Below are 57671 nucleotides of genomic sequence, written 5' to 3'. Positions count from 1 at the left end.
GGCTAATCGGTCGCTCAGCGAAATGTGAATGCCAAGCTCAAGCAAGCCCTGTAAGACAAACTGGCTATGGACGATGGAGGCCAACACGAAAGTGAGCAAGGAAGCAAAAGCAAAGTGACCAGCAAGAATAAAAAATCGTTGCATAAAGAGTAGTCTAAGATAGATTAGTTTAGCGTTATCATGGCATTATCTGTGTCAATTCCCAACCAGTTAAGGTGATTATGCTAAAAAAACAGCACTTTTTTCCTCATTTATTCTGCTTTGTATTGCTTATGATGTCGCATTTCGTTGTGGCTCAAGCACCATTAAGTGCAACTCCAAAATCAGAACCAAGCCCCTATACGATTACCGAAGTGGTTGATGGATTATCTTATCCTTGGTCATTGGCCTTTTTACCTCATGACGAGTTGTTGGTAACTGAGCGTAGCGGTAGCCTCAGAAAAATAACGAATGGTCAAGTGAGTGAGCCAATAAGTGGCTTGCCTGAAGATATATATAGCAAAAGTCAGGGCGGCTTATTAGATATCGCCTTGCATCCCGACTACTCAAAAAATGGCTGGATATATTTGAGTTATGCTGCGGGCACTGATGAAAAGAATGCACTTAAGATAATGCGCGCTAAATTAGTGGGCCTGACCTTAACTGAGCAACTCGTTTTGTTTAGCGTTACACCCAATAAAGACACTCCGGTTCATTTTGCCGGACGTATGACCTTTTTACCGGATACAACCTTGCTTATCACCAGTGGAGATGGTTTTGATTATCGAGAGCAGGCACAAAGGCTAGATAGTTTGTTGGGTAAAATTATTCGTATTAACGATGATGGCAGTATTCCACGTGACAACCCTTATATTGGACAAAATCAACTGCCTTTGTCTGAAAGTACTGGCTCCGAGTTAACCAATTATATTTATTCTGTGGGCCATCGAAATCCGCAAGGCTTAATTTACGATCGTGATAGAGGGCTGGTGTTTTCCCATGAACATGGGCCTGCAGGCGGTGATGAAGTCAATATTATTGATGCAGGGAAAAATTACGGTTGGCCGGTCATTACCAACGGACTTGATTACTCTGGCGCTAGGATCAGCCCATTCACCCAATACGAAGGGATGGAGCAACCATGGCTAGACTGGACACCGTCCATTGCGCCTTCTGGCCTGATTGTATATCGAGGTCAGATGTTTCCTGAGTTTGAGGGCGACTTGTTAGTCACCTCCTTAAAGTTTAAACAAGTTTACTGGCTTCATGTGGTCAATAACCAAGTCGTTAAACAAAGCATATTATGGGATGAAATCGCGCAACGATTGCGCGACATTCGGCTGCATCCTGATGGCAGCGTATATATTTTAACCGACTCGGCTCAAGGAAAAATCCTGCGAATTAGCCGGGATGATTAAATTGTGAACAGGTATTGTTTAAAAACACTACTTTTCAAAGTCTTATCACTAAAAAGAATAGTGATTATCAGTAAACTAGGGACGAGATAAATTTTAATTTTGAGGGGAAAGCCTTATAATGTTTAGGTTTATTTCTAGCCTCCATGATAATGAGTACAAGCGGAGCCAACCAAGAGGATCGTATAGTGTTAGAAGAATACCGTAAACACGTTGCTGAACGTGAAGCGCAAGGCATTCCACCACAAGCATTAAATGCTGAACAAGTTGCGGGTTTAGTTGAGTTGTTAAAAGCTCCACCTGCTGGCGAAGAAGCGTTTTTACTTGAGTTAATTTCTGAGCGAGTTCCTCCCGGTGTTGACGAAGCCGCTTATGTTAAAGCAGGCTTTTTAAGCGCTATCGTAAGAGGCGAGGTTGCCTGTGATTTGATCTCCAAAGATGCAGCTATTCAATTATTGGGCAACATGCATGGTGGTTACAACATTGTCACTCTGGTTGATGCGCTAGATGATAATGAGTTAGCTGAATTAGCCGCAGAAGAGCTTAAACATACTTTGCTGATGTTCGACCGTTTTCACGATGTTGAAGACAAAGCAAAAGCCGGTAACGCCTATGCGCAAGACGTATTAGAGTCATGGGCAGAAGCAGAGTGGTTTACTTCGCGCCCAGAATTGGCCGAAAAAATTACTGTGAGTGTGTTTAAAGTAACGGGTGAAACCAACACCGATGACTTGTCGCCTGCACCCGATGCGTGGTCACGCCCTGACATTCCTTTGCATGCTCGTGCCGCATTTAAAATGACCCGCGATGGTTTAACACCTGAAAAACATGGCGAAGTGGGCCCTTTAAAACAAATCGAAGATATCAAGGCCAAAGGTTACCCCGTTGCATTTGTCGGTGACGTAGTGGGTACAGGTTCTTCACGTAAATCAGCGACTAACTCAGTATTGTGGTTCTTCGGTGAAGATATGCCTGGCGTGCCTAATAAACGCGGTGGCGGCATTTGTTTTGGTAGTAAAGTTGCCCCTATTTTCTTTAATACTATGGAAGATGCTGGCGCCTTAGTATTTGAGGCTGATGTTGAAAAAATGAACATGGGTGATGTGATCGATATTTTCCCGCTTGAGGGAAAAATTACCAATCATGAAACTGGTGAAGTACTAGCGACCTATGAATACAAATCGAAAGTGCTACTTGATGAAGTACGCGCTGGTGGCCGTATTAACCTGATTATCGGTCGCGGTTTGACTGATAAAGCCCGCGAATCTCTTGGTTTACCTGCAAACGATATGTTCCGTAAACCAGAACAACCAGCAGACACTGGTAAGGGTTATACCCTTGCGCAAAAAATGGTCGGTAAAGCGTGTGGCGTTGAAGGTATTCGCCCCGGTACCTATTGTGAACCGAAGATGACGACTGTTGGCTCACAAGATACAACAGGTCCTATGACCCGTGATGAATTAAAAGACTTAGCCTGTCTAGGTTTTACTGCTGACTTAACCATGCAGTCATTCTGTCATACCGCAGCTTACCCTAAACCAATTGATATCGAAACTCAGCACACGTTACCTGATTTTATTATGAATCGTGGTGGTGTTTCATTGCGCCCAGGTGACGGTATAATTCACTCATGGTTAAACCGCATGTTGTTGCCTGATACTGTCGGTACAGGTGGTGACTCACATACACGTTTTCCTATGGGTATTTCATTCCCAGCGGGTTCTGGATTAGTTGCTTTTGCTGCTGCAACGGGTGTTATGCCTTTGGACATGCCTGAATCTATCTTGGTCCGTTTTAAGGGTAAAATGCAGCCTGGTATCACCTTACGTGATTTGGTTCATGCCATTCCTTTATATGGTATCAAAGCGGGTCTATTGACCGTTGCCAAAAAAGGGAAAATCAATGCGTTCTCTGGCCGAATTCTTGAAATTGAAGGTTTGGACGATCTGACTATCGAGCAAGCGTTTGAGTTATCAGATGCTTCTGCTGAACGTTCTGCAGCGGGCTGTACTATCAAATTGTCGAAAGATTCTATTGCTGAGTACTTAACGTCCAACATCACCATGTTACGTTGGATGATTAACGAAGGTTATGGCGATCAGCGTACACTAGAACGTCGTGCTCGTAAGATGGAAGAATGGCTCGCTAATCCAGAGTTGATGGAAGCTGATGCTGACGCCGAATACGTAGAAGTATTAGAAATTGATTTAAATGAAATAAAAGAGCCAATCTTATGTTGTCCTAACGATCCTGATGATGCTAAAACATTATCAGAAGTCGCAGGTGACAAAGTTGACGAAGTGTTTATCGGCTCGTGTATGACCAATATTGGTCACTTTCGTGCGGCAGGTAAGTTACTTGAGCAATACGATGGTACCTTGCCTACCCGTTTGTGGATGTCGCCTCCTACTAAGATGGACGAAGCGCAATTAAAAGAAGAAGGCTATTACAACGTATACGCAAAAGCGGGTGTACGTACTGAAATGTCAGGCTGTTCTTTGTGTATGGGTAACCAAGCACGCGTTGAAGCTGGCGCCACGGTATTGTCTACCTCAACCCGTAATTTCCCGAACCGTTTAGGTGATGGCGCAAATGTGTATTTGTGTTCTGCTGAAATGGCCGCGGTTGGTGCGATTGTGGGTAAAATCCCAACAGCTGCTGAATACATGGAATATGCAAACAAAATAGAATCAATGTCTGGTGACGTATTCCGTTACTTGAATTTTGATCGCATGCCTTCATTCAAAGCGGCAGAAGAAGAAGCTAAGAAAAATATTATTCCAACCTTAAAAATTGCTTAAGTTTAGAATATTGTAATAAGTGAGAAGCCGGACGGTACTACCCTCCGGCTTTTTTATTGTTTGATGCTGTTGTGATTCCTAGTTTTTACTCGTCAAAAGGTATGCGCGATGGATAGGTCTATGAAATTAATTTATTTGGTTTTTTTACTGTTGGTACTAAATAGTTGTACCAGTAAAAATGCGAAGCAACTTATGGGGCATGCGCTAGCAAATGCCGCCCAAACTGAAGTGAAATACACGCCAGGGGAATGTCAAACCTTACGCCAGCAATGTGTACAAGGAGACTTTCAAGAATGGCAAACAAGCGACAAAGAAATGGGTTGTTCATGCAAAAAGTTGTAAACTCTAAGCTGATCATTAACCTGTAACCCACAAAGTGTAACCCTATGAAAATTCGTGTCTTACTGTTGTCGCTTTTGTTTTGTTTATCTGTTTCAGCCCAGTCACTAAAGGTCACGTTTCCACCAATAAGCGTAGAGGTAAAAGGCCAAACTTATACCTTAGAATATGCCAATAGTTTTGAACTGCGTAGCCAAGGTCTGATGTATCGTAAGTCCATGTGTGAAAATTGCGGCATGATTTTTAATTTTAATCAGGTAAAAACCGCCGGTATGTGGATGCGCAATACCTTTATTCCTCTGGATGTGGCCTTTATCAAAAGAGATGGCACGATAACGGATATTAAAGCGATGCAGCCGCACGACGAAAGCACCATCACTTCTTCTGAAAAAGTCTTATATGCGTGGGAAATGAACCAAGGCTGGTTTAAGCAAAATAATATTGCTGTGGGTGACAAGGTGGCCATTCAAGAAACCACAACAAATATCGACTAACTTCGTCATACAGGGATAAATTTTAGTAAACGCAGTGGCTACGTATCGTTTGCTGTAGTGTTAGGTAGGATTAGTCGCTTAAGTTAAACATTTTTAAACTAAGCTATATAAAAAAAGAACGCGCAGAATCAATTTTTATTTTCTCTTGGCATATAAAACTGCTATTTTTATCGGCCATTTTTAAGGCAAATTGTTTAATTTAAGTGAGGGTCAAATCGTGTTGAATGTAGCCAAGTTTGGCGGTACAAGTGTGGCAAATTTTGCCGCTATGCAAAATTGCGCAAAGATAGTTAAAAATAATCAAAACACTAAAGTTGTCGTAGTAAGTGCATCCGCTGGCGTGACAAATTTGTTAGTTGATATTGCGCATACCGCAATGACAACTGAACAGATTTTGTCAAAAGTCGCTCAAATCAGTGACATCCAATTTGCTATTTTGAATGCGCTAGACAAACCACAAGACGTGAATGATAAATTAGCTGAACTGTTAGACTCTTTGAAAGAGCTGGCGTTACATGAAGAGCTTATTCATCGCCCTGACTTAAAAGATGCATTATTATCACATGGTGAGCGTTTGTCTTCGCTTTTATTCAGTGCCGTATTAAAACAAGTTGGGCTAAATGCAGGTAATTTTGATGTTCGCAAAGTCCTTCGTACTGATAATGAGTACGGCCAAGCAGTTCCCCAATTAGACGAAATTCGTCAAGCAGCACAAACATTGTTATTACCTGAGTTGAGCGCAAAAGTTATGGTGACTCAAGGTTTCATTGGTTCTGATGCCGATGGTAATACGACGACTTTGGGCCGTGGAGGGTCTGATTTCACCGCTGCCCTCTTAGCTGAAGCACTTGATGCTGAAACCTGTGAAATTTGGACGGACGTTATTGGTGTTTATACCACTGATCCGAGGATCACAAGTGCAGCCAGACCATTACCAGAATTAAGCTTTGAAGAAGCGGCTGAAATGGCCACCTTTGGAGCAAAAGTATTACACCCGGCCACGATGGAACCTGCTCTTAGGCAAAATATCAAAGTATTTGTTGGTTCAAGTAAAGAACCTGAATTAGGTGGTACGTGGATTGTTCGTGATTGCACAACAGAGCCTTCTTACCGAGCGATTACTCGTCGTAAAGATCAAGTAATGGTGACAGTAAAAACACCTAAGATGATGTTTGCACAGGGATTTTTGCAAAAAGTATTCACTATCATTGCGCAACATAAACTCAGTGTTGATTTGGTGACAACCTCAGAAATATCGGTGTCGTTTACCTTAGACAATCCACCTAATTCGGTTTTACAACGCTTAAATCGTGAAACAATTGAAGAGTTAAGCCAATTTTGTAATGTCCTTGTTGAAGAAAATTATGATCTTGTCACTGTTGTGGGTAACAGTATGCATAGTGCTGCTGGCGTTTCGAGCAAGATATTTGCTGCTATCAGCGACTACAATCTGCGTTTGATTTGTTACGGCGCCAACCCACACAATATGTCATTTTTAGTGAGCAATAATGACAGTACTGACGTTGTTAAGGTTTTGCATAAGGCCTTATTCGAATAAGGCATTGAGGTGATAACAGGGTGAAGTCAAACAATGGCGTTTATCAGTCACCTCTCAATAAGCTATTTGTTCGCCAGCAACCCAAGGTTAGGGCAAAAAAGCGCATGGCAGCATTGCTCTTGGCCTATGCCGGGCATGACCATAAGCGAATTGCGGCTTTGATTAAAGATTGGCTACAAGCCGATGAACGCACAAAAAACACATAAAAAAAACCGCCTAGGCGGTTTTTTTGTGGTGGTCTTAAATTAACCAAAGAATCTGTTTTTATTACACTCTAAATTGTTGAATAGAGTTTTGTAACTCTTCCGCAAGACGAGCTACTTCTTGGCTTGATTCAGATGTTTGGTGTGCGCCAATGGTGGTTTGCTCTGCAATTCCGACAATATTTTCTAAGGTTTCGCTGATTTCAAGAGAGACCACGTTTTGCTCTTTTGCTGATTGTTCTATCTGGCTGCTCACGTCGTAAGCTTTGTGTACGGCATCAGTAATTAACTGTAATGCTTCTGTGGCTTTTTCAGTTTGCTGCACGCACAAGGTGGTTTGCTCTTTACCTTGATTCATTACCGCTACTGCTTTTTCAGCACCAGCTTGTAGCACTTCAATCATCGAATTGATTTCTTGAGTGGATTTTTGTGTACGACTGGCCAGGGTGCGAACTTCATCAGCGACCACAGCAAAACCGCGACCCTGTTCACCGGCTCGTGCAGCTTCGATGGCAGCGTTAAGAGCCAGTAAGTTAGTTTGGTCTGCTACGCCACGTATAACATCTAAAATACCACCAATGCTGGCGCTATCTTGATGCAATTTGTTGATTACGTTAGCGGCTTGTTCTACATCTTTAGCTAAGACTAAGATAATTTTCTTGTTCTCTTCTGAGATTAATTTCACTTTCTCAGCTTCGTTATCTGCATGACGGATTTGATTCAAAGTATGTTCGGCACTTTGAAGCACAACCTGAGAGGTGCTGTGCATTTCTGAAGTAGCAGTAGCGACTTGGGCAACTTGAGACTTTTGCTCTTGGATAGAAGCTGTGGTTTGGGCCGTAACCATAGACGTTTCTTCAGACGCGGCAGCTAGTTGTGCTGCACGTGAACTAATGCCCGAGATTAAGGCTTTCAAACTGTTGATAAGGTTATTGCAGTTTTTAGCTAATTCGCCAAACTCGTCATCTTTGGAATCATCAAGTTTGCGGGTTAAATCGCCTGATGACACAATCTTAAGCATCTCGTTAACTTTGTGTAAGGGTTTGATAATTGCGCCAACGGTAGCCCAAGCAATAACCGCAGCCACTGCTACAGAGAACAAACCAATAATAATGGTGTACCAAAAGCCACTACTGACTGAATCAGCCACCGCTTCTTTAGATTCAATGGTTTTAATATCCGTCAGTTTAAGAAGTTCATTCAATTTAGTGATGGCTTCGCTGATATTCTCTTCTGAGGCACGGTAAGATTTTGTTGCTTGATTTTTGGCGTTTAAGCGTTTCACTTGAGTTTGTAATAAACCGTTTGACGCCGTAACTTCGTCAATAACCGAATCCATCAAACCGTAGATTTCGTTCAGGGTGCCACTGGAATCTTGACTGCCTGCGGCAGCTTGGATTTCGGCAACTTTTTCTTTTATTTGACTTACGACTAAGTTGACTTCATTACCAATGGTGTCTGCTCTAACTAAAGTTGTGGTTTTAACGTATTCGGCACCCACCGTTAACAGTGACAAAAGACTGGTTTCGAGGGTATTACTGACTTCAGATGCTTTAGCGAGTTTTGCATTACTTGACACACTATCGAGATCAGCGAAGTCGAGAATATAGGTAGAGGCATCGTCAGAGTTATCTTCAATATTTCCTAACGTTTCTTGCACCTTATTGGCAAACTCTAGGCTGGCTTGTTTGCTATCAAAAATCGAATTAACGTTGAGGATGTAGTTGTTGTAGATTTCCTCGGCTTCTACCAGAGATTGGCGAAGCTCGGGCTCTCTGCTCACGATAGCGGTTAGGGAACGGATTTCGCTATCAAAATTACTTCTGCTGGTTTCGAAAGCAGCTTTTTTCGTTTTAAGTTCGTTAAGCTCTACTTCGTAAAACGCTTCAGTGGCTAAACGCCCCATATTCAAAAATGATACTTTGAGTTGACTACTGCCGCTCACAGTGGGAATAGTCAAGGTATTCACTTGGTCGGTCGCTTCATCAATACTATTCAAGCTTTTAACCGCTACGATACCGAGTAAAAATAGGAGAGCAGTAATAAATGCGAATCCGCCTACTACTCTAGTGGCTACTGTTATTTTCATTTTTGGGCCCTTATTTAACCGTTAAATAGCGTTTGTCCGCTTGTCTTTAGACTGACGCATGCCTGTGGCGATTGTATCAGTAAATTCTTTGTTTCAAAAAAGTTTAAAAAATAACACAACATACGGTGTAGTGAAAGTGACCGCAATAGTCAAACTATCGGCTCAATGCCATTAATCTTGATAAGCCACTGAATATTTTTCACCATTTTGCCGTTTCCATAGGGTGAGCTGTTGCTGCCAAATATAGCCAGTATCTAAGGCAATAAACTTGTCCGTGTTGGTGTTACCGGCAAGCGTGGCCCAGTGGCCAAATAGTACTTTATCGTTGGGCTTTAGGTTAGTGTTTTTCACTGAAAACCATGGTCTGAAGCGTGTTGGTGTTTTTTCTGGAGAATCTTTACAGTTAAATTCTAAGGTGTGGCTATCAAGCATGTAGCGCATGCGGGTAAAAGCATTAATGATAAAGCGCCAGCGCTTGCTGCCACTCAGGTTTTCGTCCCAACGATTAGGCTCATCGCCATACATCTTTTTCAAGACACTTTGCCAATTATCAGTTTGAAGGTTGGCGCTAACCTCGTCACTCAGGGCCTGTGCTTGTGCTATTGACCATTGTGGATACAATCCGGCATGACAAACTAAGGTGTTTTCATCTAAGGTCAGGGCAAGCGGTTGGTGACGTAGCCAATGCGCGTATTTGTCTACATCACTACTAGCAAGAAGTTTGTCATACTTGTCATTGGCTTTATTTTTGCGAATACCGCTATATACCGCTAAAAAGTGAAGATCGTGATTACCTAATACCGTGCTGAAACTGTCTTGTAATGAATAGAGGTATTGCAGTGTTTCAAGGGCGTGCGGGCCACGGCCAATTAAATCACCTACTGCAATTAATGTATCGTGGCTGGGGTCAAACTTAACATATTCTAATAGGCGGGTTAAACCCCGATAGCAGCCTTGAATGTCACCTACAACATAGTCTGCCATAGGGTTAATTAACTAGGTTAGGCACACGTAAACTAAATACGTCGATAGGCGCATTAAACACAAGCCCGTCTTGAGCTCGCATTTCATAATAGCCTTGCATGCTGCCCACTGGTGTATCCAAAATGGCGCCGCTGCTATACTCAAATTGTGCACCTGGTGCAATAGTGGGCTGCTGTCCAATGACGCCAGGGCCTTTTACTTCAGTATTTTTTCCATTGCCATCAGTAATTAACCAAAATCGATTTAACAGTTGGACTTCTTGGGGACCCTGATTTTCGATTTTAATGTGATAAGCGAATGCGAACTGACTTTGCTCCGGCGCTTGGCCGGGCAAATATTGTGTGTGTACTTCAATTTGGATGGAATGTTCAGTCGCTAACATGGGCGTTTCCTGCTTGATACGCAACGTCAGCTAACAAGGCAAATTGTTGCAAACTGAGGTTTTCTGCACGTAAATCTGGATTAATATCAAGGGCCATGATTTGTTGTTCGGTTAAACTGTCTTTTAAACTATTACGTATCGTTTTTCTGCGTTGATTAAACGCTTGGGCGCAAACAGTATGCAGACTGTCTTCACTTAATACCGTCACCGGTTTGACCTTATGAGGTATTAATCGCACTACGGCTGAATCCACTTTTGGCGGGGGATTAAACGCTTCGGGTGGCACATGCAGTACTGGCATGATCTGACAATGGTATTGGGCCATGACCGAAAGACGACCATAATTTTTATTTCCGGGTACCGCTGCTAAACGATTAACCACTTCTTTTTGCAACATAAAGTGCATGTCTTGCACTTTGGTGGCAAAAGAAAATAAGTGAAACATCAACGGTGTAGAAATGTTGTAGGGTAAATTTCCAAAAATTCTTAATGGCTTATCATCATTCAATAAGGTTGAAAAATCGAATTTTAAGGCGTCAGTTTCAACGATGGTCAGTTTACTGGCCATAAACGGATGTGTACGTAATCTCGCGGCCAAGTCGCGGTCTAACTCTACTACAGTCAAAGCGTCGATCTGTTCACATACCGGCTCTGTCAACGCCCCCAAACCGGGTCCTATCTCTACTAAATGCTCTCCGTTTTTAGGGTTGATAGCACTGACAATCTGATCAATAACATAAAGGTCATGCAAGAAGTTTTGACCAAAGCGTTTACGGGCCGTATGACCTAAATGTTGTTTACTCATAGTTATTTACCAATGAAATTGCACTGTTAATGGCGAAAGCAAAACTACCTGTTTCAGCTTTACCCGAGCCTGCAAAATCAATTGCAGTACCATGATCAACCGAGGTTCGAATGTAAGGCAAACCTAAGGTGATGTTTACTGATGCGCCAAACCCTTTGTATTTTAATACAGGTAAGCCTTGGTCGTGATACATGGCCAGCACAGCATCGGCTTGCGCCAAGTATTTAGGATTAAATATAGTGTCTGCTGGTAATGGTCCACTTAGCTGGATGCCTTCTTCGCGAAGCCGCGCCAAGGTAGGATTAATCACGTTAATTTCTTCTTTGCCAATATGGCCGTCTTCTCCCGCATGCGGGTTTAAACCACATACGAAGATGTGCGGGCGCTCGATGGCAAACTTCTGTTTTAACTCTGCATTAACGATACGAATAACCTCTGAAAGGCCTTCTTTGGTAATAGATTTAGCAACATCGGTTAAGGGGATGTGGGTGGTGGCAAGTACCACTCTGAGCCCTTCGGTGGCAAGCATCATCACCACTTTTGCAGTCTTAGATTGCTCAGCAAAAAATTCTGTATGACCGCTAAAAGGCACGCCGGCTTGATTAATAATACCTTTATGCACAGGCCCAGTGACTATGGCCGCAAACTCACCACTTAGCGTTCTGATGCCGGCTTGGCTTAACGTTTCGAGCACATAATGGCTGTTTTGAGCATTAAGTTGCCCTGCTGTAACTGGCACTGCACAAGGAATGTGCACACAATACAAACTGCCTGCTGTTTGAATAGCGGTAGATTGTTCAGTGTAGTGGTGAATCACTAAGGGTAAGCCGAGTAAAGCAGCGCGCTGTTGCAGCATATTGGCATCGGCAAATACAATCAATTGCACAGCCCATTGTTGCTGCGCAAGCTGAATGATTAAATCGGGACCAACCCCGGCGGGCTCGCCGGGCGTAATGGCAAGTTTAACGGTAGGCACTTAGCTTTCTTTTTTTGCTAAGACTTCAATGTAAGCACTGGCACGGATTTCACGTAACCAAGCATCCGTTTCTTCTGAAAACTTACGCTGAAATAATAGTTGGTATGCTTTGTCTTCTTTCAACTTTTCAGTGGCGTCACCCACACGTTTGTCGAGTAATTGCATTAGGTGCCATCCGTGAACCGAACGCACCGGCTGGCTGATTTCATTAATGTCTAATTTATTTAAGGTGTCTTTAAACTCAGGCACGTAAACATTAGGGTCAGCCCAACCTAATTCACCACCTTTTAAAGCAGAGCCCGGATCGGCTGAGTGTTCTTTCGCTAATGTGGCAAAATCTGCCTCACCTGATAAAATTTTAGCGCGAAAGTCTTTAAGCATTTGTACCGCTTTTTCGTCACTTAAGATGACAGAAGGTTTAATCAGAATATGTCTTGAGTTTAATTCTGTCACTTCAACCTTTTCGATACCACGCGTGTCTACTACTTTTAATATGTGAAAACCAGCGCCGCTGCGGATAGGACCAATAAGTTCATCCTTTGACCTGTTTTGTACCGCTTCAGCAAACAGAGTCGGCATTGAGTTAATGTTCATCCAGCCCATATCTCCACCTTCTAGGGCGTTGGCTCCTGATGACGACGCGGTTGCTATTTTCGCAAAATCAGAACCACTATTTAGCAATTCGATGACTTTTTCTGCGGTACCTTTGGCTTTTTCAATATCTTCATCTGTTGGATCACTGGGAAAGGCAATTAAAATATGACCTAAGCGGTACTCGGCTTCTTTACCACCTTGCTCATCAATTAACTTAACTAAGTTTTCAATTTCCTGCGGCGTGATATAAATACGACGACGAACGTTGGCACGGCGCACTTCACCGACAATTAACTCCTTACGAATTTCTTCACGATAAACCTCATAACTCACGCCTTCTTCTGCAATTTTATCTCGTAGTTGGGCAAGGGTGAGGTTGTCACCTTGAGCGATGTTAGTGATAGTTTGATCTAATTGCGGATCGCTAATTTGTATGCCCATACGGTCGGCCATTTGCATTTGCAAGCTGTCGATAATAAGGCGTTCTATGGCTTGAGTTCGTAGGGCTCTGTCAGAAGGTAAGGTCTGATTGTTGGCGATAGCATTACGCTTAACCGAGGCGACAAGTTCTTCAATTTGACTTTCTAACACTACCCCTTGGTCAACAATAACCGAAACGCTATCTAACATTTCTGGTGCGGCTTTAACGCTGGTTGACAAAAGCATTCCTACTAAAAAACTGACTACTATTACTTTCATGGTTTCTTTTACTTTTAAGTTAATGACACGCCAAAGGCGGCTTAGTTTAGAAAAATTGTGGTATGGCCAAGTACACTAGTTAAGTAGGTATGGGCGGCGATAGCCAAATAATCCATCGGTTAACATATCTCGTCCGGCAGTTTTACCGCCCATACCTTTCAAAATAAATTGCAAGGTGATGCCTGATTCAAATTCGTTTGTGCTCTGTAAACCGCTATCATCATAGCGATTACTTAAGTGTCTTTGCGCAACCAATCTGACAGCCCAACAACAAGATTCGTATTGTAGACCAGCATAAGTCTCAACAGTTCGATGGCTTTTTACATCTCTGTACCATCTACCTACCCAATGCCATTGTTGATTGATTGGCCAGCTCGTTGTAATGCCCACTTGGTTAATCTCTTCGCCCGAAAGTTCTCTAACATAGCGATGGTTAATTTGAGCCACACGATCTTTCGCTGACGTGTACTCCAACGAGAAGCTACTGCGCTCTACTTTATCAGTAACGCTAGAAATTTGCGCCTCGGTATGGGCGTACCATTTACTACCAATTTGCCAATCAAGCTCTGCGGCCAATGCTGAACGGTCATTTTGTTCAAGCGCTGCGGCAACTTGAGTCTCTTGGATATAAAATATCTGCCCAAAGCTAAGGGCAAATTTTTCGTTATTGTCTTTGTCGAGTAAACGGGTCGTTAAGCCTACCGTTAGCTGATTTTTATCACTGATTCGGTCAAGACCAGTAAATTTTTGGCCTCGAAACAAACCTTCAAAATCGCTGAACAGGCGAGTTGTATCATACAAGCCAATATCAGTTTGACGCTCGAAACTGGTATATAAATATTGCACTTTGGGCTCAAGGGTTTGAATCGCTCCATCTTGTAACCAACCCGCACTGCGCTCAAAGGCTAAGGCTCCAAATAAGCGTGCTTGTCCTAAAGTACGAGACACATCTTTACTTAACTCAGTATTGTCAATGTTATCTTGGCGATAGTAAGTTTGCAGTAGTGTTGTTTCAGCTAAAAACTCGCCCCATTGAGTTTGGTAGGGGTAACGTAGCGTGGGAGCAATGTGTAAACGAGTGGCTTGCGGGCTAAGCGCTGAGTTATTATCAAAGTAAGCCAGTTCAGAGGCTAAACCAAATTCAAAACCTAAGGCTAGTTCGCTTTCATAGTTCAGCTTCATCTCTGGAAGGGCTCGATAGCTATTTGCATGCTCTCCGAGGATTTCAAAATCTCTAAACTGCAAACTAAAATCCAGTTGCTCATCGTAATAGCTTACGCCTAAGGTTTGATAAAGATGGGTATCAGCACGGCTGTAATAATCAGAACCCAAGTCAACGATATAGTTACTATCACTCAAACCGTTATATTCAGCGTTAACTTGCCAATTTTCTGATAAGGCACCTTGATGCACAAAACGATAAAAATAGCGAGCATCTTGCGTATCGGTGGCCCTGTCATTGGCTAAATATTCAACATCCACCTGACCATTATGTTGAGAGCTTAAATAGCGAAATTCAGTTTTTAACTGTAAGCCTCGCTGCGACATTAACCGAGGTGCAATCGTAGCGTCCATATTCTCGGCTATATTCCAATAATAGGGTTGCTCGTATGACACGCCGGTAGACGTGGAACTGGAAATCATCGGGTACAATAAACCAGACTGCCTGGCATCAGTCACCGGAAACGCAAAATAGGGCAAATATAACACGGGTACATCTTGGATATAAAAACGAGCGTGACTCATTTCACCCCAATTTTGGTCTGGGCTAAGGGTGATAGTACTGGCCTGAATGCGCCAATCTTCATGCCCCTCAGGGCAGGTGGTGAAGCTGACTTCTTGTAAGGATACGCCAGAGTCTTGACTTAACGCGATGGTATCAGCGTCACCCCGACCATTCATCGCCGTAAGTTGGTAATGGGTATCGGTAATTAGTAGCTCGTTAGTTGTGGTGTTTAAATCCACACTTTCACTGCTAACTTTAATGAATCTGTCTTGATAGGTGACTTGACCAGAGGCATTTAATGATTGATTGCTGCGATTGACCCGTGCCGAATTGGCAGTGATCTTTGAATCTTGGCTGTCTATTTCAACATTGCCGTTAAATTCAGCCAAGGTATCTTGCTGGATCAGTGCATTTTGCGCTGTGACCCGGATTTGACCCGTTTCAAGTTCGGTGTCTAAGCTGATAGGTTTTATTGGCGCAAAACAAAGCTCCTGAGCTACGCCGCTGACACTAAACAGTGCTAGAAAATACCAAAAAGAAGAAAGCTTTGTTTGCATAGAAAAGGTTTAATACAGCCCAAGTTGCGTAGCACAATAATAACAGTGGGCGATTTTAAGGGTTTCAACAAGATTTACCAGCAGACTTGCAAAAAAAGCAACAATTCTATGCTTTGCTGGGCCGATAATGTGGTTTTAAAGGCTATTTGTCTGCACCTTACCCTTGTAAAATAGTCAAGACGATCCCATTGCTGATAATCGGCTAGACAATTTAACGGCTAGGTCGTCTGAATTACTCGCTTGGTCTTTGGAGATTGGGTGACTCAAGGTGGTTTTACTTCTTTTAATTTCGCTATAAGGCACTGACACATCACTATGATCGGTAGAATTTTAGGTACGCTTTTTGGTTTCATGTTTGCTCGTATCCCCGGTGCAATTTTGGGGTATATTGTCGGGCACTTTTTCGATAAAGGTTATAGCCAAGACTTTAATCAAATGGGCGGTTTTAGCCGATTTTTTACCAGTCAGGATGAGATTAAGCAACAAGCGATCTTTTTTCATACTCTGTTTTCTGTGATGGGACACATTGCTAAAGCCGATGGAAAGGTCAGCGATGCAGAAATAAAAATGGCCACCTTACTAATGAATCAAATGGGCTTGGAGGGTGAAACCCGGCGTGAAGCGCAAGAAGCTTTCAGAGAAGGTAAGGCCAATGATTTCCCCCTCAAGGAAACGGTACTAGAGTTTAAAGAGTCTTGTCATGGGCGCCGTGATGTGCTGCAGGTCTACTTAGAAATTTTAATTCAAGCGGCCTATGTTGATGGCACCTTAGACAAAGCAGAACAACAAATATTAGAAAAAGTCGCAGGCTACATGGGATTTAGCGAGAACGACTTACTGTATTTACTGTCTGTATTTGAAGCAGAACTTCGCTTTCGAAGTGCTCAAGGGCGAAATCAAGGCCAAGGCGGTCACTCTTCTAATCAAAGGCGAAACACCAGCTATTCCGCTCAGCAGTCTATCGATGATGCCTACAAAATTTTGGGCATGAGTCCCTCAGATGACGATAAATCAATTAAAAAAGCCTACCGCAAGTTAATGAGTGAAAATCATCCTGATAAATTAGTGTCTAAAGGGCTACCAAAACAGGCCTTAGAGCTGGCTAAAAATAAAACGCAGGATATTCAAGCTGCTTATGAGTTACTGAAAGAAAAGCGCGGTTTTAAATAGTGAATTTGTTTTTAATGATTGCGCAGGTAATTAAGAAGGCGTTTATTTTTTAAATCGCACTTTTTTATGTAATTAAGTAAGGCTTCAGTTTTGGTTCATACTGTAGCCGTCACACTCTTTCCAATGTTAAAAAGGAGAAAGTGATGAAAATACTACGTTTAATTACCTTGCTAAGTGTACTTATTGGATGCAAGGCCATGGCACAAGATGACACATGGTCAGCTCAATCTAGCGAAACGCAGCACAATATCAGCAGTCCAATATTCAGTAAACACTCTGGTAGCAACAGTAAATCATTAGTGCAAACTATGAGTAAAGCAGGGCATTCTGCACAAACCAAGTCCTCGGCCTTACACACGCAAGGTGCAATTAGTTTGCAGTCTCGCCCCGTCATAAATAATGATGAAAATGATTTTTGGATATACGACGCGCGGATTACGCTGCGTAACGATCTAGATTACGATGGTTACGTTTATCGGTTTTCATTAGAATTTGATGCCGACACGTTTTACAACGAAGCGGATGTCTATGCGCGCCTGTACTTAGCCAGAGGCGAGGTTTTTAAGGAATACCACACCACCTCGGTTTTTACTATTTTTGGTGAAAACAGCGAAGACAGTTTACTTGTTGATAGCGAATTGTTGCAGGGCTTTCCCACCGGTGACTACGAACTATTAATAGAACTCTATGATGCATACACAGATGAATTAGTTGCCATTCTGGACGGTAACGATGACCCTGACTTGTACTTAATTGGTCTAGAAAGCAAAGACTATGAGTATGTTGAATCGGTAGTGGTGGTGGAAGGGGGAAGTATGGCTTATTTAATCTTACTTTTATTGCCTATCTTTGTTTTCCGTCGTCGCCGCTTACAGCCCGAAATCACGGCCCGATAGTTAAGCTAATGCTCGGTTTATGGGGGCTGGTGAAAACTCACCAGACTCCATAAAACCCACGACTCGCCCTAATTAGAATTTATGTTTTGGTGTCGTTTTCAACCACTTCCGTGACTACTTTTTGTATCAACTTTACTCGCCCTTGTTTGACTAGGGCATCGCGCAGTACATATTCGATTTGCGCATTTAAACTACGCAAGTCGTCATCTGCCCATCGCTGTATGGCCGCTAATACATCAGCATTAATCCTAAGCGGGAAAGCTTTTTTGGACAAAATACAGTTCCTTTTTTTGTTTATCTGACGATTAATATATCGAGCCGGTATTCACGATAGGCTGCACATTTTTATCACCACACAATACAACTAACAGATTGCTGACCATCATGGCTTTGCGCTCTTCATCGAGCTCAACCATGTTTTTCTCTTTGAGCCTATCGAGTGCCATTTCAACCATACCTACGGCTCCTTCAACTATTTTGCTACGAGCGGCAATGATGGCGGTAGCTTGCTGTCTTTGTAACATCGCACTGGCGATTTCTTGCGCATAGGCTAGATGGCTGATCCTTGATTCATGTACGGTTAATCCTGCTTTACCTAAACGCTCTTGAATTTCTTGCTTTAATATTTCAGAAATACGCTGAGGATGACTGCGAAGGGCAATGTCTTGACTGTTGTCGTCTTGCGGATCATAGGCGTAGCTACTGGCCATGTTTCTTAAGGCTGATTCGGTTTGAATGATGACATAACTTTCGTAATTATCGACTTCAAACATCGCTTCTGCTGAGTCGGTGACTGACCACACCACAATAGTGGCAATTTCGATGGGGTTACCTAGGTTGTCGTTCACTTTAATTTTGGCTGATTCAAAGTTGCGAACACGCAGTGACACCGTTTTACGCATATAAAATGGAATAGTCCACCTTAGTCCGTTGCGCTTTTCAGTGCCTACATAACTGCCAAACAAGGTCATCACTTTAGCTTGATTAGGTTGCACCATAAAAAATCCGCCCCAACACACCGCAACAATTAAGCTGCCAACTATTGCGAGTGGCACAAGTATTTGCAGTAATGCCATGGCACCAAAACTAATTTGTAAAATGGGTAACACCACAAAAAAAGCTAAATACCCATTAATTGAAAACCCTTTTTTCTCAGTCAACATGTGTAACTCCATTTGATATTATTATGATATGTATTTGATATGCAGGTTACACCCGAAGTCGTAATGTGTAAATAGCGGATGTGCAGCTCGCTTATTTGAGGTAGAAAATAAGTGCTATTGATAGCTAAACGGTATAAGTAAATGTAAATTATGGCTTTTTATGTATTCTGTGCGCTAAAATGATGCTTTCTTGCCCTGCCTTGGGGCTCGCTTGTAAGGGTTTAGAGAGTTAAATTTGCCCAAAAAAAATAATGTAGACTATTTAGTCTATTTAACTAGAAAACACCCAAATCTTGTGCAATTATCAGCCAAAATCGGCTGGCATTATTCCGTGTCAATTCGCTTATTATCCACCGATTTATAATAAAGATAAAAAGCCGCACATTTATTTCTGACATTCATCTGGATGTAATAGAACTAAAACAAAATCGCTGGCCATAAATAAAAATAACCAGAAAACTGGCTAAAAACAGTTAGGAGAAACGATGAAACTAAAATACCCAGCGCTGCTGGCACTTTTTATGGTGCCCGTCACGCAAGCGACTGTATTTATAAATGAGATACATTATGACAACAATGGTACTGATGTAGGTGAAGCCATTGAAATAGTGGGTACCGCAGGAACAGATTTGTCGGGTATGAGTCTTGTGCTTTATAACGGTAATAATAATTCTGTGTATGGCACTATTACTCTGAGTGGAGTGATAGTTGATCAACAGGAAGGTTTTGGTGCTCTTTCTTTCGGTGGACCTTCAGGTGGTATTCAAAATGGGTCACCTGATGGTGTGGCTTTAGTTGATGCCGAAAATAATGTGATTCAGTTCTTAAGTTATGAAGGCTCGATGACGGCTAGTGGTGGCGCTGCTGACGGTTTGACAAGTACTGATATAGGGGTAGCTCAAAATGCTGCGGCACTCGGTACTTCGATACAATTAGTTGGTACAGGAAGTAACGCATCAGATTTCACTTGGACTGAAGGCTCAGTCAGTTCTTTTGGGACCATTAATGCTGGACAGAGTTTTGGTGGAGGTGGCAATACTGGGGGGGGAGATTCCGCTGATACTGGCGGCACAGTAATCAGTGGAAGCGTTTGTACTAACTGTCCAGATTTAGAAAAGTTTAAAGATTTAGCTGCCTTTAATTCGACCACTTATTATGAATCGGTTCAAACCGAAATAGATCTCAACTCTGGTCCTTCCGCTATTAAAACTGCACTTAATTCAATCATCAGTTCAGAGATTAAATCTTTAAGTTATGCTGAAGTTTGGACAGCTTTAACCTACACCGATGAAGATCCGGCAAACACTGACAATGTCATACTTTGGTATACCGCTCGCTCACAAGCCAAGTCGACCAATGGCAGCGGTGCAGCCAGTTCAAACCCTGATAACTGGAACCGTGAGCATTCATGGCCTAACAGTCATGGCTTTGCGTCTCAAAGTTTTGAGGCCTACAACGACATTCATCATTTACGTGCGACGGACATCAGTGTTAACAGTTCACGCAGCAATCTGGATTTTGACAATAGTGATTCTCCGTTGGCCGAAAGTCCAAGCAGCCGCATCGACAGTAATTCTTTTGAGCCCCGGGATGACATCAAAGGCGACGTGGCGCGTATGATGTTTTATTTGGATACCCGCTATGAAGGATCCGGCTCTGACAACACACCTGATTTGGTATTAGTTAATCGCGTTACCAGCAGTGGCGAACCTAATCTGGGTAAGTTGTGTACCCTAATTGCCTGGAACAGTGCTGATCCAGTTGATGCCTCAGAGCAACGCCGTAATGATCGTATTTATGAATTGCAAGGTAACCGTAACCCCTTTATTGATAATCCTGCTTGGGTAGCAACCTTATACCCAGCTGACTCATGTGATTCGACTGACGGTGGTGACACTGGTGGCGGTGATACCGGTGGTGGAGATACTGGCGGTGGTGACACAGGTGGTGGTGATACTGGCGGCGAAACGCCAGCGACCGGCACTTCTAGCTTAGTCTTCATCAATGAAATTCATTATGATGATGCAGGCGCGGATGCAAGTGAAGGTATCGAGATTGCAGGCCCTGCAGGTACTGACTTAAGCGGAATGTCACTTGTACCTTACAATGGCAACAATGGTCAAACGTATAGCATCACAGACCTGTCAGGCACTATCCCGAATCAACAAAACGGTTTTGGTACGGTATTTTTTGCTATTTCTGGTTTACAAAATGGTGCGCCAGACGGTGTGGCGTTGGTGGCTGCCGATGGTACCACCGTGCTACAGTTTCTGAGTTACGAGGGCTCTTTTGCGGCTACTAACGGCCCTGCAAATGGCCTGACCAGCGAAGATATCGGTGTGAATGAACCAGGTTCTACGCTAGACGGTTTCTCCCTGCAATTATCCGGTTCAGGTTTCAAGTATTCTGACTTTGCATGGCAAGATGCGGCGCCAAGCACTTATGATGAGGTTAACACAGGGCAAACCTTTATTGCACCTTTACCCTTCATCAATGAAATTCATTATGACGATGCTGGCGCAGATGCAGGTGAAGGCGTTGAAATAGCGGGTTTAGCAGGTTTGGATTTAACTGGCATGAGTTTAGTGCCATATAACGGCTCAAATGGTCAAACTTACAGCATTACCGCCTTATCAGGTATTATCCCGAACCAACAAAATAGCTTTGGTACTCTGTTCTTCCCTATTTCTGGGCTTCAAAACGGTGTGACTGACGGTGTGGCGTTAGTGGCGGCTGATGGTACGACAGTTCTGCAATTCTTGAGTTATGAAGGAAGTTTCGTTGCTACCAATGGTCCTGCCTCAGGTATGATGAGCGAAGACATTGGTGTAGCGGAATTCGGTAGTACATTAGACGGTGATTCTCTGCAATTGGCTGGTTCAGGCTTTGAATACGCTGATTTTACATGGCAAGACGCAATGGCTTCCACTTACGGTATGGTTAATACCAATCAAAGTTTTGGTGCAGCGGGTGACACAGGCAACAACGGTGGCGAGACAGGCGGTGACGTAGTTTTAGGCCAATGTGCTGACCCCGCTACGCTAATCAGTGCAGTACAAGGTAATGGCGCAATGTCACCTCTTGTTGGTGAAACTCATGTGCTTGAAGCGGTAGTGAGTGCTTCATTTGCCAATCTAAGTGGTTTCTTTATTCAAGAGCAAACCGCTGATATGGATGCCGACATCCAGACATCTGAGGGCATTTTTGTCTATTACTCTGGCGAATTACCAACAGCTGGTACGGTGGTTCGAGTGCTTGGTAAGGTAGAAGAGTATTTTGATAAAACGCAATTAAACGTTACTACCGCTCCCTTAGATTGTGGTGTTGATTCTGTCACTGCTACATCCTTGAGTTTGCCATTTGCTGATGCTGAGTTTCCTGAATCGTTAGAGGGCATGTTGGTAAGTACAAGTTCTGAACTAACGGTAACCGACAATTACAGCCTAGGTCGCTATGGTGAAGTGGCTTTGTCTAATGGTCGCTTGTTTGTACCGACCAACATTTATCCGGCAGGCAGTGAAGAAGCGATTGCGCTTGCAGCTCAAAATGCCCTGAATAAAATCACCTTAGATGATGGGATGAACGGTTCAAACCCTGACCCAGTTATTTATCCAACAGGTAATTTGTCAGCCAACAACACCTTACGTGGTGGCGACATAGTGAGCAGTTTGACTGGCGTAATGGACTTCAGCTTTAATCTCTATCGGATTATTCCTACTGAAGCGCCTACTTTCGTCGCAAATAATCCAAGAACAGCGGCTCCAGAACTTACCTTGGGAAATCTAAAAGTCGCCAGTTTAAACGTATTGAACTTGTTTAACGGTGATGGCCAAGGTGCTGGTTTCCCCACTTCTCGTGGTGCGCTCACTGCAGCGGAATTTGAGCGCCAGCTTACTAAAACAGTAGCAGCGTTAGCAGCAATGGATGCTGATATTGTTGGTTTGATGGAAATTGAAAACGATGGTTTTGATTCAACCAGTGCCATCGCAGAGTTAACCAGTCGCTTAAATGCCGTTGTCGGTACAGGTGTTTATACATTTGTTGATGGTGGTGGTGCTATTGGTACCGATGAAATTAAAGTGGCTATGTTGTATAAACCCAGTAAGGTTTCGCCAGTCGGTGGCTATAAAGTATTGACCAGCAGCAACTCTATCACTGATGAGCAAGGGCCGTTATTTGTTGATACTAAAAACAGACCGTCATTCAATCAAAAGTTTGCTTTGATTGAAAATGCTCAAGAAATTGTAGTAAGTGTTAACCACCTTAAATCCAAAGGTTCTACCTGTGGCGTAGGTGATGACGATACTTCAACCGGGCAAGGCAATTGTAACCTCACACGAACTCGTGCCGCCGAAGCGTTAACTGCCTTTTTGGCACAAGAATATCCCGATTCACCAACCTTAATCATTGGCGACTTAAATGCTTATGCTCAAGAAGATCCCATTCTTAAAATTAAAGAAGCGGGTTACACCGACTTAGCGAATTTTTTTAAAGGCGCAGACGCTTATTCATATGCCTTTGGTGGTGAATATGGCTATTTGGATCATGCCTTGGCTAACCAAGCCCTGCTAGACAAAGTAGTTGATACCACAGAATGGCACATCAATGCCGACGAACCCACGGTACTTGATTACAACTTCGGTAGTAAATCAGAACAACAAATCAGTGATTTTTATGCACCTGATGCTTACCGTATGTCGGACCATGATCCTGTTGTGATCGCGATTGAACTAAAAGCCGCGGCCGTAAAAGGCGATTGGGATGGTGACGGTGATGTTGATATTAATGACGTAAGAGGTTTGATTAGCGCTATTCAGGCTCGTCAAACTATTGATATGGCATTTGACTTAAATAATGACGGTGTAGTGAATATTCTCGATGCTCGAGTCATGATGACCCTTTGTACGCGCACTCGTTGCGCGGCATAGTTAAAATTTTTAACTAAAATACAACTATTAAGAAGTAGGTACTAAATATGAAAAAATTAATTGTAGCGTTAGCATTTTTTGTAGGTTTCACAGCAAATGCAAACATGATCACATTAGAAGTTAGTGATACAGCAGTAACTGTTGGTGATACTATTCAAGTCACAGTTTTGGGTAGTTTTTCGGAGGAATTCGATACACTTTCCTTCGAAGTTGACTTTGATACTTCTGCTTTGACATTTGTAGGTTCAAGCCTTTACAGCGAATTAACTGCTTATGTTGACCCGACTTGGGATTCTTTCTCAGTAGCTTCTAATTCGTTTGGTGTTTCACTTGCTTTAGTGCTTGATTTGTTGTCTTTCCCTATCACTGCAGGCGACTATGTGCTGGCTCAATTCGACTTAACTGCTAATTCAGACAGTTATACCTCATTGAGTTTAACCAACCAGTTGGTAGCTTCGGTTAATTATCCAAATGGCTTTGAAGCAGATGTTGTTGGTGGTACGCAATCTATTGCAGTTTCTGCACCATCAGCACTTAGCTTATTTGCTGTTTCTCTTTTGGCCTTTGCAGGATTTCGCCGTAAAGCTTAATCCCAAGTCATTAAAAAAGGCGGTTGATGTCAATCAACCGCCTTTTTGTTTTTAGCTACAAGTATAAGTAAATTGTGACTATTGGTAATCAAACTCGTTGTCAGCTGGGGCTAACAAGTCATCAGCACCGTTAAACAAGTTAGTTTTATAACTGTCTTTGCGGGGTAACAAACGCTTGATGTAAAAAGCGCAAGTATTGTTTTTACCCTGTTTAATACTTTCATTGCTCGACCGTTCGGCACTGTCTGCCATACTTAGCCATAACACGCCTAACAAGGCATATGCGCTGTAATTCATGTAATCATAAGCTGTTCCAGCTAAATCAACCGTATTTAACGCTAATAACTGCTCTGAAGTGGTCAGCCATTCCGTTAGTATGGCTTGCGCTTGTGATTGTGCGTGAGGTGCTTGAATAGCATCAACCAATTTGGCGAATACCCTGTAAGTGGCTTTTAGCATTACACCTTTGTCTCGAGCAAGTTTGCGTGAGATCAGGTCAGCGGCTTGAATACCGTTGGTGCCTTCATAAAGCTGGGCAATACGGCTGTCGCGCATCAATTGCTCCATACCCCATTCGCGAATATAACCGTGGCCACCGTAGACCTGAATACCAAGGCTACTGACGTCGGTACCCATGTCGGTCATGAAACCTTTACAAATAGGCGTTAAAAACGCGATGACTTTGGCGGCTTCATGCTTGTGTTCTTCATTGCCAAACTTCTCGATATCCATTTGTTGAGCATAGAGATAAGCTAAAGCGCGGGAGCCTTCGGTAAGGGCTTTTTGGGTTAATAACATTCTGCGCACATCAGGTTGAAACATGATGCTATCGGCTTTTTTGCTAGGCTCTGCAGCGCCATCAGGGGCGCGCGATTGCAAGCGTTCACGGGCATAGGCTAATGCACCTTGAAAAGATGCTTCAGCTACGCCCAAACCTTGTAGCCCAACTTGAAAACGGGCATCGTTCATCATGGTGAACATGCAGGCTAAGCCTTTATGCTCACTGCCGACTAACCAACCTTTTGCTCCGTCAAAATTCATTACACAGGTAGGGCAAGCTTTAATACCCATTTTCTTTTCAATACTGCCTACCGATAGGGTATTACGCTCACCTAACTGGCCATTATCATCCACTAAAAATTTAGGTACCAAAAATAGGCTAATACCTTTAACGCCTTCGGGGGCATCAGGTAAACGAGCTAGTACCAAGTGACATATATTACTGCTCCAGTCTTGATCACCACCAGAGATAAAGATTTTGCTGCCCGATATATTGTAGCTGCCATCTTCATTAGGTTCGGCTTTGCTGCTGAGCAGACTTAAATCAGTACCCGCATGAGGTTCAGTTAGGCACATGGTGCCGGTCCATTCACCACTAATTAGCTGACGCAGGTATTTTTGTTTTAGAGTATCGCTACCGTGTTTGGTAACAGCTAAGACCGCACTTTCGGTGAGCATACAAATCAAGCGCCAACTTAAATTAGCTGAGTTGAGCATTTCGTGTACCGGAATCGCCATGGAGTTAGGCAGATCTTGCCCGTCGTAGTCAGCGCTGCCTAGCATGGCATTCCAGCCATTGGCGATGTAATCCTGATAGGCAGCGGCAAAACCATGTGGAGTGCTTACGTTGCCGTCTTGTAATTTACTGCTTTGCTCATCGCCTTCGCGATTGAGAGGAGCAATCACTTCTTCAGCAAATTTGGCGCCTTGATTGAGGATTTCGTTGACCAGTTCTTGATCAAAATCTTGCTGACCTAGCGCCTGATAGTGGTCGCATATGTTCATCCAATCATGCAGTAAAAATTGCATGTCAGTTAATGGGGCATGATATTGCGGCATAAATATACTCTTTGTTTGTTAACTACTCCGACCAGTATAGCCGATTTTATAGTTAACTTGCGGTAAAGTAACGAATATTTGGTATAAGTTAAGGTGATACTTGTATTCACACAGGTTATGCTTCAATCGCAAAAGCGCGATCCTATTGACCCTTATTGAATAGGCTTCTGATCAATATTAGATCACTTTTTTCTGACCATTGAGATTCTGGAGTCAAATTAGGATCAGCAAAACTAATATTGACCACCTTGCGATGGGCCCAGTCGGGCACAGGAAGATCTTGAGTTAGGGTGTCAAACCCATTGGATAAAGCGCAGCTGTATATGTGTTTGTTGTCGGGGGCAATGTCGAGAAGTTGTCTTACTTCAACGTTTAAACCAGTGCTTTGCCAAACGGCTTGATGTGCAGTGCATTGTGCTGACATCTTGTTGTTTTTATGACCAGTGGGTAATTGCCATCCGTTTTTGTTTTTTAATTTAAGTACTAATACTGAGGTGTTTGATGTTATCAAGCAGCTTGCGGGTGCGGCTGGTGCTGGTAGTGTGTCTTTATCTATCCTGCACATGGGCTCAGCCACTTGCTCTTTAGCGCAGGCGCTGAGTAATAGAATGCTTAGTAAAAAAATAAATAATCTTAAAAACAAAGAAAAGCGTATCCCATGATGCTTGTTGGGGCTGATTATAGCCTATGAGTTGTTTGGGATCAGCAACGCTCACGTGTAGTGGCTACACATAAATAACGTTAGATAATTGTTATCACATTTTATAGGTAAAACATGTTGAAAGGATTAAAGTTCTCACCTCTATTTATAGCGGCTGTAGCATTCATAGGCTTAGTGGTTTATTTGTATCTTCCAAAAGAAGAGACACAAGAAGCGAAAGGCCAGTCACTGACTCCTGTAACCGTTCATGTGATCAAAACAGAACCATTTCCCATTACTATCGAAGCACTGGGTACCGCCAAGGCTAATGAATCTATCGCATTAACGGCACAAACCACCGATACCGTGCAAAGTGTTAATTTTGATGATGGTGATATCGTAAAACGTGGGCAGTTGTTACTGACCTTAAATGATAATGAAGAAAAAGCGCGTTTAAACGAGTTAGACATTAACTTACAAGAAGCAAAACGCCAATTAACCCGAATTACTAACCTAGCCAAAGAAAGCGCAGCATCCGAGCAATTACTAGACGAGCAACAAGCGAAGGTAAAAGCCCTAAAAGCGCAAATGGACGTCGTTACCTCACAGTTGAATGAACTAGAAATTCGAGCGCCGTTTGATGGTGTTCTCGGTATCAGGCAAGTGAGTTTAGGCGCCTTGCTTAAACCAGGTGATATGGTAACCACCTTAGATGATATTGCTGTAGTTAAGCTAGATTTCAGCATTTCTGAGTCACACTTGCCTACCGTTGCTATTGGACAATTGATTAGAGCAACGTCGGTTGCGTATCCTGGTGAGTTGTTCGAGGGCAAAATTACCAGTATTGCATCACGAGTCGATCCCATAACTCGTTCAATCCCTATTCGCGCCAATATTAATAATCAAGCTTTAAAATTGCGCCCAGGCATGCTTATGCAAGTTGTGCTGCAAAAAACTGTATTACAAACATTAGTGTTACCTGAACAATCCTTAGTGCCCGTGGAAGATAAACAATTTGTATTTGTGGTGGTTGATGGTGCCGTGGTACGCAAAGAAGTAGTGGTAGGCAAACGTAAACCTGGTTTTGTGCAAATTGAATCTGGTTTAAAAGAAGGTGATCAAGTCGTGGTTGAGGGTACATTGCGCTTGCGAGATGGCTCAAAAGTACGGGTTTTATCGACTAGTAATAACGGAGAGTAAACCATGTTACTTTCAGATATTTCGGTAAAACGTCCGGTTTTTGCCTCCGTTGTTAACTTACTGCTGATTGTCTTCGGGATTGTTTCCATCACCTTATTATCATTGCGTGAATATCCCGATATCGACCCCCCTATAGTGTCTATTAATACTAACTATCCTGGTGCGTCAGCGTCTATTATTGAAACCCGCATTACTCAGCTCTTAGAAGATCGCATCAGCGGAATTGAAGGGATCAAGAATATTTCATCTAGCAGCCGTAACGGTCGTTCTTCTATTACCATCGAGTTTAATTTATCCCGTGATATCGATGCGGCGTCAAATGATGTGCGTGAGCGGGTCAGCCGAGCACTAAATAATCTGCCCGATCAAGCAGAGCCACCAGAGGTATCAAAAGCGGGCTCTGATGAAGACGTTATTGTTTGGTATAACTTGCGCAGCGATAGCTTGTCTGTGCTTGAACTGACCGATTACGCTGACCGTTTTATTGTTGATCGTTTATCAGTGGCAGAAGGCGTAGCCAATATTCGTTTAGGTGGCGGACGCAGCTATGCAATTAAAGTGTGGCTTGATCGTAACGCGATGGCGGCTCGTCAAATTACCGTTGCTGACGTAGAAAGTGTTATTCGTTCTGAAAATGTCGAGTTACCCGCGGGCGAAGTGGAATCGGTAAGCCGTGACTTTGAAGTAAGGGTTGCCCGTAGCTTTTTGACGCCGGATGATTTTGCCAATTTAACCATTAAAGCCAATGCTGATGGTTACTTAGTGAAATTAGGCGAAATCGCTCATGTTGAACTGGCCGCCGAAGACGACGAAGCAGAGTTTCGTGGTGGCGGTGTCAATATGATTGGTTTGGGTATTTCTAAACAATCAAAGGCCAATACCCTTGAAGTGGCGCGCGCAGCGAAAAAAGCCATTCAAGAAATTGAAGCCACCTTACCCGATAACATTTTTATTGTGCCCAGTTATGATTCGTCGGTGTTTATTGAGGCATCGATCAACGAAGTATATGAAACCCTCGCTATCGCAGTACTGATGGTGGTGTTAGTTATCTACGTATTTTTAGGTAATATTCGCGCCACCTTGATCCCAGCGGTGACCGTGCCTGTGTCATTAGTGGCAGCGTTTATCGTGATGTACGCCTTAGGTTTTTCTATTAACTTACTCACCTTGTTAGCCTTGGTGTTAGCTATCGGTTTAGTGGTAGATGATGCCATCGTGGTACTTGAAAATATCACGCGGCGCATAGAATTGGGTGAACCCCCTTTATTAGCTGCTTATCGAGGCGCTCGAGAAGTTGGGTTTGCGGTAATTGCTACCACCTTAGTGCTGATTTCGGTCTTTGTACCTTTAGTTTTTTTGGAGGGAAATATTGGCCGCTTGTTTACTGAATTTGCTCTGGCAATTGCTGCCGCAGTGGCGTTTTCCAGTGTTACGGCACTCACCTTATCACCGATGTTGTGCTCGTTACTTTTGAAAAAACGCACCAGTACCTCCGGTTTTTCACATTGGGTTGATCATAACTTCAAAAAAGTAGAACACCGCTATTACCAGAGTTTACAAGGCAGTATTCATCAAAAATGGTGGATGCTGATACTTGTTGTTACCAGTATTGCGGCGCTGTATCAATTAGCGAATTTGATCCCCAGCGAGCTCGTCCCGAAAGAAGACAGACGTAACTTCTTTATCCAAGTGCAAAGCGCTGAAGGGGCAAGTTTTGAGTCTAACTCAGCCAATGTGAAAAAAATTGAAAGTATCTTGCTGAAGTATCTCAGCGCTGGTGAAGTAGAACGGGTTTTGGTCAGAACACCCGGTTGGGGCGGCTCTGCAGGTGTGGGGATTGTTGGTATGCCTATGCACGGTGACGATCAGCGCTCTACGTTTGATGTCATGGATGAAGTCAGTGCAGAGATATCAGAAATTCCAGACATTCAAGCCTTTGCGATTATGCGCAGCGGGATTGCTGGAGGCGGTTTAGGACGGCCAGTACAATTTGTATTACAAGGTAATACTTACGAAGACTTGGTCGCGTGGCGCGATATCGTGATCAACAAAGCCCGAGAAAACACTAAGCTGGTGCGAGTGGATTCTGACTACAAAGAAACGTGGCCGCAGCTATTAGTGAATATCGACAAAGACCGTGCTGCCGACCTTGGGGTGTCGTTCAGTGATATTGGACGCACCTTAGAAACCATGTTGGGACAACGACGGGTTTCTACCTTTCTTGACAGGGGGCAAGAATATTATGTGATTATGGAAGGCGCAGAAGAAGATTATCGTAGCCCGCAAAGTATTGAAAATATTTATGTGCGCTCGTCTACCACCAACCGTTTAATTCCGCTGGATAACTTGGTTAGCGTAGAAGAGCGGGCGACATCCTCTACTTTAAATCGTTACAACCGTATGCGCAGTATTACCATCAGTGCCAATTTAGCCGATGGTTATACAGTGGGTGATGCACTCGCGTATTTGCGCAATGTGGTTAATACTGAATTACCCAGTGAAGTATCTATTGATTACAAAGGTGAGTCGCAGCTTTATCAAGAATCAGGCAGTTCAATTTTGTTTATTTTTGCCTTAGCGCTGGCCATTACTTATTTGGTATTAGCGGCGCAATTTGAAAGTTGGATCCACCCTTTGGTGATTATGCTCACAGTTCCTATGGCGCTAGTTGGGGCCTTAATCGGCTTATATTTTGCAGGCATGACCATGAATATTTACAGTCAAATAGGGCTCGTGATGCTGATTGGTTTAGCGGCGAAAAATGGCATACTCATTGTTGAATTTGCGAATCAGTTACGTGATGCAGGTTTTGAATTTGAAGAAGCGTTGCGCCGTGCGGCAACTCAACGTTTACGGCCAATTGTGATGACGGGTTTTACTACCGTGTTTAGTGCCTTGCCGCTAGTCTTTGCCACGGGCGCAGGAGCAGAAAGTCGCACGGTAATTGGTATGGTTATTTTTGCTGGTGTTTTGTTATCCGCTTTTATGACCCTGTACATTGTGCCTACTGCTTACTACTGGTTAGCTAAAAATACTCGCTCGCCAAATGAGTTAAGTCATCGACTTGAAAAATTAGAAGCTGAAGTACCCTATAAACGGGGCGAATTGGAATAATACCAAGCTGTTTTAGCGAGGTAAAAAAAAGGGGCTGATGAAATGCATCAGCCCCTTTTTCATAGCAGTAAACTTTTAGTTAGCCGCCGCGTATTCTTCCGTTTCGCGCCATACACGCAATAAATTGCCGCTTAAAATTTTCACAATGTCGGCATCGCTGTATCCGCGGTCAAGTAAACCTTGTACTAAGTTAGGATAGGTCGAGACATCTTTTAAGCCGACAGGTAAGGTATCGCCTACACCATCATAATCAGAGCCAATACCAACATGATCGATACCAATCAGTTTTACCACGTGGTCAATATGATCTAATACGGTTTCAAGTGTGGCAAAAGGCAGTGGATTTTTTTCAGCATAAGTTTTAGCAAAGGTTTGACTGGTGGCACTGTCTGCGCCTTCTTGTTCTTCCACTTCTTTACGCTTTTTACTAAAAGCATCACTCCAAGTGCGAGCCATTTTACTGACAAAGGTTGAACCAAAGTTAATTTGAATTACGCCGCCATTCTTACCCAAGGCTTTAATCATGTCGTCATCCATGTTGCGCTCAAACCCGGGAGTAAACGCCCTTAACGATGAGTGAGAGGCAATAAGCGGTACCTTAGAAATTTCCACTGCTTGATAAAAAGCATCATCGGATACATGAGAAATATCCACTAAAATCCCCATTTTGTTCATTTCAACCACAAGCTCTTTACCAAAAGGGCTGAGTCCCTTCCATTGACGGCGAATATCATAAGACGAGTCTGAAATATGGTTACTTTGTGAGTGAGCAAGGGTGATGTAACGAATGCCGCGATCATAAAAATGTTTGAGGTTATCTAAGCTACCTTGAATGGGCGAGCCATTTTCCATGCCCATGGGTAATGAGATTAAACCTTGCTTAAATTGCTGCTCTACGTCGGCAGTGGATTTTGCAATGGCGAATTTTTCGGGTGCACGACCTACGATAGCCTCAACGTAATCAATGAGCTTATCTGCCAAGGCGGTTGATTCGGGTGAACTGTCTAAGCTAGCAGGCACATAAATTGACATAAAAGGGGCATTTAATCCGCCTTGTTTGGCCCGCGGATAATCAAAATCGCCTTTCTCGGTCGCTTGAGTCACATCTTCCCAGTGTTTATTTAAACGGTAAGGCACGTCAATGTGGGTATCAATCAGGATGTTGTCGTAAGCTAATTTTTTGGCTTTTTCAGACGCCACGTAAGCCGTGTCTGCAATGGCGGATGAACATAGCAAGGCACTGGTCATTGCTAGATACAAATACGAAGATTTGAACATGTGGTTTTTCCTTTTTTTATAGATTGCGGCTTGTTTGTTGCTGCATTTTTCTGTCGGTATTACTGTATCAGAGCACAGCTTATTTTGTCTCTTTTTGTGCTCAGAATAGGATTAATTTTCGCCATGCAGAAACACAAAAGCCCGATAAATCGGGCTTTTGGTTGAGGCTTAATTGAGTCGCTGACTCACATTGCCGTTAGTTGAAAAATCAAACTACTTTGAGGGGTAAGCAAGGGCAGTTGCAAACCTAATTGCATTAATAATTCACCACTAAATACTTGTCCGTCAATATCAGGCAAGTTAGTTTTGAAATTAAATAAGGCAGATTTTGGCCAATTGTCAGATAACTTTAGCGGCCAAATGACATCGAGTTTATAGTGGTTTTCCGCTTTCAATCCTGCAAACAAATATTGTTCTGGCAAGGTGTAAGGGGGGCATTCTATAAGGCTATATGAAAATAAAGCATGAGACTTGTTTTCGGCGACGATACCAAGGCCGTGCATGTAGGCAGGCAGCTCTAATCGAAATAAGTCGCCCGAGTGTACTAAGTTGCGATGCTGTTTATACAAGGCAGTCATGGCCCTTAATTCTATTTGCTCACTGTCGGTCAATTCTCTTAAATCCATTTCCATGCCCATATGACCAAATAAGGTAACAGAAGCACGCATTTCCATACTCAGATGACGATGAGTGATGTGGCAATCACGGGGACCCACGTGTGAGCCCATTAGCTCAGGCGGAAAGAAATAAGAAAAGCCTTTTTGAATTTTTAAGCGCTCGAGAGCGTCGTTTGAATCAGACGTCCAAATCCGGTCAGTGTGTGCCAATACGCCGAAATCTGCACGGCCGCCACCTGAAGCGCAACTTTCAATTTCGACACTGGGATGATTGGCCTTTAAGGCCGCAACCAACTGGTAAAAGGCTTGGGTTTGACGATGAATAGCTGGTTTACCCTTAGCATCACCCGGGTGATTAATATCCCGATTCATATCCCATTTTACGTAGCTAATGTCATATTCGCTAAGCAAGCTATCTAAACGCTCAAATAAATAGTTAAAGACTTCTGTGCGGGTGAGGTCGAGCACTAACTGATTGCGAAAACCCAATTGGGCATTACCTTCACAACTGAGTACCCAGTCAGGATGAGCCCGAAATAAGTTGCTGTTGGGGTTAACCATTTCAGGTTCAAACCATAAACCAAATTCCAAGCCTTGGGCCTTTACATGGTCAATTAACGGGCCGAGGCCATCGGGATAAAATGCGTGATCCACATACCAATCACCTAAGGCTGCGGTGTCGTCATTTCTATCAGTAAACCAGCCATCATCCAATACAAAACGTTCAGCGCCCAGATTACTGGCCCGCTCGGCCAACTCTTTCAGGGTGGTCATGTCATGTTTAAAATAAATACCTTCCCAAGTATTGTAATGCACGGGACGAGGTTTGTTCTTTACTTCGGTGCGAATTAAGTGTTGGCGCACATAACGATGATATTGTTGAGATAGGCCCGACAAACCTTGGTCAGAATAACAGGCATACAACACAGGGCTGCTATAACTCTCACCATGCTGTAGTTGAATTTCGCCGGGTAACAATAACTCGCCTAGCTGCACATAAGCCCGTCCATCAGCCATTTTTTCGGCTAAAATTTTGTGATTACCGCTCCACCCCAGATGAAAACCAAAGGCTTCGCCCACTAATTCCGTGGTGGCCTTGCTACGCATAATGAGGCCGGGGAAGGCATCGTGGGAAGTCCGTCCTCGGCGATTTTCTCTAGCATAGGCGCCAAAGTGCAAGTCTTGTTCGTGAGTATGAAATTCACCAGCCCAATGTCCTTCAAAACCAATGATATGCCGAAATGGGCTAGCGATTGGCAAGGTTGCCGCAGCACAAGCATGAATGGTGATTGGATTTTTGTGTAGGTTTGATACTTTACTGCTTATGCTCAATACATCGGTCGCCGGATCAAGCACTATCGTGTGTTCTAGCTCGATTTGTCGGTCAATATCTAAACTGACAATGGTGTAGTGATGGTCGTTGTGCTGCACGATATTTCTGATCGTCGGTGCCAGTGACCATTGGTCACCATTGCCTGATACGCTCAATCCTGGATGGCCGGTAAAGCCTTGACCTTGAGTAGGACTTAAGGTTAGAGGGACCTCATTCATAGGAGAGGCTGGTGCCTCTTGTCTTTGTCTCAATAGGCTCGTCATTTTAGGCGATATGACTTGATTGAGTTTTTTACGCCAATACACCACTTGTGGCGCGCCTAATTGGCAGTCAATAACCACGCTCGATTTACTGCCAGTTAATACAAGTAATGATGAATAGGATAACGCCATATTGATTTAACCTTAGTTGGATGAACTTACCAATCGGTGACTGTTATAGGCCATTAATGTTCAGCAAGGACACAAGATACATTCTTCTTTTATGCTACGGGTTTATCTGCAAACAGTAATGAGAAGCGCATTAGTGTGATGTATGAATGCCGCGCATTTGATAATTAAAAAGAAAATATGTCAACACAAACGAACAATACCGAAACTACGCTTTGATAAAGGTAATGCCATTTTGTTTGATAATATCTTGTATATCATTGGGAGGTAGCTCATCACTCACTAGGTAGTCTACTTGTGATAGATGACCTTGTTTGACCATGGCGCAGCGATCAAATTTACTGGCATCTGCCGCTAAAATAACTTTACGAGAATTTTTCAAAATCGCCTGAGAGACCTTTACTTCTCTAAAATCAAAGTCAAGTAAGGCGCCATCAGCACTAATACCACTAATACCTATAATGCCGTAATCCATTTGAAACTGGCTGATAAAGTCACAGGTGGCCTCGCCAATAATACCGCCATCGCGATAGCGCACTTCACCAGCAGCAATAATGACACTGAAATCTTCTTTGGCAGATAACAAGGTTGCAACGTGAATATTATTGGTGACGATATGCAGGTTACGGTGATTGATCAGCCGAGAAGCCACCATTTCAGTCGTGGTACCTATGTTGATAAATAACGAAGCACCGTCGGGTATCATATTAGCAATGGCATCTGCAATACGCTCTTTCACCCCTTTATTGTATGTTTTTCTATCTTGGTAGGGGGTGTTTTCCCAGCTGGCATTAATACCAGCTCCGCCGTGATAGCGGCTAATTAGGCCGGCTTCAGATAATTGGTTTAGATCCCGTCTTATGGTTTGAGGCGTTACATCACACTCTTGAACTAAATCATCTATTGACATAAAGCCGCGCTGCTTAATTAAGCTAACAATCAATTCACTTCGACGGGTTTGGTTCATTATGACAGCCTTATTTTTATTATTAACTAGAGTGTATTACATTTGAGATGCTAGATAGCTACTAATCATTATATTTTCATTTGCGAAAATTCGTATGTTAATTAATTGTCAATGCGAAAGTAAAGCGATTACCCGTTTTTGCATGAAACAAACCTAAAGCCACCTATTTTTTTATAAAAGCAATATAAATCCTATGCGTTTGAATCGTTGATGCCCTCAACGACTATTCTTTGATTCAAGGAATTAAAAAAATGCACTGGAAATATATTTTACAGTCCCCTGTCTATATTGTGCCCATCGCTTTTTTCAGACGAAAACGCCCCCGCAAAACAGTGCTAAAGTATTGATTAGTCGTAATAATCCTAATAATAGTATTATTGTTGTATTTTTAAATATTCGAAAGTAAACGAAAATGAGTGAAGTTGATGGGTTAATTGCATGTTAAGACTCTTGATTCATTAATTTTTATTAAAATCAATTGCTTATATTTTTATTTGCTTGGTATTAGCGCAATTTATTGTAAACCATTTGTTATTGTTATTGAGCGAAAGTGAATATTGCTGTATAAATATCGAAAATTTAGGATGCGTTAAATTTTACAACCAAAGAGAAAACACATGACACACAAAACAAAACAAATGGAAAACTTTACGAAGCGTTCTCTTCTCGGTATGGCAGTCGCAACTGCCTTATATTCAGGAGCGACCTTGGCACAAGAAGTGAACCAGCCAGCTGCAGATGATGTAGAGGTGATTGAAGTACGTGGTTTAATCAGCAGTCTTAAGCGTTCTTTTTCAGATAAAAAAGAAGCATTAATTGTATCTGATGGTATTGCTGCTGAGGATCTAGGTAAGTTTCCTGATCAAAACGTAGCTGAATCGTTGCAACGTATTACCGGTGTTGCTATCGACCGCAGTGGTGGTGAAGGTCAATTGATCTCAGTGCGTGGTTTCGGGCCACAATTTAACTTGGTTACCGTTAACGGTCGTCAAATGGCATCTGAGCGCGCAGGTCGTGAATTCAGCTTTGATACTTTGGCTTCTGAATTAATTGCTGGTGCAGACATCTATAAAACGTCTAATGCAGCAAACCAAGAAGGGGGAATCGGCTCATATATCAATTTAAAAACTGCGAAGCCTTTCGACCTTGACGGCTTTAAAGCAGTAGGCAGCGTAAAAGCAACTTATGACAGTTTGTCTGAAAGCACTACTCCTGCTTTTTCTGGTTTAGTCAGCAACACCTTCATGGACGACAAATTAGGTGTATTAGCGTCTTTGTCGGTACAAAAGCGTGATGCACAAATTAACCAAGCAGATACCCGTGGTTTCTACCGCGTAGACCGTATTCAAACTAACGATTTTAATGCCGCAACTAACACGGGTAAAGAAGCCTTTAACGTGTGGGTTCCTCGTAACCTTGATTTAACTTCAAACGAAGAAGATCGTACTCGTACCAGTGGTACTTTGGTTGTACAATATGCAGCAAGCGATGAATTGACCATCACCTTTGATGGGATTTATTCAAAGTTTGAAGTTGAATCGCAAGTAAGCAACTATGCAAACTGGTTTACACCTGGCAACTTCCGAGATTTTGAAGTTGATCCGTCAACTGAAACAGTAACTTATTGGTCTCACAACGCCTTTGACGACCCAATGGGGCAAGGTTCTGGTGCAACTGACTTTGTGCAACAAGGTTTAGACCGTAATGTTAAAATTCAAGCCTTTGGCTTTAACGCCGATTGGGATTTAACTGACCAATTAAACGTTGATGTCGACATCTCAACTTCAAAAGCAGAAGATTTAAGTGGTGATCAAAGCCGCGTATTTACCGTAATGGGCTATGCCAATGGTTATACTTATGACTTCACTGGCGGTGGCGACTTACCAGCATTCTCTTCTGATGGTATTGACGGACCGTTCAGCCAAGCTGATTCAAGTAAATTGCGTGCTCACTATGTCGAGCGTGGCGGTGATGAGCGTGTTGATGAAATCACTGAAATGCGTGCAGATTTTACTTACACACCTGACAGCGATACCTTCACTCAACTACGTTTTGGTGTTTACACTCAAGACCGGACTAAATCAGCCAAGGTATTTCAATCTCCAAGCCTACCAAACTGCTTTTACTGTGGTTACGGTTTAGACGTGCCAGATGATTTAGCGTATTTGGTATCTCCAAATGGTTGGTTTGATGGTATCCCATCTTCTTTCTTCGGTTACAATGTCGATGATTATCTTTCGTTTTTAGAAACAGACGCGGCTATTACATCACAAACTCCTGTGCGTAACGCAAATGCCTTAGCCGCTTGGATTGCTAACGGCAACGCTGAAGCTGATTTTGTGCCAGAAAACCCCGCTGATAATATTGCTGCGTTTGGTTCATTAGATGGTTATACCCCTGTTGAGCTAGGTACCAGCTTTGAAATCGAAGAAGAAATCATGTCAGCCTACGCTGATTTTGTTTTCCAAGGTGATCTTGGTGATATGCCATGGACAGTGAATGTAGGCGTTCGTTACAGCGAAACGGATACAACTGCTTCAGGAAATCAGGCTACTTTGCTTGATGTCCAAGCAAACCCTAATGATGGCACGATTCTGGATCAAGTGTACTTAGAGGATGCAAGCGGACAACGCGCTTCTGTGCCGATTTCATTAAAAAATTCCTATGATAATTTATTGCCTAGTGTAAACGCCAAACTTGAAGTTGCTGAAGACATGTTAGTTCGTTTTGGTTATTCAGAAACCATTACCCGTCCAACACTAGAAGCAATGCGTCCAGTGACCAATATTGGTACGACTCGTCCTGATATTTTACTAGCAAGTGGTGGTAACCCTTATTTAACGCCTTTCCTATCGACTAACTGGGATGTGTCATACGAGTGGTATTACGCTGATGCAAGTGCCATATCTATTGGTGCCTTTATTAAGGACGTAGAGGGCTTTATCTCTATTACCCCAGCGATTGAGGCATTCACTCTTGCAAGCGGAAGTTTTGACTTTTCTGTAAGCCGTCCGCGTAACGGTGCTAGCGCACAAGTTGAAGGCTTAGAAATGGCCTGGACACACACGTGGGAAAGCGGTTTTGGTATTCAAGCCAACGCAACTATTGTGAATAGCTCTAGTGATGATGGCTTCCAATTAGAAGGTCTTGGTGATTCACAAAACTTGGTCGGTTTCTATGAAAAAGATGGCTTCCAAGCACGTGTTGCCTTCAATAATCGTGAGTCATTCTTACAAACCTTACGTAACGGTGATACCGGTGAGCCTGAGTATGTTGATACTTATGGCCAGTGGGACGTAAGTGCGAGTTATGACATTAACGAAAACTTTACGGTTGTATTTGAAGGTATCAATATTACTGATGAGTACACATCTAAGCATGGTAGTTTAGCTAGTCACTTCACTGAGCAAGTTCGTTCAGGTGCGCGCTACGCAGTTGGTGTTAGAGGTTCATTCTAGTAAGGTTATGCTTGTAAGTTAAAAAAGGGGATTACATCCCCTTTTTTGCTTGGAGTTTAACAAGCAATTTGAAGGTAAAAACTTTGTCTGGTGTTATTAAACGAATTATTGTCCTTGGTGGTGGAACGGCAGGGTGGATAACTGCAGGCATTCTTGCAAAAAAACACGCTAGTCATTCAGCTGAACAAGGCATCAAAGTCAGTCTCATCGAATCACCTGACATTTCTGTGGTGGGAGTCGGTGAGGGCACTTGGCCAACTATGCGTAAAACCCTAGCGCAATTGGGCATTTCTGAAACACAATTTATGCGTGAATGTGGCGCTACCTTTAAACAAGCCAGTAAATTTGTTAATTGGATCACCGCAAATAACGATGTGTATTACCACCCGTTTACCGAACCGCAGGGCTTCAATAAAATCGATCCTGCGCCTTATTGGCAGTCGGCGGTTGATGCTACTTGCTCATTCTCTGAAGCTGTCAGTTTTCAGCAATACCTTTGCGAACATGGTCTTGCGCCAAAAACAATTGCCAATAAAGAATACGAAGTGATTGCCAATTATGGTTATCATCTCGATGCAGCTAAGTTTATTACCTTGCTACGTAAACATTGTGTTAGTCAGCTTGGTGTTGAGCATATTTGCGATACGGTTGAACGCATCGAACAAGATACAAGTGGTGACATTAACGCGCTGCAAACCAAAGAGCATGGTATGCAAAAAGCGGATTTATTTGTTGATTGCTCAGGCATGCGCAGTGTTTTATTGGCTGATACATTAAAGGTGCCTTTTGTACCCTGCGACGATGTGTTTTTAGCTGATACCGCATTAGCTACTCAAGTGCCTTATATCCAAGCTGATGATCCTATTGCTTGTCATACTATCGCAACGGCCCAAACAGCGGGCTGGATCTGGGATATCGGTTTGCAGCAGCGTCGTGGAGTAGGCTATGTGTATTCAAGCCAACATTGCTCTGAAGACAAAGCACGTAAAACGCTGGCTCAGTACATTGGCTGTGAAACAGTAGAGCATGCAAAGAAGATAAACTTCAAACCTGGGCACCGCGAGGTATTCTGGAAAAACAACTGCGTAGCGGTGGGATTAGCCGCTGGATTTTTAGAGCCTCTTGAAGCGTCTGCCTTAATGTTGATTGAAACGTCAGCTAACTTTATTGCTGATCAACTGCCCGCCAATACCGCATTAATGCCATTAGTGGCAAAACGCTTTAACACCATGATGTTGAAAAAGTGGCGTGGGGTGATTGATTTTCTTAAGTTGCATTATGCCTTAAGTGAGCGCACAGAACCTTTTTGGTTGCAACATCGCCAAAGTCACAGCATACCTGAGTCCTTAAAAGAGCTTCTTGCTCTGTGGCGTTACCGCTCACCCAATGAATATGATTTTACCGATAGCATGGAAGCATTTAGCGCTGCAAGTTATCAATATATTCTGTATGGAGTGGGTTTTAAGTCTGATTTTAGTCAGATGAAACATATCTATAAGCAAAGTGAGTTGGCTAAAAAACAATTGCAGATGACGCAAAAGCGTATCGAACAACTGAGATACACCCTGCCTACACACAGAGAGCTTATCAATAAAGTAAACACCTTAGGTTTTTCGAAACTTTAATACCCTCTGACGAGAGATAAACATGTCTAACTATGTACTACTTGATCCTGCTACCCATCAGGATATAAAAATAAAACCACACAGCAATTTTGCCTTTTCGAAACACCAGCATCACGCGTCATTAGTCGTGCATGAGTTTGGTGCGGCTGCAAGTAGTTTTCCAGTTGTTTATATGAAAGAGCCAACTCAGGGCCAGTTTCGGGCTGTTGCCTTATTGAGTTTACTGGCGGGTGAAAATGTATTTTTTACCGAACAAGAATGGTTAGCGGTGCATGTGCCTTCAGCCTATTTACGCCAACCTTTTGAGTTAGGAGCTGATCCTGCAAAAGAGAAAACATTAACCATTTATATTGATGAGCAAAGTGATTACGTAAGTCAATCAGAGGGCGTGGCGCTTTTTCAAAATGGCGAAGCAAGCCAATTTTTGCAACAAGTACAAAATAAGATGGGCGAATACTATCAGCAAGAACAATTGACCCATCAATTTACCCAGAAGTTACTCGCCTTAAATCTGCTGAAAGAAATCGAGTTGGCTATAGAATTCGGTGATGGTAAAAAAACACGCGTTAAAGGTATTTATACCGTTGATGAAGAGACCTTGCGTCAGCTTCCAGAAGCACAAGTAGTGGAGCTTAATACGCAAAACTTTTTGCTTCCCATTCACGCCATTTTGTCCTCCCTTATTCAGGTAAATCGCCTGATTAAGCAACACAATCATCGTTCAGAAAATACTATTTTAGGCGTGCAAATGCGCGTTGCTGCAGAGGAATAAAAATGTCAGAGAATATGATTCAAGCTTTAGTCTTTGGCGCAGTGACGGCCTTTATTGGTTTATTAACCTACTTAAAATGTCGTGGCCATGGGCACAGTAAACAAAGCCAAAACAAAGAATACTTTTTAGCGGGTGGCGGATTAACCTGGGTATTTGTTGCGGGCTCTATCACCCTGACCAATTTGAGTACGGATCAGCTTGTTGGTATGAATGGTAATCAGATGGCTTTGTTAGCTTGGTGGGAGTTTGCGGCCGTCATTGGTTTGATTATTTTAGCTAAAGTATTTATTCCGATTTACTACAAATATAACTGTACTACCACCACAGAATTATTAGAAAAACGTTACAACAACAAACATATCCGCGCGGTTATTGGTATGTTGTTTTTCTTAGGTAATGCATTGATTTATATGCCAGCGGTTATCTATTCCGGTTCATTATTTATGCAAACCATGTTCAATGTTGATATCCCACTCATGTATATCGCAATTGCCTTTGCTGCCCTAGGTGCTATTTACGCTATCTTTGGTGGTTTACGTGCAGTTGCAGTGTCAGATACCTATTCTGGTGTATTGCTACTTACTATGGCTATTTTGGTGGTGTTTCTCTCTTTATACGCCATTGATTTCGACTTTAGTGGCATCCCTGCGGATCGTTTGACCTTAATTGGTGATGAAGACTCACCCTTACCTTGGCAAACCCTGTTAACCGGTATGATCTTTATTCAGATGTACTACTGGGGAACCAACCAAACCATTACGCAAAGAGCCATGGCTGCGCCCAATGTTAAAGAAGCGCAGAAAGGCGTATATGCAGCTGCGGTTATCCGTATCTTAATCGTTCCGGCCATCATTGTGTTGCCTGGCATTATCTCCTTTAAGTTATACGGTGATATCGGTGATGCCGCCTATGGACGTATTGTGGGAGACGTGATGCCTCTTTGGTTAACCGGTGTATTTGCTGCCGCTATGGCGGCGGCCGTGTTATCTACCTACAACAGCTTGTTAAATTCTGCTACAGCTTTGTATGTGTGTGATATTCATGAAGCTTACTTTAATAAGAGCCCTAATGTGGCGCGTTTAAGTGGTTGGGTAACGGCATTGTTAACGATATTTTCATTAGTGTTAGTGCCGATATATCAACAAGCAGACAGCATCATCAATTTACTGCAACAACTTAATGGTCTACTGAGTATGCCAATATTGTCGATTTTTGTGGTGGGCTTGGTCTTTAAAGATGTTGATGCAAGAGCGGGCATTGCGGCAGTTATTTTTGGCGTATTGATGTATGGCTCTTTGACCTTTGAATTCTCACCCTTACATTCGTCTTGGCACTATATACATTTGATGCCTGTTACGTTGATCTCTTGTATTAGTTTTGCACTATTCATTAATAGATTCGTCTTTGGCCAACGCGCTAAGTTTGCGTGGGGTAGCAACGATGGAATGGAATTAGTGGGTAAAGAGTAATTGTTGGAATAGTATCGGAAACGCAATGAGCAACTTAAGAAAAAGTAATATTAGTAAATTGCCCCAAGGAACCTACGACGTCCTGATTGTAGGTGGCGGAATTAATGGGGCTGTGTCTGCTGCAGCACTGGCTGCGAAGGGGGTAAAGGTTGCTTTAATTGATAAAGGTGATTTTGCCGGTTTCACTAGCTCTAATTCATCTAATTTAGCGTGGGGTGGTATTAAGTACTTAGAAAGTTATGAATACGGTTTGGTCAACAAATTGTGCAAGAGCCGTAACCACTTAATGCGCAGTTATCCCTCAACGGTTAAAGAAATTCGCTTTTTGACCAGTATTCAAAAAGGCTTTCGTTTTCCTCCGCTGTTTATTTACATGGGTACCTTACTTTACTGGGTGATGGGGCGCTTTTTTACCAAAATGCCGAGTTACTTATCCGGTGATAAAATCAAGTCAATGGAGAGTGTGGTTAATACTCAAAATGTTGCTGGGGGCTTTGAATATTCAGACGCATACCTATACGACAACGATGCGCGATTTGTATTTAACTTCATCCGCTCAAGCATGAGTTACGGCTGTATCGCGGCCAATTATGTTGAATCACTTGGCTCTAAGCGTTCTGAAGGTATTTGGCATACAAAAGCGAAAGATTGTATCTCGGGTCAAGAGTTTGAAGTTCGCTCTAAGGTGTTAATTAATGCCGCTGGCCCTTTTGTTGATCCCTTAAATGTGGTCAACAATGAGAAGACTGAACATCATCATGTTTTCTCGAAAGGGATTCATCTTATTGTGGATCGCATTACGCCAAGCAATAAAGTGTTAACCTTCTTTGCTGATGATGGCCGCTTGTTTTTTGTTATCCCTATGGGGCCTAAAACCTGTATTGGTACCACTGATACCCAAGTTGAAAGCCCCATAACCCATGTCACGGAAAAAGACAGGCAGTTTGTATTGGACAACGTCAACAAATTATTGGCTCTTGAAAAACCTTTGACCAAAGACGATATTATTTCTGAACGTTGTGGTGTGCGTCCCTTAGCGATAAAAGGTTCTGGAGGCAAGGCCGATTGGGTTCAACTGTCTCGAAAACACGCCATTGATACTCATGATGAACACAACTACATGTCTATTTTTGGTGGAAAGTTGACAGATTGTATCAACGTCGGTGATGAAGTAGCCGCTATCGTTGAGAAGTTTGGGGTGTCTTTACCCTACAATCATTACAAATGGTATGGCGAGCCCGACGACACAGTAAGAGATGAGTTTTTCCATCGTGCTAAGTTGATGGGGTTTGATAATTTGACGCCGGCTACCTCTTCAGAGCCTTTGACCTCTCGATTCTGGCGACGTTATGGACGCAATGCCATTAACATGTTAGAAAAAATTCGTGAGAACCCTGAAAAAGCAGAGCTACTTATCGAAAAGTCAGAATACCTAAGAGTTGAAATAGAGCATGCTGCTGAGCGAGAAATGGTGACTAAACTAGAAGACTTTCTACGCCGGCGTTCGAAAATCTCTTTGGTGGTTCGAGATGAAGATATCTTGGGGGCGCCTGGTTTAGTTGAAGCCTGTGAAATTCTGTTTGGCAATGAGGCAAAGGCCAAGTTGCAAGAGTATAAAGACAGTATCTCTGCCCCATAAGGCGCGGCTCATGTTTATTGCTGCGCTATTGCACTGGTGAGGGTTTCGTTTTAGATTCAATCATCAGTGTTGATTACCGCTTCAGCGTCATTCAAACTGAAAGGGAAGCAAAACAACAAGGCTTAATAAAAAGGAGTTCCTATGAGTGATTTTGAAAATGAGGTTTCAAGGGTCGTCGTTGATCAAGATTCAAAAAATTTAGCACTACTGACTTGGATAGGTACGATATTTTTTGGCTTTATTCCTGGGCTAGTGATGTATCTGGTTAAAAAAGACGATGCGTTTATTTGTGGTCATGCCAAAGAAGCATTGAATTGGTGTATCACGGCTGCTATTGGTTACTTTATCTGTTTTATTTTAACTATCATATTAATTGGCGCGTTGTTGTTTCCCGTACTTGGTTTGTGCCATTTAATTTTTTGTGTTTTAGGCGCAATAAAAGCCTCTAACGGGGAATATTATTTAACGCCCTTCGCAATACGCTTAATCAAATAGGCTGATAAAAGAGGTGTTGAATAGATAAATTCAGCGCCTCATTTTGCTCAGTTGCTACACGCACCTCGTTTATATCACGTATTACTCTCTAAAAGTTCATTCGTTTAACCTAACTAAGGTTTTGTTTTTATTACTGAATTTAATTATGAATTGCAACGTCATGTGGCGTATGTAAATAAGCTGTAAGCTTGGGGTGACAAAAGCCGGCAAATATAAGATACTTTTGGCCGTTTTTGCTAGGTTTGTCCTCTTGCAGATTGAATTAGTGACACGGATTAGTGGGCACGTCAAACATCTCCAGATTTCCATTTGTAGCAATTGAACAGAACGAATTACTTGGCAGCTCAGCAAATAGCCATCACAAACAAAATATAAAAGAGAAGTATTCCATGAACTATATCCCCTTAGATAAAGAAAAACATAAAGACCTTCGCGTTAATCTAAATCACGAATTTGCCCATGTAAAAGATGCCCATATCGCCGCTGCATCTTTGAAAGAATATGCGCAACTAGCTAGTTGTATGCCAATTGTGTTTGTGAAAGATCCTAAATCAGAAATTACTCACAGCGTGGTTATGTTAGGCACTGAGCAAAACGTTAACTTATACATGCAGTCAGGTAAGTGGAGCGCGCACAGTGTGCCTTTAAATATCCAGCGTTACCCTTTTGATGTGCGTCCTGATGGCGACAAATTGGGCGTTTATATTGATGCGGACAGCCCTTTAGTGGGTAAAGAAGAAGGTGAATTGTTATTTACTGAAACGGGTGAAGCGAGTCCTTATTTAGACAATCGCCAGAAATTGTTGTCAGAGCTTGCCAATAGCGAAATGGCCACTCAACGTTTTATCAAGAAATTGATTGAATTGAAATTACTTGATCCTATCGTTTTACGTGTTCAATATGCCAGCGGCCAACAACGCAACATCAATGGTATGCAGAGCATCAGTGAAAAACGCTTGCACGAGCTGTCTGATGAGCAAACTCTTGAATTGCACAAAGCTGGTTTCCTTGGTGCCATTTATGCGATCTTATTATCACTAGGCCAACTAAACCGTTTAGTGCAAATGTCTACCGAAGGTGAAACGCCGATTCAATCATTGCAACTTAGAATTGAAGAGCCTGCAAAAGAAGAAGCGACAGCTTAATTTTACGCCAGCCTCAAAAAACCAGTCTCCTGACTGGTTTTTTTATGTCCTTCTAACACTGAGTATCAACTCAGTTGATACTCAGTGACTGAATAAAAGCGTTGGCCTGGCGCTAGTTGCGCAGAGGGAAAGTGGCTTTGATTGGGAGAGTCTGGATAGAATTGTGTTTCAAAACACAATGCTCCGTTATCTTGATAGGCAATACCTTCTTTTCCTTTAGGCTCTGGCCCTAAGTAATTGGCTGTATAAAGCTGCATGCCCGGCATAGTGGTAAATACTTTTAAGGTTAGTCCTGCCGTTTCATCAGTAGCAATAGCCGCAAGTGTGGGCTGCGCAGCGCCGGTGTTAAATCCGTCTAAACACCAATTGTGATCATAGCCATTACCTATTTTTATCTGTTGATGATCACTCGCTAGACCCTGCATAACGGGCGTCATCTTTCGTAAATCAAAGGGGGTATTATCCACCGCTAATAATTCGCCAGTTGGAATGGCATTCGCATCTGTTGGCGTGAAATAACTGGCAAACATCTGCACATGGTGATGGTTAATATTACCGCTCTGGTGGCCAGCAAGATTAAAGTAACTATGTTGAGTGGGGTTATACAAGGTAAGATGATCCGTTGTCGCTTTGTATTCAATACGTAAGCTATTTTCTTCCGTTAGCGTATAAATGACTTCTGCATTGAGCTGTCCTGGAAATCCTTGGTCAGCGTCTTCACTGATAAGTTGTAAGCGTATGCTGGGGTTAAGGCCTTCGTTTATCACGCTGGTGTGCCAAACACGGCGATTAAAACCATCAGACCCACCGTGCAAACAGTTTCCACCTTGGTTAACATCGACCTGATAGGCCTTATTATCCAGCGAAAACTGTCCATGTTTTATCCGGTTGGCGTAGCGCCCAACCAGCGCGCCAAGATAAGCTTGATCCGCAAGGTAATCCTCTAATGAATCAAAGCCTAGAACAATATCTGTAGGTGATGCAGCCGATGTGGGTACTAACCAACGCCGAATAATGCCACCAAGATTAAGGATATCTACTTGCATCCCTTTACGATTAATTAAGCTTATTTGCTCAACTGCTTGACCATTTGGGAGTAGGCCAAAATGCGCTGTTTTGATCATGCTTGGAATCCTAAGGTGCTTTGCACCGCGCTTTGCCAACCTTTGAGAAGTCGCTCTCGGCTGGGACTGTCCATTGTAGAGGTAAATTCAACATCAACTTGATTCAGCAGGGTAAGTTCTTCAATTGAGTTATAAATACCAGCTTGTAAACCGGCAAGATAGGCTGCACCTAATGCGGTAGTTTCCATTAACTTAGGTCGCTCAACTGTGACATCGAGAATATTGGATAAAAACTGACACAACCAGTTATTGGCAACCATGCCGCCGTCAACCCTGATTTTCTTAATGGATACACCATCTTCGGCCATCGCATGCATTAAGTCAGTGGTTTGATAACAAACAGACTCAAGTGCTGCACGCACAAAATGCGCATTCGTGGTGCCACGTGTTAATCCATAAATTGCGCCCCTTGCATCTGGCGCCCAATGCGGGGCACCTAAACCAGCAAAAGCAGGAACCATGAAAACACCATGATCATCGTCGACGGTTTTCGCCAGCGCCTCAGTTTCTGAGGCACTTCGTATGAGGCCTAGGCCATCCCGCAACCATTGAACTGCGGCTCCGGCAATAAAAATAGAACCTTCCAGGGCATAATGGGTTGTACCTTTAATGGTATAGGCGACAGTGGTGAGTAACTTGTTTTTAGAAGCAAAGGCTTTTTCGCCGGTATTGAGCATTACAAAGCATCCAGTACCGTATGTGCTTTTGATGGTGCCTTGTTTAAAGCAGCATTGGCCAATACTGGCGGCTTGTTGATCACCCGCCACACCAAGTATAGGTAAGGAGAAACCTAATAACTCGTCATTGGTGTGACCATAATCATCCGCACACTCTTTTACTGTAGGTAACACTGACTTGGGTACATTAAATATTTCGAGTAGCTTGTCGTCCCACGTCATATCGTGAATATTAAAGAGGTTGGTACGACTGGCATTGGTGACATCGGTGGCATGCATTTGTCCATCGGTTAGGCGCCATATTAAAAATGAATCAATGGTGCCAAAGGCAAGTTCTCCGGCTTCTGCTTTGACTCGCGCGCCCTCAACATTATCTAAGATCCATGCCACTTTTGAGGCTGAAAAATAAGGGTCAAGTAATAAGCCCGTACGAGAGTTAACTTCTTCAAATAAGCCTTTCTCTTGTAAATTTCGACAGACACTGGCGGTTCTTCTGTCTTGCCATACGATGGCGTTGTAAATAGTTTGGCCGGTATTGCGATCCCACACTACTGTGGTTTCACGTTGATTGGTTACGCCGATGGCTGCGATCCTTGCCCCTTTTGCAATGGCTTTTGATACTGCTTCGCGACATACCACTACCGTAGAGGTCCATATATCTTCAGGGTCATGTTCTACCCATCCATCATGGGGATAATGCTGGGCGAATTCTTGTTGAGCGACGGCAACGATGCTGGAGTCTGGCGCAAATACAATGGCTCGAGTAGAGGTCGTTCCTTGATCGATAGCAAGTACACAGTTTGAGATCTGCATGGTTATTCTTGTCCTTTACAACTTTATTGGGTTTTTTTTAATTTTTCTTCATCTAAGGCGTTATTCAATAGGGTTTTAGCTTCTATCAATAAGCTACGCATCTGATCTTCTGCACCTTGTTGATTGCCCGCTAAGATGAGGTCGAGAATTTGTTGATGGTCATCCACACTAGCTCGGTCAACGCCTTTAAATCGGTTAGTCATGCGAATACTAAATCTCAAGGCTACTTCGATGGTATGGCGCATATTCCAGAAAAAACGATTGTTACTGGCTTCTAAAATACCAACATGAAAAGCAATATCCGCGTCTAAGTGGTCGTCCTCGCCGCGATCCGCCGCCTTCATTCGCTCCATGGCTTTTAACAGGGTAAGTCTACTTGCTTCATTTACGTTTTTAGCCGCCAGGGCTGTAGCCGCGGGCTCTATGGCCAAACGCATATCAACAAATTCAGAAATAATCGGCAGATTACCTTTGCGTGCTAACATCCAGTTTAGAATATCGGGGTCTGATAAATTCCATTGTGATTCGGGTAAAACAATAGTACCTCGGCGAGGGCGTGCATCTAACATGCCTTTGGCTGTTAACATTTTTACCGCTTCGCGCAGTACGGTGCGACTTGCGTCGAATGATTCGCACAATAGAGCTTCTGCCTGCAAAGGTTGGCCTTGTGGGTACTCGCCCAAGGCAATGGCTTTTCCAAGTGACTGCACGATGTGCTGAGTAAAATTTCCGCTAAACATTCTCGTTGCCATGTTTTTCTCTTTTAGTCTTCAACATAAAATAGCTTATGAAGTGCATATGTATTGCGCTAAGCGGCGGACATGGGCATCTTACATAGTGCTTCGGGTAAGCCAGTGTAGGGCGTTTTATAAATAAAAAGTCCGCCATCGTACTGGCTAATCTGTGTTTCTTTAAGGTCTTGCCATGCCGAAGTGACGCATAAATATTGTAGGTTTTCTCCAGCAAAACTCACACAGCTCGGTTGCTTACACGGTACGGTCAAGGTGAGTAATAAACTACCTTGTGGGCTGTAACGTTTTACTGTGGCACTGCCCCATTGGGCGCTCCATAAACACCCTTCGCTGTCGATACAAGCGCCGTCAGGAAAGGCGCTTCTGTCAGTATGGATAAAATCTTGGAATGGTCCGATATTGCCGCTTGTTGCATCGAAAGAAGCTGTTTGTATGCAACGTTTCGGCGAGTCGGCAAAATACACCTTTTTGCTATCGATACTCCAACATAAACTATTGGCAATGTGCACGTCGCGAGTTTGCTCGCTGATGCTTGCATCAAAATTCAATCGATATAAAGAACCTGAGTCTTGCTTATTTTGTGTTTTATCGACTAAGGAGCCGGCCCAAAAGCGGCCTTGTCGGTCGACTCGTCCGTCATTCAGTCTGACGCCAATGGGGAGGTTTAATTGATTGAGCCAACGCACCTCTTGATGCCTAGGATTAAAAAATGCAAAACCCGATGCAAAGGCGCAAATGAGCCACTGCGGGTCATCAGTAAAACCAAAACTGGCTAAGGCCTCAGGGCAAGGGTAACGTTGTAAGTTACCATCAAAATCCCAGCAATAAAGCTTATTTTGCAGAATGTCTGTCCAATAGAGTCGTTGTGTTCGATGGTCCCAAATTACGCCTTCGCCCAAGGTATTATTGACCAATAGCTGATGTGCTAAGATGAGCTCATTATTCATTAATATAAGACTCCCAGTTGGTTGCGGCCAAGGCTTGCATGCCCAAAATGGTGGCGTCTTCACTACTGAACAGTTTGTTCGTAATGCCAATATGGTTGAGTGCCTGCACATATAAACTGCAGATATAGTCTGAGCCAATAACACTGACGTCTGAAAATGAATGGAAGTCTTTCATCGCCGCTTTTACATCGGCGCCAATGAGCAAACCAGACAAATAGCCCGCCGCTTGACTGTTGTCCATATTATTGATGACTTGCAACGAGCGAGTGGCAAAGAGCGTATGCAGCACATTACTATTTTCACTCATGCCGACTTGCAAACCTTGAGTAAACGTTACACTGCAGGCTCTTTGATTGATCGCGGGGTTCAATAGTACGCTGTGCTGATTGAGCACTTCATATAGCTCACCTACTGGACTGGTTACAAAAGATTGGATCTGATTATTGGCCAACAAAGCCCATTTTGTATGGGTGCCCGGTAAACAAACCAATTGCTCTTTTTGCTGCGGATATTGCGACAAAAAACCAAAAAGTTGCGTTTCTTCGCCGCGCATTATATCGGGCAAATCGTAATGATTGGTGCATGTCACACCCGGTAATATTGTGATATCGATACCCTTGGCTTGAAAGGTAATGGCATTTTCTAATAATTGATGTTTATCAGTAGGGCAGGCCACGTAAGGGGCTTTTTTCCAGCCAATGTCAGCGCCCACTGTACCAATTAAAAATACTGGCAAGGGGCCATATTGATTAAACCAATCTTGGCATAATTCAAAAAAACAGGCTTCGGGATCGCTAATATGTTTTATCCCCCGTCCCTGTGAACGGGCCAAGACGGTCAAGTGTTGTTGATAAAAACGGCAAAGATAAAAACGACTGACACTGGTTCCCCAGTCACCTAAGACCATCAAGCCGCTTTTAGCATTCATTACGTGCGCCCCGCATCAACGACAAACTGCTGGCCGGTGATCATAGCGCTGTCATCTGCCGCTAAAAATAATGCCATGTTGGCAATGTGGTAAGATTCGAGTCGGCCTTTTAAGGCAACGGATTTTTGCCATTCTCGCTCTGCTTCAGGGCTTAACCACAGAGACAACTGCTTGTCTGTCGTTACCCAGCCGGGCAAAATACTGTTCACTCGAATACCGTATTCACCATATTGATTGGCTAATGATTTACTTAACCCATTCAGCGCCGACTTCGCAGCCACATACCCAGGCATTTGTCGGGGCCCAATCAATACATTGATTGAGCTGATGTTAATAATATTACCCTTATGGTTGCCCCGCATGATTTTTATTGCCGCTTGGGACGCAAAAAACGTTGCGTCTAAATTAACCGATAGACAATCGCGCCAAGCTTGTTGCGTCACTTCTAGCGGGGAATGGCGCATGTCATTCGCTACATTATTTATAAGGATATCGAGCTGTTTATAACGTTGAGGAATGTTTGCAATGAAAGCTTGTAAGGCATCAATATCGGTGGCGTCTAAGAGTGCAAATTCAGGAGGATTGTTGCAACTGCTTGTTACTTTTTCACACAGCTTTTGAGCAACATCTGGCAAGATATCGATAAAAATAACTTTGGCTTGTTGACGACAAAAAGCCTCTACCATGACAGCGCCAATACCTGATGCGCCCCCAGTGATAAAAACCACTTTGTCTTTTAGACTGGGGTAAATGGCATGGTTAGTCATGACGTTGTACTGGGCCTAATTTACTATTGCGCCGCACCGTATATTTCCTTAAGCTTATGATTATTCAGTAAAAAGTGAAAATAACTAGTTTTTATTAATAGTATAATATTACTTAAATACATAATATCCCACTAAATTTACCTTTTTTTAACTCCTGAGTATTATGCCCCTAAGTCCGCCGCTTGAGTGTTCGGTGATACGGCTAACTATGACCTGAATGCCTAACTTTTATGTGATATTCCGCTGTACCCCTTTTGCGTCACCTTTAGTGTTTTTCTAGCGATATCATACACTTCGGCAAAGCCTTATTTTTAGTGGCTTGCACCGCTTTCAATTTACTGTTTTTAGTCCTTGACATGCGATGGTTGTGGTACCTAAACTGTGCATCGTGGGTAAAAGTGGCGTAAAGTGGATCAAAGAGGTCGATTTAGCGCGCAATCAGTTCAATTCGACAGATAAAAATTAAAAAAAGGTTAGGGGCATGTTCCGCGGCGCTAATGCAATCAGTCTAGATTTAAAGGGACGCGTTACGATACCCACTCGGTATCGTCAGTCTTTGCTGGACGATTGTCAGGGACAACTGGTTTGCACGATTGACACACAACAACCCTGCTTGCTGCTTTATCCACTTCCCGAATGGGAAGAAATTGAATTAAAACTATCTCGTTTATCCAGTATGAATCCTCATGAGCGTCGCTTACAGCGTTTGTTGTTGGGCTATGCAATGGAAGGTGAAATGGATAAAAACGGCCGCTTTTTACTGAGTGCGCCATTGCGCCAACATGCAAAATTAGATAAGCAAATCATGTTAGTTGGCCAATTTAATAAATTTGAGTTGTGGGACGCTGAAGTTTGGCAACAGCAAATTAGCTTGGATGTGGAAACAGAACAACAAGCTGATTTTGAATTAACCGAACGTTTACAGGACTTTGCGCTCTAATGACTAGCTCTTTTATTCATCATTCTGTTTTATTACAAGAATCTATCGACGCCTTGGCTATCAATCCTGATGGGATTTATCTGGATGGTACATTCGGTCGTGGTGGGCACAGTCAACACATACTCAATGCACTCTCAGCAAAAGGCCGGTTAATTGCCTTAGACAGAGACCCTCAAGCGATTGCCTCAGCAGAACGTTTCGCCGATGACCCTCGCTTTTCTATTCATCATGTGACTTTTTCGCAGTTATCTGAGGTGGCTGAGCAATTACGTTTAGTCGGAAAAATAGATGGAATTTTATTGGATTTAGGGGTGTCATCACCGCAGCTGGATGATGCTGAACGTGGCTTTAGCTTTATGCGTGAAGGACCCTTAGATATGCGCATGGATACCAGTAAAGGGATAAGTGCCGCGCAGTGGCTTGCAAAAGCTGATGAGCAAGACATCACGCAAGTAATAAAAGAACTGGGTGAAGAAAAATTTGGTAAACGTATTGCTCACGGCATCGTTAACGCTCGAGCCCTAGCTCCTATCGTTACCACCACCCAGTTAGCTAAAATAATCGATGAAGCAGTGCCTGTTAAGGATAAGTTTAAACACCCCGCTACTCGCAGTTTTCAAGCGATTCGCATGTATATCAACAGCGAGTTAGATGAAATTCGTAGTGCCCTAAAGGCTGCTTTACACACCCTTAGCCCAGGTGGTCGTTTAGCGGTAATTAGTTTTCATTCTTTGGAAGACCGTATTGTTAAACGGTTTGTTCGTGAGCAAAGCAAAGGTCTTGATGTGCCCCACGGCATGCCAATTCTTCAATCGGAAATCGATGCTGCCAAAGCACTCAAAGCTATCGGAAAGGCGATAATGCCCAGCCAGAGCGAGTTAAAGCAAAATGTTCGCTCCCGCAGTGCAGTGCTGAGGGTGGCAGAAAAATTATGACAAACGCGAATACCAACTTTAATTTATTCAGTTTTATCTTCGCTGACTTAGCCCGCCATCCTTTGCGGGTTTTATTGTTTATAGCGGTATTGATCAGTGCTATCGCTGTAATTCTCAGTGCTCACCACAATAGACAGATGGCCATTGCCCTAGAAAAACTCATGCAGCAGCAAGATCACCTTGATGTTGAGTGGCGTCATTTGGTCTTAGAGCAAAGCGCGTTAACTGAGCATAATCGCATTGAGTCTTTAGTAGAAAAAAAATTAGATATGCACCGCCCTGAACCTACAGAAGAAGTGGTGGTGCGTATAAAATGAAACGCTCAGTAAACTCATCACGTTCAGGCCAAGCAAAAGCCATTGGTGCACCAACATTGTTGCACTGGCGCTTTTTGTTAGTGTTGAGTGTTATTTTACTGGTATTCATTGGTCTAGGTGTGCGCGCGGCTTACATTCAAGTGGTTTCACCTGATCAACTGATCCAACGTGGTGATAACCGCACCTTACGTACACGCAACGATCCGGTGCATCGGGGGTTGATTACCGACAGAAATGGTCAGCAACTAGCGGTCAGTGTGCCTGTAAGAGCCATTTGGGCTGACCCGAAAAAAATTGCGCAAGGCAGTGGCTTTAGTGATAAACGCCGTTGGTTGGCATTTGCTGAAGTGTTGGGCCAAGACGTTGATACCTTGATTGCGAAAGTCGACGATCCGACTAAGCGCTTTGTTTATTTGCAGCGTCAAGTGTCGCCAGCTATGGCTGAGTATGTTGAGCAACTGGATTTAGATGGTATTTATCTGCGCGACGAATCTCGTCGCTATTACCCAACTGGCGAAGTATCGGCCCATGTGATTGGTTTTACTAACGTAGATGACCAAGGTATTGAAGGCATTGAAAAGCTTTACAACGATTGGCTGACAGGCACGCCGGGTAGTCGCCAAATTCGTCGTGATGGCAAAGGCCGACAAGTTGAGATTTTAGCTACTGAAGAGGGTAAGCAAGCCCACAATATTCAATTAACTATCGACCAGCGTATTCAAGCCCTCGCGTACAAAGAGTTAAAGTGGGCGGTGGGCTTTTACAAAGCCACATCAGCGTCGGCCGTGGTGACTGATGTGCGTACCGGCGAAATTTTAGCTCTGGTGAATAGCCCTTCATACAATCCTAATAATCGTCAAGGTGTGTCGGCTCATCGTATTCGTAATCGTGCTGTAACCGACGCTTATGAACCCGGTTCGTCAGTTAAACCACTGGCTGTATTGAGTGCTCTAGAGTTTGGTTCAGCCACACCAAAATCGAAAATTAATACCTCGCCCGGCTGGATGCATCTAGGTGGTAAAATTGTGCGTGATGCACGCAATTATGGCGAACTTGATTTAACCGACATTATTCGGCATTCAAGCAATATGGGCACTTCAAAATTGGCTCTGTCGGTGCCCAAGGAATATTTAATCGACATGTTTTACAACGTTGGTTTAATGAGTGATAGCGGCGCCAATTTGCTGGGTGAAACCAATGGTATTTTTAACGAACGCCCACGTTGGTCAGATTTTGATATCGCTACTTTATCTTTTGGCTACGGGATATCCGTCACGGCCCTCCAGCTTGCTCGCATGTATAGCATCCTTGGTGATGGCGGTATTAAACGTCCTCTGAGTATTGTGAAAAGTGATCAGCCCCCAGAGACAGAGCGGGTGATCAGCGAACAAGCCGCTCAAGATGTATTGCACATGATGGAAAGCGTGTTACAAGAGGGGGGCTCGGCCCGTAAAGCTGCCGTGCCTGGCTATCGGGTTGCAGGCAAAACCGGCACCAGCCGCAAGGCCATCGCCAATGGTTACGGCGAAGAATACGTCAATATTTTTGCTGGCGTGGCCCCTGTATCAAATCCGCAGTTAGCGGTAGTTATATTGATTAACGAGCCAAAAGGCGACTTGTACTACGCCGGAGATACCGCTGCGCCTGTTTTTGCCAAAGTGATGGCGGGCAGCTTACAAATGTTAAACGTGGCACCTGATAACAAAGATGTATCGTCTTTGGCGGCCGTAGCGGGAGGTCATAATGCGGGTTGATATGTTAAGTATTGAAAGTCAATTTGCTGAGCCTTTTGCGCAAAGTATTCAAAGCCTACTGGCTAATTTTGGAATTAGCGCCCCAGATATCATGATCACCGAGCTGGTCTTAGACAGTCGTGATGTTGCTATTCATAAAGCGTTTATAGCAATTAAAGGTCATAGCCGAGACGGACGTGATTTTATTCCTCAGGCAGTGAGTTTAGGGGCCAAGGTTATTATTGCTCAGTGCGACAGCGCTGAGTTACATGGCCAAGTGACGATGCGAGACAACTCGCTGATTATATGCTTTTTTGAATTAGCTGAAAAATTATCAAAACTAGCCGCTTATTTTTATCAGCATCCTGCTAATTCTTTATCTGTGGTGGCGGTAACGGGGACCAACGGTAAAACCTCTGTGGTGCAATTATGCAATCAACTTGCTTACTTATTGGGCGAGCGTAGTGCCTCCATCGGCACCTTGGGATCCGGTATTTACCACCAATTGAGCCAGTTGCATAGCACCGTGAATACTACCCCTGACGCCATTAGTATTCAGCGTTTATTAGCCGAATTTGTGGGTGAAGGTGCATCCCAAGTTGCGCTGGAAGCGTCTTCCCATGCCCTAGTACAAAAGCGTTTAGCTGCGCTGAAAACAGATGTCGCCGTATTTACTAATTTAAGCCGAGACCACCTCGACTATCACCACACCATGGACGATTACGCAAGAGCCAAACGTCTGTTGCTGGCGCAGCCAAGTCTGAAGTATGCAGTACTCAATGGGAATGATCCTGAGCATCTTAATTGGTTAGCCACGAGTGCAAAAAATACTCAGGTTGTTGTGTATGGCTTAAATATGGCAAAAGACAGCGTATCCAAAGACTATCAATACTGCCTAGCCAACAACATTCAATTTACTGCTTTTGGTGTGCGCTTCAGCTTGGAATCGTCATGGGGCAATTGTGAGTTGCGTTTAAATTTGGTGGGTGAATTTAATATCAGTAATGCGCTTGCTGCCATTACTGCGCAGCTGTGTTTGGGTAAAAACCTAAAAAATATTGCTTATATTGCACAAAAGCTGCAGCCGGTGGCGGGTCGAATGGAGCTGTTTAGTCATCCAGGTAGAGCCACTATTGTAGTGGATTATGCCCATACCCCCGATGCCTTAGAAAAGTCGTTGTTAGCAGTGCGCCAACATTGCCAAGGTCAATTGTGGTGCGTTTTTGGCTGTGGGGGCGACCGAGATACAGGCAAACGTCCACTAATGGGCGCGATTGCTGAACGCTTAGCAGACCGTGTTGTCATTACCGATGACAATGTGCGCAGTGAAGAGCCAAAAAGAATAGTTGAAGACATTCTACAAGGCTGCCGTGACCCTCAGACAATTTTAGTGGAGCACAGCCGTACAAA

The 57671-nt window shown here is 43.3% G+C and carries 45 protein-coding genes (2 of these 45 cut by a window edge); 24 read left to right on the top strand and 21 right to left on the bottom strand.

The genetic code is table 11. The features are described from left to right. Positions 1 to 144: the start of a hypothetical protein gene (locus tag ACEN2L_RS00715; RefSeq protein WP_306023520.1), read on the bottom strand. It extends 306 nt beyond the left edge of the window; 144 of the gene's 450 nt are visible here — the first part of the coding sequence; it begins with the start codon at positions 142 to 144; its stop codon lies beyond the left edge, outside the window. Positions 145 to 221: 77 nt separating this feature from the next. Between ACEN2L_RS00715 and ACEN2L_RS00710 the strand changes: the two genes are divergently transcribed. The 6 genes from ACEN2L_RS00710 (at position 222) to ACEN2L_RS00685 (ending at position 6792) form a co-directional block, all read left to right on the top strand. Beyond that, positions 222 to 1397 (top strand): PQQ-dependent sugar dehydrogenase, encoded by a 1176-nt coding sequence (locus ACEN2L_RS00710; protein ID WP_441741232.1) that lies wholly within the window; start codon positions 222 to 224, stop codon positions 1395 to 1397. A 149-nt stretch (positions 1398 to 1546) separates the two neighbouring features. Beyond that, positions 1547 to 4195 (top strand): bifunctional aconitate hydratase 2/2-methylisocitrate dehydratase, encoded by a 2649-nt coding sequence (gene acnB, locus ACEN2L_RS00705; RefSeq protein WP_441741229.1) that lies wholly within the window; start codon positions 1547 to 1549, stop codon positions 4193 to 4195. A 120-nt stretch (positions 4196 to 4315) separates the two neighbouring features. Then, positions 4316 to 4537: a hypothetical protein gene (locus ACEN2L_RS00700; protein WP_441741227.1), complete on the top strand. Its 222-nt coding sequence runs from the start codon at positions 4316 to 4318 to the stop codon at positions 4535 to 4537. A 44-nt stretch (positions 4538 to 4581) separates the two neighbouring features. Further along, positions 4582 to 5028: a DUF192 domain-containing protein gene (locus ACEN2L_RS00695; protein ID WP_441741224.1), complete on the top strand. Its 447-nt coding sequence runs from the start codon at positions 4582 to 4584 to the stop codon at positions 5026 to 5028. Positions 5029 to 5245: 217 nt separating this feature from the next. After that, entirely contained in the window at positions 5246 to 6586 is a 1341-nt protein-coding gene (lysC, locus tag ACEN2L_RS00690) for a lysine-sensitive aspartokinase 3 (RefSeq protein WP_306023516.1), read from the top strand. Between the two features lie 20 nt (positions 6587 to 6606). Then, the gene (locus tag ACEN2L_RS00685; protein ID WP_441741221.1) at positions 6607 to 6792 is read left to right on the top strand and encodes a hypothetical protein; all 186 of its coding nucleotides are present in this window, start codon (positions 6607 to 6609) and stop codon (positions 6790 to 6792) included. Positions 6793 to 6853: 61 nt separating this feature from the next. Here the strand turns inward: ACEN2L_RS00685 and ACEN2L_RS00680 are convergent, their stop codons facing one another. The 7 genes from ACEN2L_RS00680 to ACEN2L_RS00650 all read right to left on the bottom strand — a co-directional run bounded on the left by ACEN2L_RS00680 (position 6854) and on the right by ACEN2L_RS00650 (position 15601). Beyond that, entirely contained in the window at positions 6854 to 8878 is a 2025-nt protein-coding gene (locus tag ACEN2L_RS00680) for a HAMP domain-containing methyl-accepting chemotaxis protein (protein WP_441741218.1), read from the bottom strand. A gap of 171 nt (positions 8879 to 9049) precedes the next feature. Further along, positions 9050 to 9862 carry a symmetrical bis(5'-nucleosyl)-tetraphosphatase gene (locus ACEN2L_RS00675; protein WP_441741216.1) on the bottom strand — a complete coding sequence of 271 codons (813 nt, stop codon included), beginning with the start codon at positions 9860 to 9862 and terminating at the stop codon, positions 9050 to 9052. Between the two features lie 4 nt (positions 9863 to 9866). Continuing rightward, on the bottom strand, positions 9867 to 10244 hold the full coding sequence (gene apaG / locus ACEN2L_RS00670; protein WP_441741213.1) for a Co2+/Mg2+ efflux protein ApaG: 378 nt from the start codon (positions 10242 to 10244) through the stop codon (positions 9867 to 9869). Continuing rightward, entirely contained in the window at positions 10231 to 11049 is an 819-nt protein-coding gene (rsmA, locus tag ACEN2L_RS00665) for a 16S rRNA (adenine(1518)-N(6)/adenine(1519)-N(6))-dimethyltransferase RsmA (RefSeq protein WP_306023511.1), read from the bottom strand. The genes apaG and rsmA overlap by 14 nt, the downstream gene beginning before the upstream one ends. Next, complete coding sequence (pdxA, locus tag ACEN2L_RS00660; protein ID WP_441741211.1) at positions 11042 to 12025, bottom strand: 4-hydroxythreonine-4-phosphate dehydrogenase PdxA; 984 nt, start codon at positions 12023 to 12025, stop codon at positions 11042 to 11044. The genes rsmA and pdxA overlap by 8 nt, the downstream gene beginning before the upstream one ends. Further along, positions 12026 to 13318, bottom strand: coding sequence for a peptidylprolyl isomerase SurA (gene surA, locus ACEN2L_RS00655; RefSeq protein WP_306023509.1), 1293 nt, complete (start codon positions 13316 to 13318; stop codon positions 12026 to 12028). Between the two features lie 75 nt (positions 13319 to 13393). Next, entirely contained in the window at positions 13394 to 15601 is a 2208-nt protein-coding gene (locus ACEN2L_RS00650; protein WP_441741207.1) for an LPS-assembly protein LptD, read from the bottom strand. A gap of 315 nt (positions 15602 to 15916) precedes the next feature. On the opposite strand from ACEN2L_RS00650, the gene djlA reads away from it, so the two are divergent. Together djlA and ACEN2L_RS00640 are read left to right on the top strand one after the other, a co-directional pair. Continuing rightward, the gene (gene djlA, locus ACEN2L_RS00645) at positions 15917 to 16771 is read left to right on the top strand and encodes a co-chaperone DjlA (protein WP_441741204.1); all 855 of its coding nucleotides are present in this window, start codon (positions 15917 to 15919) and stop codon (positions 16769 to 16771) included. A 143-nt stretch (positions 16772 to 16914) separates the two neighbouring features. Continuing rightward, entirely contained in the window at positions 16915 to 17667 is a 753-nt protein-coding gene (locus ACEN2L_RS00640) for a choice-of-anchor H family protein (RefSeq protein ID WP_441741201.1), read from the top strand. A 79-nt stretch (positions 17668 to 17746) separates the two neighbouring features. On the opposite strand, the gene ACEN2L_RS00635 is transcribed toward ACEN2L_RS00640, so the two are convergent. Together ACEN2L_RS00635 and ACEN2L_RS00630 are read right to left on the bottom strand one after the other, a co-directional pair. Further along, positions 17747 to 17941 (bottom strand): Arc family DNA-binding protein, encoded by a 195-nt coding sequence (locus tag ACEN2L_RS00635; RefSeq protein ID WP_441741198.1) that lies wholly within the window; start codon positions 17939 to 17941, stop codon positions 17747 to 17749. 31 nt (positions 17942 to 17972) lie between these two features. Then, on the bottom strand, positions 17973 to 18830 hold the full coding sequence (locus tag ACEN2L_RS00630) for an SPFH domain-containing protein (protein WP_372340938.1): 858 nt from the start codon (positions 18828 to 18830) through the stop codon (positions 17973 to 17975). A gap of 485 nt (positions 18831 to 19315) precedes the next feature. Between ACEN2L_RS00630 and ACEN2L_RS00625 the strand changes: the two genes are divergently transcribed. After that, a complete protein-coding gene (locus tag ACEN2L_RS00625) occupies positions 19316 to 23758 on the top strand; it encodes an ExeM/NucH family extracellular endonuclease (protein WP_441741195.1) in 4443 nt (1480 codons plus the stop codon). Between the two features lie 47 nt (positions 23759 to 23805). Continuing rightward, positions 23806 to 24348, top strand: a complete 543-nt coding sequence (locus tag ACEN2L_RS00620) for a hypothetical protein (RefSeq protein ID WP_441741192.1) — start codon at positions 23806 to 23808, stop codon at positions 24346 to 24348. A 78-nt stretch (positions 24349 to 24426) separates the two neighbouring features. Here ACEN2L_RS00620 and ACEN2L_RS00615 read toward each other — a convergent pair whose 3' ends face one another. After that, entirely contained in the window at positions 24427 to 26187 is a 1761-nt protein-coding gene (locus ACEN2L_RS00615) for an acyl-CoA dehydrogenase family protein (RefSeq protein ID WP_441741189.1), read from the bottom strand. Positions 26188 to 26329: 142 nt separating this feature from the next. Then, positions 26330 to 26830: a hypothetical protein gene (locus ACEN2L_RS00610; RefSeq protein ID WP_441741186.1), complete on the bottom strand. Its 501-nt coding sequence runs from the start codon at positions 26828 to 26830 to the stop codon at positions 26330 to 26332. Between the two features lie 132 nt (positions 26831 to 26962). Here ACEN2L_RS00610 and ACEN2L_RS00605 point away from each other — a divergent pair, with 132 nt between their 5' ends. Together ACEN2L_RS00605 and ACEN2L_RS00600 are read left to right on the top strand one after the other, a co-directional pair. Further along, positions 26963 to 28027, top strand: a complete 1065-nt coding sequence (locus ACEN2L_RS00605; RefSeq protein ID WP_441741183.1) for an efflux RND transporter periplasmic adaptor subunit — start codon at positions 26963 to 26965, stop codon at positions 28025 to 28027. 3 nt (positions 28028 to 28030) lie between these two features. After that, positions 28031 to 31141, top strand: coding sequence for an efflux RND transporter permease subunit (locus tag ACEN2L_RS00600; protein WP_306020946.1), 3111 nt, complete (start codon positions 28031 to 28033; stop codon positions 31139 to 31141). Between the two features lie 75 nt (positions 31142 to 31216). Here the strand turns inward: ACEN2L_RS00600 and ACEN2L_RS00595 are convergent, their stop codons facing one another. The 3 genes from ACEN2L_RS00595 to ACEN2L_RS00585 form a co-directional block, all read right to left on the bottom strand. Further along, positions 31217 to 32419: a dipeptidase gene (locus tag ACEN2L_RS00595; RefSeq protein ID WP_441741179.1), complete on the bottom strand. Its 1203-nt coding sequence runs from the start codon at positions 32417 to 32419 to the stop codon at positions 31217 to 31219. Between the two features lie 185 nt (positions 32420 to 32604). Then, on the bottom strand, positions 32605 to 34761 hold the full coding sequence (locus ACEN2L_RS00590) for an alpha-galactosidase (RefSeq protein ID WP_441741177.1): 2157 nt from the start codon (positions 34759 to 34761) through the stop codon (positions 32605 to 32607). A 205-nt stretch (positions 34762 to 34966) separates the two neighbouring features. After that, entirely contained in the window at positions 34967 to 35725 is a 759-nt protein-coding gene (locus ACEN2L_RS00585) for a DeoR/GlpR family transcriptional regulator (protein WP_306020944.1), read from the bottom strand. Positions 35726 to 36342: 617 nt separating this feature from the next. Here ACEN2L_RS00585 and ACEN2L_RS00580 point away from each other — a divergent pair. The 7 genes from ACEN2L_RS00580 (at position 36343) to ACEN2L_RS00550 (ending at position 46328) form a co-directional block, all read left to right on the top strand. After that, a complete protein-coding gene (locus tag ACEN2L_RS00580; protein ID WP_441741174.1) occupies positions 36343 to 39183 on the top strand; it encodes a TonB-dependent receptor in 2841 nt (946 codons plus the stop codon). An 83-nt stretch (positions 39184 to 39266) separates the two neighbouring features. Beyond that, positions 39267 to 40808 carry a tryptophan halogenase family protein gene (locus tag ACEN2L_RS00575; RefSeq protein WP_441741171.1) on the top strand — a complete coding sequence of 514 codons (1542 nt, stop codon included), beginning with the start codon at positions 39267 to 39269 and terminating at the stop codon, positions 40806 to 40808. Between the two features lie 22 nt (positions 40809 to 40830). Continuing rightward, the gene (locus ACEN2L_RS00570) at positions 40831 to 41580 is read left to right on the top strand and encodes a SapC family protein (RefSeq protein WP_441741169.1); all 750 of its coding nucleotides are present in this window, start codon (positions 40831 to 40833) and stop codon (positions 41578 to 41580) included. Between the two features lie 2 nt (positions 41581 to 41582). Beyond that, positions 41583 to 43049, top strand: coding sequence for an SLC5 family protein (locus ACEN2L_RS00565; RefSeq protein WP_306020939.1), 1467 nt, complete (start codon positions 41583 to 41585; stop codon positions 43047 to 43049). A gap of 25 nt (positions 43050 to 43074) precedes the next feature. Continuing rightward, the gene (locus ACEN2L_RS00560) at positions 43075 to 44688 is read left to right on the top strand and encodes a glycerol-3-phosphate dehydrogenase/oxidase (protein ID WP_441741166.1); all 1614 of its coding nucleotides are present in this window, start codon (positions 43075 to 43077) and stop codon (positions 44686 to 44688) included. Between the two features lie 141 nt (positions 44689 to 44829). Then, positions 44830 to 45183: a DUF4870 domain-containing protein gene (locus tag ACEN2L_RS00555; protein ID WP_441741163.1), complete on the top strand. Its 354-nt coding sequence runs from the start codon at positions 44830 to 44832 to the stop codon at positions 45181 to 45183. Between the two features lie 389 nt (positions 45184 to 45572). Next, positions 45573 to 46328 (top strand): SapC family protein, encoded by a 756-nt coding sequence (locus ACEN2L_RS00550; RefSeq protein WP_306020936.1) that lies wholly within the window; start codon positions 45573 to 45575, stop codon positions 46326 to 46328. A 65-nt stretch (positions 46329 to 46393) separates the two neighbouring features. On the opposite strand, the gene ACEN2L_RS00545 is transcribed toward ACEN2L_RS00550, so the two are convergent. The 6 genes from ACEN2L_RS00545 to ACEN2L_RS00520 are packed head-to-tail and all read right to left on the bottom strand — an operon-like array spanning position 46394 to position 52336. After that, positions 46394 to 47452 (bottom strand): aldose epimerase family protein, encoded by a 1059-nt coding sequence (locus tag ACEN2L_RS00545; protein ID WP_441741159.1) that lies wholly within the window; start codon positions 47450 to 47452, stop codon positions 46394 to 46396. Then, positions 47449 to 48942 carry a glycerol kinase GlpK gene (glpK, locus tag ACEN2L_RS00540; RefSeq protein WP_441741156.1) on the bottom strand — a complete coding sequence of 498 codons (1494 nt, stop codon included), beginning with the start codon at positions 48940 to 48942 and terminating at the stop codon, positions 47449 to 47451. The genes ACEN2L_RS00545 and glpK overlap by 4 nt, the downstream gene beginning before the upstream one ends. A gap of 23 nt (positions 48943 to 48965) precedes the next feature. After that, a complete protein-coding gene (locus tag ACEN2L_RS00535) occupies positions 48966 to 49694 on the bottom strand; it encodes a FadR/GntR family transcriptional regulator (protein ID WP_441741153.1) in 729 nt (242 codons plus the stop codon). 56 nt (positions 49695 to 49750) lie between these two features. Then, positions 49751 to 50641, bottom strand: a complete 891-nt coding sequence (locus ACEN2L_RS00530; RefSeq protein ID WP_441741150.1) for an SMP-30/gluconolactonase/LRE family protein — start codon at positions 50639 to 50641, stop codon at positions 49751 to 49753. Continuing rightward, positions 50634 to 51569: a 2-dehydro-3-deoxygalactonokinase gene (locus ACEN2L_RS00525; RefSeq protein ID WP_441741147.1), complete on the bottom strand. Its 936-nt coding sequence runs from the start codon at positions 51567 to 51569 to the stop codon at positions 50634 to 50636. Before ACEN2L_RS00525 ends, ACEN2L_RS00530 begins: the two co-directional genes overlap by 8 nt. Continuing rightward, positions 51569 to 52336: an SDR family NAD(P)-dependent oxidoreductase gene (locus ACEN2L_RS00520; protein ID WP_306020930.1), complete on the bottom strand. Its 768-nt coding sequence runs from the start codon at positions 52334 to 52336 to the stop codon at positions 51569 to 51571. The genes ACEN2L_RS00525 and ACEN2L_RS00520 overlap by 1 nt, the downstream gene beginning before the upstream one ends. A gap of 481 nt (positions 52337 to 52817) precedes the next feature. On the opposite strand from ACEN2L_RS00520, the gene mraZ reads away from it, so the two are divergent. The 5 genes in view from mraZ to murE are tightly spaced (each overlapping or abutting the next) and all read left to right on the top strand, a layout consistent with a single transcriptional unit that may run on beyond the window. After that, positions 52818 to 53276: a division/cell wall cluster transcriptional repressor MraZ gene (gene mraZ / locus ACEN2L_RS00515; protein WP_306020929.1), complete on the top strand. Its 459-nt coding sequence runs from the start codon at positions 52818 to 52820 to the stop codon at positions 53274 to 53276. Next, a complete protein-coding gene (rsmH, locus tag ACEN2L_RS00510; RefSeq protein ID WP_306020928.1) occupies positions 53276 to 54211 on the top strand; it encodes a 16S rRNA (cytosine(1402)-N(4))-methyltransferase RsmH in 936 nt (311 codons plus the stop codon). Before mraZ ends, rsmH begins: the two co-directional genes overlap by 1 nt. After that, positions 54208 to 54528 (top strand): cell division protein FtsL, encoded by a 321-nt coding sequence (gene ftsL / locus ACEN2L_RS00505; RefSeq protein WP_306020927.1) that lies wholly within the window; start codon positions 54208 to 54210, stop codon positions 54526 to 54528. The genes rsmH and ftsL overlap by 4 nt, the downstream gene beginning before the upstream one ends. Further along, positions 54525 to 56282 carry a penicillin-binding transpeptidase domain-containing protein gene (locus ACEN2L_RS00500; protein ID WP_306020926.1) on the top strand — a complete coding sequence of 586 codons (1758 nt, stop codon included), beginning with the start codon at positions 54525 to 54527 and terminating at the stop codon, positions 56280 to 56282. Before ftsL ends, ACEN2L_RS00500 begins: the two co-directional genes overlap by 4 nt. Continuing rightward, on the top strand, positions 56272 to 57671 hold the 5' portion of the coding sequence (murE, locus tag ACEN2L_RS00495; RefSeq protein WP_441741140.1) for a UDP-N-acetylmuramoyl-L-alanyl-D-glutamate--2,6-diaminopimelate ligase. It continues 154 nt past the right edge of the window; only the first 1400 of its 1554 coding nucleotides appear in the window; it begins with the start codon at positions 56272 to 56274; its stop codon lies beyond the right edge, outside the window. The genes ACEN2L_RS00500 and murE overlap by 11 nt, the downstream gene beginning before the upstream one ends.

The sequence above is a fragment of the Flavobacterium sp. W21_SRS_FM6 genome (assembly GCF_052119645.1).
Taxonomy (GTDB): domain Bacteria; phylum Pseudomonadota; class Gammaproteobacteria; order Enterobacterales; family Alteromonadaceae; genus Paraglaciecola.
This window is presented reverse-complemented; position numbering and strand designations above follow the sequence as displayed.

Excerpts from the sequence above, each read along its gene's own strand:
- acnB (WP_441741229.1), top strand. The coding sequence starts at position 1,547 with ATGAGTACAAGCGGAGCCAACCAAGAGGATCGTATAGTGTTAGAAGAA.
- ACEN2L_RS00530 (WP_441741150.1), bottom strand. The coding sequence starts at position 50,641 with ATGAATAATGAGCTCATCTTAGCACATCAGCTATTGGTCAATAATACC.
- ACEN2L_RS00710 (WP_441741232.1), top strand. The coding sequence starts at position 222 with ATGCTAAAAAAACAGCACTTTTTTCCTCATTTATTCTGCTTTGTATTG.
- ACEN2L_RS00600 (WP_306020946.1), top strand. The coding sequence starts at position 28,031 with ATGTTACTTTCAGATATTTCGGTAAAACGTCCGGTTTTTGCCTCCGTT.
- ACEN2L_RS00700 (WP_441741227.1), top strand. The coding sequence starts at position 4,316 with ATGAAATTAATTTATTTGGTTTTTTTACTGTTGGTACTAAATAGTTGT.
- rsmH (WP_306020928.1), top strand. The coding sequence starts at position 53,276 with ATGACTAGCTCTTTTATTCATCATTCTGTTTTATTACAAGAATCTATC.
- ACEN2L_RS00580 (WP_441741174.1), top strand. The coding sequence starts at position 36,343 with ATGACACACAAAACAAAACAAATGGAAAACTTTACGAAGCGTTCTCTT.
- mraZ (WP_306020929.1), top strand. The coding sequence starts at position 52,818 with ATGTTCCGCGGCGCTAATGCAATCAGTCTAGATTTAAAGGGACGCGTT.
- ACEN2L_RS00605 (WP_441741183.1), top strand. The coding sequence starts at position 26,963 with ATGTTGAAAGGATTAAAGTTCTCACCTCTATTTATAGCGGCTGTAGCA.
- ACEN2L_RS00630 (WP_372340938.1), bottom strand. The coding sequence starts at position 18,830 with ATGTTGACTGAGAAAAAAGGGTTTTCAATTAATGGGTATTTAGCTTTT.
- ACEN2L_RS00550 (WP_306020936.1), top strand. The coding sequence starts at position 45,573 with ATGAACTATATCCCCTTAGATAAAGAAAAACATAAAGACCTTCGCGTT.
- surA (WP_306023509.1), bottom strand. The coding sequence starts at position 13,318 with ATGAAAGTAATAGTAGTCAGTTTTTTAGTAGGAATGCTTTTGTCAACC.
- ACEN2L_RS00615 (WP_441741189.1), bottom strand. The coding sequence starts at position 26,187 with ATGCCGCAATATCATGCCCCATTAACTGACATGCAATTTTTACTGCAT.
- ACEN2L_RS00695 (WP_441741224.1), top strand. The coding sequence starts at position 4,582 with ATGAAAATTCGTGTCTTACTGTTGTCGCTTTTGTTTTGTTTATCTGTT.
- ACEN2L_RS00675 (WP_441741216.1), bottom strand. The coding sequence starts at position 9,862 with ATGGCAGACTATGTTGTAGGTGACATTCAAGGCTGCTATCGGGGTTTA.
- glpK (WP_441741156.1), bottom strand. The coding sequence starts at position 48,942 with ATGCAGATCTCAAACTGTGTACTTGCTATCGATCAAGGAACGACCTCT.
- ACEN2L_RS00625 (WP_441741195.1), top strand. The coding sequence starts at position 19,316 with ATGAAACTAAAATACCCAGCGCTGCTGGCACTTTTTATGGTGCCCGTC.
- ACEN2L_RS00520 (WP_306020930.1), bottom strand. The coding sequence starts at position 52,336 with ATGACTAACCATGCCATTTACCCCAGTCTAAAAGACAAAGTGGTTTTT.
- ACEN2L_RS00535 (WP_441741153.1), bottom strand. The coding sequence starts at position 49,694 with ATGGCAACGAGAATGTTTAGCGGAAATTTTACTCAGCACATCGTGCAG.
- ACEN2L_RS00525 (WP_441741147.1), bottom strand. The coding sequence starts at position 51,569 with ATGAATGCTAAAAGCGGCTTGATGGTCTTAGGTGACTGGGGAACCAGT.
- ACEN2L_RS00650 (WP_441741207.1), bottom strand. The coding sequence starts at position 15,601 with ATGCAAACAAAGCTTTCTTCTTTTTGGTATTTTCTAGCACTGTTTAGT.
- ACEN2L_RS00590 (WP_441741177.1), bottom strand. The coding sequence starts at position 34,761 with ATGGCGTTATCCTATTCATCATTACTTGTATTAACTGGCAGTAAATCG.
- ACEN2L_RS00570 (WP_441741169.1), top strand. The coding sequence starts at position 40,831 with ATGTCTAACTATGTACTACTTGATCCTGCTACCCATCAGGATATAAAA.
- ACEN2L_RS00620 (WP_441741192.1), top strand. The coding sequence starts at position 23,806 with ATGAAAAAATTAATTGTAGCGTTAGCATTTTTTGTAGGTTTCACAGCA.
- ACEN2L_RS00545 (WP_441741159.1), bottom strand. The coding sequence starts at position 47,452 with ATGATCAAAACAGCGCATTTTGGCCTACTCCCAAATGGTCAAGCAGTT.
- djlA (WP_441741204.1), top strand. The coding sequence starts at position 15,917 with ATGATCGGTAGAATTTTAGGTACGCTTTTTGGTTTCATGTTTGCTCGT.
- rsmA (WP_306023511.1), bottom strand. The coding sequence starts at position 11,049 with ATGAGTAAACAACATTTAGGTCATACGGCCCGTAAACGCTTTGGTCAA.
- ACEN2L_RS00500 (WP_306020926.1), top strand. The coding sequence starts at position 54,525 with ATGAAACGCTCAGTAAACTCATCACGTTCAGGCCAAGCAAAAGCCATT.
- ACEN2L_RS00565 (WP_306020939.1), top strand. The coding sequence starts at position 41,583 with ATGTCAGAGAATATGATTCAAGCTTTAGTCTTTGGCGCAGTGACGGCC.
- ACEN2L_RS00595 (WP_441741179.1), bottom strand. The coding sequence starts at position 32,419 with ATGTTCAAATCTTCGTATTTGTATCTAGCAATGACCAGTGCCTTGCTA.
- ACEN2L_RS00640 (WP_441741201.1), top strand. The coding sequence starts at position 16,915 with ATGAAAATACTACGTTTAATTACCTTGCTAAGTGTACTTATTGGATGC.
- apaG (WP_441741213.1), bottom strand. The coding sequence starts at position 10,244 with ATGTTAGCGACTGAACATTCCATCCAAATTGAAGTACACACACAATAT.
- ACEN2L_RS00560 (WP_441741166.1), top strand. The coding sequence starts at position 43,075 with ATGAGCAACTTAAGAAAAAGTAATATTAGTAAATTGCCCCAAGGAACC.
- ACEN2L_RS00680 (WP_441741218.1), bottom strand. The coding sequence starts at position 8,878 with ATGAAAATAACAGTAGCCACTAGAGTAGTAGGCGGATTCGCATTTATT.
- ACEN2L_RS00555 (WP_441741163.1), top strand. The coding sequence starts at position 44,830 with ATGAGTGATTTTGAAAATGAGGTTTCAAGGGTCGTCGTTGATCAAGAT.
- ftsL (WP_306020927.1), top strand. The coding sequence starts at position 54,208 with ATGACAAACGCGAATACCAACTTTAATTTATTCAGTTTTATCTTCGCT.
- ACEN2L_RS00585 (WP_306020944.1), bottom strand. The coding sequence starts at position 35,725 with ATGAACCAAACCCGTCGAAGTGAATTGATTGTTAGCTTAATTAAGCAG.